46 protein-coding genes and 1 riboswitch are annotated in these 57,671 nt (G+C 38.0%); of the genes, 14 read left to right on the top strand and 32 right to left on the bottom strand.

Features of this window, described 5'->3' with window-relative positions:
• Nucleotides 1-23: 23 nt before the first annotated feature.
• Entirely contained in the window at nt 24-785 is a 762-nt protein-coding gene (locus HMPREF9145_RS10065) for a DUF4738 domain-containing protein (RefSeq protein ID WP_394357112.1), read from the bottom strand.
• Between the two features lie 41 nt (nt 786-826).
• Complete coding sequence (gene rfbC / locus HMPREF9145_RS10060) at nt 827-1,375, bottom strand: dTDP-4-dehydrorhamnose 3,5-epimerase (RefSeq protein WP_021826273.1); 549 nt, start codon at nt 1,373-1,375, stop codon at nt 827-829.
• A gap of 142 nt (nt 1,376-1,517) precedes the next feature.
• On the opposite strand from rfbC, the gene HMPREF9145_RS10055 reads away from it, so the two are divergent.
• Nucleotides 1,518-2,570, top strand: coding sequence for an HU domain-containing protein (locus HMPREF9145_RS10055; protein ID WP_021826276.1), 1,053 nt, complete (start codon nt 1,518-1,520; stop codon nt 2,568-2,570).
• 19 nt (nt 2,571-2,589) lie between these two features.
• The gene (locus HMPREF9145_RS10050; RefSeq protein ID WP_021826249.1) at nt 2,590-3,120 is read left to right on the top strand and encodes an FHA domain-containing protein; all 531 of its coding nucleotides are present in this window, start codon (nt 2,590-2,592) and stop codon (nt 3,118-3,120) included.
• A 162-nt stretch (nt 3,121-3,282) separates the two neighbouring features.
• On the opposite strand, the gene HMPREF9145_RS10045 is transcribed toward HMPREF9145_RS10050, so the two are convergent.
• From HMPREF9145_RS10045 to HMPREF9145_RS09990, 12 genes are all read right to left on the bottom strand, one after another.
• The gene (locus HMPREF9145_RS10045) at nt 3,283-4,761 is read right to left on the bottom strand and encodes a Do family serine endopeptidase (protein ID WP_021826268.1); all 1,479 of its coding nucleotides are present in this window, start codon (nt 4,759-4,761) and stop codon (nt 3,283-3,285) included.
• A 255-nt stretch (nt 4,762-5,016) separates the two neighbouring features.
• The gene (gene cbiB, locus HMPREF9145_RS10040; RefSeq protein ID WP_021826272.1) at nt 5,017-5,949 is read right to left on the bottom strand and encodes an adenosylcobinamide-phosphate synthase CbiB; all 933 of its coding nucleotides are present in this window, start codon (nt 5,947-5,949) and stop codon (nt 5,017-5,019) included.
• Nucleotides 5,928-6,872: an aminotransferase class I/II-fold pyridoxal phosphate-dependent enzyme gene (locus tag HMPREF9145_RS10035; RefSeq protein ID WP_021826262.1), complete on the bottom strand. Its 945-nt coding sequence runs from the start codon at nt 6,870-6,872 to the stop codon at nt 5,928-5,930. The genes cbiB and HMPREF9145_RS10035 overlap by 22 nt, the downstream gene beginning before the upstream one ends.
• A 202-nt stretch (nt 6,873-7,074) precedes the next feature.
• Nucleotides 7,075-7,923, bottom strand: a complete 849-nt coding sequence (locus HMPREF9145_RS10030; RefSeq protein WP_021826267.1) for a cobyric acid synthase — start codon at nt 7,921-7,923, stop codon at nt 7,075-7,077.
• Complete coding sequence (locus tag HMPREF9145_RS10025; RefSeq protein WP_036907383.1) at nt 7,911-8,411, bottom strand: cob(I)yrinic acid a,c-diamide adenosyltransferase; 501 nt, start codon at nt 8,409-8,411, stop codon at nt 7,911-7,913. The genes HMPREF9145_RS10030 and HMPREF9145_RS10025 overlap by 13 nt, the downstream gene beginning before the upstream one ends.
• 2 nt (nt 8,412-8,413) lie before the next feature.
• Nucleotides 8,414-9,454 (bottom strand): iron ABC transporter permease, encoded by a 1,041-nt coding sequence (locus HMPREF9145_RS10020; RefSeq protein WP_021826251.1) that lies wholly within the window; start codon nt 9,452-9,454, stop codon nt 8,414-8,416.
• An 11-nt stretch (nt 9,455-9,465) separates the two neighbouring features.
• Nucleotides 9,466-10,629, bottom strand: coding sequence for an ABC transporter substrate-binding protein (locus HMPREF9145_RS10015; RefSeq protein ID WP_036907357.1), 1,164 nt, complete (start codon nt 10,627-10,629; stop codon nt 9,466-9,468).
• On the bottom strand, nt 10,629-11,744 hold the full coding sequence (locus HMPREF9145_RS10010; protein ID WP_021826266.1) for a YncE family protein: 1,116 nt from the start codon (nt 11,742-11,744) through the stop codon (nt 10,629-10,631). The genes HMPREF9145_RS10015 and HMPREF9145_RS10010 overlap by 1 nt, the downstream gene beginning before the upstream one ends.
• 10 nt (nt 11,745-11,754) lie before the next feature.
• Entirely contained in the window at nt 11,755-13,755 is a 2,001-nt protein-coding gene (locus HMPREF9145_RS10005; RefSeq protein ID WP_021826221.1) for a TonB-dependent receptor plug domain-containing protein, read from the bottom strand.
• Nucleotides 13,756-13,804: 49 nt separating this feature from the next.
• A riboswitch (cobalamin riboswitch) is annotated at nt 13,805-13,991 on the bottom strand.
• Nucleotides 13,992-14,628: 637 nt separating this feature from the next.
• The gene (gene metH / locus HMPREF9145_RS10000; protein ID WP_052026757.1) at nt 14,629-17,388 is read right to left on the bottom strand and encodes a methionine synthase; all 2,760 of its coding nucleotides are present in this window, start codon (nt 17,386-17,388) and stop codon (nt 14,629-14,631) included.
• Between the two features lie 38 nt (nt 17,389-17,426).
• A complete protein-coding gene (gene smpB, locus HMPREF9145_RS09995; RefSeq protein ID WP_021826257.1) occupies nt 17,427-17,906 on the bottom strand; it encodes an SsrA-binding protein SmpB in 480 nt (159 codons plus the stop codon).
• Nucleotides 17,899-18,408, bottom strand: a complete 510-nt coding sequence (locus tag HMPREF9145_RS09990) for a DMP19 family protein (protein WP_021826234.1) — start codon at nt 18,406-18,408, stop codon at nt 17,899-17,901. The genes smpB and HMPREF9145_RS09990 overlap by 8 nt, the downstream gene beginning before the upstream one ends.
• A 78-nt stretch (nt 18,409-18,486) precedes the next feature.
• Between HMPREF9145_RS09990 and HMPREF9145_RS09985 the strand changes: the two genes are divergently transcribed.
• Nucleotides 18,487-19,395, top strand: coding sequence for a glycosyltransferase family 2 protein (locus HMPREF9145_RS09985; RefSeq protein ID WP_021826241.1), 909 nt, complete (start codon nt 18,487-18,489; stop codon nt 19,393-19,395).
• Between the two features lie 695 nt (nt 19,396-20,090).
• Here the strand turns inward: HMPREF9145_RS09985 and HMPREF9145_RS09980 are convergent.
• Together HMPREF9145_RS09980 and HMPREF9145_RS09975 are read right to left on the bottom strand one after the other, a co-directional pair.
• Nucleotides 20,091-20,993 carry an RluA family pseudouridine synthase gene (locus HMPREF9145_RS09980; RefSeq protein WP_021826238.1) on the bottom strand — a complete coding sequence of 301 codons (903 nt, stop codon included), beginning with the start codon at nt 20,991-20,993 and terminating at the stop codon, nt 20,091-20,093.
• Nucleotides 20,990-22,483 carry a glycoside hydrolase family 10 protein gene (locus HMPREF9145_RS09975; RefSeq protein WP_021826230.1) on the bottom strand — a complete coding sequence of 498 codons (1,494 nt, stop codon included), beginning with the start codon at nt 22,481-22,483 and terminating at the stop codon, nt 20,990-20,992. The genes HMPREF9145_RS09980 and HMPREF9145_RS09975 overlap by 4 nt, the downstream gene beginning before the upstream one ends.
• Before the next feature lie 218 nt (nt 22,484-22,701).
• On the opposite strand from HMPREF9145_RS09975, the gene HMPREF9145_RS09970 reads away from it, so the two are divergent.
• From HMPREF9145_RS09970 to gmd, 11 genes are all read left to right on the top strand, one after another.
• Nucleotides 22,702-24,672: a DUF5686 family protein gene (locus tag HMPREF9145_RS09970; RefSeq protein ID WP_021826235.1), complete on the top strand. Its 1,971-nt coding sequence runs from the start codon at nt 22,702-22,704 to the stop codon at nt 24,670-24,672.
• Nucleotides 24,672-27,899, top strand: a complete 3,228-nt coding sequence (locus tag HMPREF9145_RS09965; RefSeq protein ID WP_021826250.1) for a UvrD-helicase domain-containing protein — start codon at nt 24,672-24,674, stop codon at nt 27,897-27,899. The genes HMPREF9145_RS09970 and HMPREF9145_RS09965 overlap by 1 nt, the downstream gene beginning before the upstream one ends.
• Nucleotides 27,899-30,670, top strand: a complete 2,772-nt coding sequence (locus HMPREF9145_RS09960; protein WP_021826247.1) for a PD-(D/E)XK nuclease family protein — start codon at nt 27,899-27,901, stop codon at nt 30,668-30,670. Before HMPREF9145_RS09965 ends, HMPREF9145_RS09960 begins: the two co-directional genes overlap by 1 nt.
• Nucleotides 30,671-31,328: 658 nt before the next feature.
• On the top strand, nt 31,329-32,393 hold the full coding sequence (locus HMPREF9145_RS09955) for a substrate-binding domain-containing protein (protein WP_021826256.1): 1,065 nt from the start codon (nt 31,329-31,331) through the stop codon (nt 32,391-32,393).
• Nucleotides 32,394-32,418: 25 nt separating this feature from the next.
• Nucleotides 32,419-33,915 carry a UxaA family hydrolase gene (locus HMPREF9145_RS09950; protein ID WP_021826219.1) on the top strand — a complete coding sequence of 499 codons (1,497 nt, stop codon included), beginning with the start codon at nt 32,419-32,421 and terminating at the stop codon, nt 33,913-33,915.
• A 9-nt stretch (nt 33,916-33,924) separates the two neighbouring features.
• On the top strand, nt 33,925-35,217 hold the full coding sequence (locus tag HMPREF9145_RS09945; RefSeq protein WP_021826260.1) for a Na+/H+ antiporter NhaC family protein: 1,293 nt from the start codon (nt 33,925-33,927) through the stop codon (nt 35,215-35,217).
• 17 nt (nt 35,218-35,234) lie between these two features.
• The gene (locus HMPREF9145_RS09940) at nt 35,235-35,930 is read left to right on the top strand and encodes a hypothetical protein (RefSeq protein WP_036907378.1); all 696 of its coding nucleotides are present in this window, start codon (nt 35,235-35,237) and stop codon (nt 35,928-35,930) included.
• A gap of 56 nt (nt 35,931-35,986) precedes the next feature.
• Entirely contained in the window at nt 35,987-36,685 is a 699-nt protein-coding gene (locus tag HMPREF9145_RS09935) for a glycoside hydrolase family 25 protein (protein ID WP_021826269.1), read from the top strand.
• Between the two features lie 24 nt (nt 36,686-36,709).
• On the top strand, nt 36,710-37,756 hold the full coding sequence (locus tag HMPREF9145_RS09930) for a zinc-ribbon domain-containing protein (RefSeq protein WP_021826280.1): 1,047 nt from the start codon (nt 36,710-36,712) through the stop codon (nt 37,754-37,756).
• A gap of 274 nt (nt 37,757-38,030) precedes the next feature.
• On the top strand, nt 38,031-39,098 hold the full coding sequence (locus HMPREF9145_RS09925) for a mannose-1-phosphate guanylyltransferase (protein WP_021826246.1): 1,068 nt from the start codon (nt 38,031-38,033) through the stop codon (nt 39,096-39,098).
• A 7-nt stretch (nt 39,099-39,105) separates the two neighbouring features.
• Nucleotides 39,106-40,200: a GDP-mannose 4,6-dehydratase gene (gene gmd, locus HMPREF9145_RS09920; RefSeq protein WP_021826265.1), complete on the top strand. Its 1,095-nt coding sequence runs from the start codon at nt 39,106-39,108 to the stop codon at nt 40,198-40,200.
• 164 nt (nt 40,201-40,364) lie between these two features.
• On the opposite strand, the gene HMPREF9145_RS09915 is transcribed toward gmd, so the two are convergent.
• The 16 genes from HMPREF9145_RS09915 to HMPREF9145_RS13800 all read right to left on the bottom strand — a co-directional run.
• Entirely contained in the window at nt 40,365-42,293 is a 1,929-nt protein-coding gene (locus HMPREF9145_RS09915) for an NAD(+) synthase (RefSeq protein ID WP_021826270.1), read from the bottom strand.
• Nucleotides 42,294-42,295: 2 nt separating this feature from the next.
• On the bottom strand, nt 42,296-43,507 hold the full coding sequence (locus HMPREF9145_RS09910) for a DUF2027 domain-containing protein (RefSeq protein ID WP_021826224.1): 1,212 nt from the start codon (nt 43,505-43,507) through the stop codon (nt 42,296-42,298).
• Between the two features lie 42 nt (nt 43,508-43,549).
• Nucleotides 43,550-44,800: an S-adenosylmethionine:tRNA ribosyltransferase-isomerase gene (locus HMPREF9145_RS09905; RefSeq protein WP_021826259.1), complete on the bottom strand. Its 1,251-nt coding sequence runs from the start codon at nt 44,798-44,800 to the stop codon at nt 43,550-43,552.
• A gap of 22 nt (nt 44,801-44,822) precedes the next feature.
• Nucleotides 44,823-45,350: a phosphatase PAP2 family protein gene (locus HMPREF9145_RS09900; RefSeq protein ID WP_231369790.1), complete on the bottom strand. Its 528-nt coding sequence runs from the start codon at nt 45,348-45,350 to the stop codon at nt 44,823-44,825.
• A 191-nt stretch (nt 45,351-45,541) separates the two neighbouring features.
• A complete protein-coding gene (locus tag HMPREF9145_RS09895) occupies nt 45,542-46,222 on the bottom strand; it encodes a tetratricopeptide repeat protein (RefSeq protein ID WP_081697754.1) in 681 nt (226 codons plus the stop codon).
• An 84-nt stretch (nt 46,223-46,306) separates the two neighbouring features.
• Nucleotides 46,307-48,124 carry a BatD family protein gene (locus HMPREF9145_RS09890; protein ID WP_036907350.1) on the bottom strand — a complete coding sequence of 606 codons (1,818 nt, stop codon included), beginning with the start codon at nt 48,122-48,124 and terminating at the stop codon, nt 46,307-46,309.
• A gap of 19 nt (nt 48,125-48,143) precedes the next feature.
• Entirely contained in the window at nt 48,144-48,800 is a 657-nt protein-coding gene (locus tag HMPREF9145_RS09885; RefSeq protein WP_155945306.1) for a tetratricopeptide repeat protein, read from the bottom strand.
• Between the two features lie 41 nt (nt 48,801-48,841).
• Complete coding sequence (locus HMPREF9145_RS09880) at nt 48,842-49,864, bottom strand: vWA domain-containing protein (RefSeq protein ID WP_021826263.1); 1,023 nt, start codon at nt 49,862-49,864, stop codon at nt 48,842-48,844.
• Nucleotides 49,865-49,875: 11 nt separating this feature from the next.
• Entirely contained in the window at nt 49,876-50,874 is a 999-nt protein-coding gene (locus HMPREF9145_RS09875; protein ID WP_021826282.1) for a vWA domain-containing protein, read from the bottom strand.
• A gap of 2 nt (nt 50,875-50,876) precedes the next feature.
• The gene (locus HMPREF9145_RS09870) at nt 50,877-51,956 is read right to left on the bottom strand and encodes a BatD family protein (RefSeq protein WP_021826233.1); all 1,080 of its coding nucleotides are present in this window, start codon (nt 51,954-51,956) and stop codon (nt 50,877-50,879) included.
• On the bottom strand, nt 51,957-52,826 hold the full coding sequence (locus tag HMPREF9145_RS09865; RefSeq protein WP_021826226.1) for a DUF58 domain-containing protein: 870 nt from the start codon (nt 52,824-52,826) through the stop codon (nt 51,957-51,959).
• Nucleotides 52,826-53,821, bottom strand: a complete 996-nt coding sequence (locus tag HMPREF9145_RS09860; RefSeq protein WP_021826223.1) for an AAA family ATPase — start codon at nt 53,819-53,821, stop codon at nt 52,826-52,828. The genes HMPREF9145_RS09865 and HMPREF9145_RS09860 overlap by 1 nt, the downstream gene beginning before the upstream one ends.
• A 338-nt stretch (nt 53,822-54,159) precedes the next feature.
• A complete protein-coding gene (locus HMPREF9145_RS09855) occupies nt 54,160-54,708 on the bottom strand; it encodes a 30S ribosomal protein S16 (RefSeq protein ID WP_021826281.1) in 549 nt (182 codons plus the stop codon).
• A gap of 227 nt (nt 54,709-54,935) precedes the next feature.
• Nucleotides 54,936-55,973, bottom strand: a complete 1,038-nt coding sequence (gene galE / locus HMPREF9145_RS09850; RefSeq protein ID WP_021826218.1) for a UDP-glucose 4-epimerase GalE — start codon at nt 55,971-55,973, stop codon at nt 54,936-54,938.
• Between the two features lie 297 nt (nt 55,974-56,270).
• Nucleotides 56,271-57,356 carry a DUF6261 family protein gene (locus HMPREF9145_RS13805; protein WP_021826229.1) on the bottom strand — a complete coding sequence of 362 codons (1,086 nt, stop codon included), beginning with the start codon at nt 57,354-57,356 and terminating at the stop codon, nt 56,271-56,273.
• A 17-nt stretch (nt 57,357-57,373) separates the two neighbouring features.
• Nucleotides 57,374-57,671: hypothetical protein (locus HMPREF9145_RS13800; RefSeq protein WP_036907346.1), on the bottom strand; the 298-nt coding region annotated here is incomplete at its 5' end.

The raw sequence follows: 57,671 nt of genomic DNA, 5'->3' as shown, positions 1-57,671 counted from the left end.
TATCAATTTTACTCAAAACGCATTTATACCATCAAACGCATTTTGCCATTAAAGCCTATGATAACTTTAATTTGATAGGCTGTAGGACTATCAGGCACACAAACATTTGCTGTAAATAAGAAACCATTTGTATTTGTTTCAGTGTAATTTATGTCACTCAATATACTCTGACTCAACACGCCTGAAGGTATCTGCTGTTTGAAATCAGACTTCCGGAAATCATGACTAAAGAGTTGATTACTTCCCTTAAAGATACTGATATGAACAATATTATCGAAATACACATTATCAACCTCAACACCTTCGTCATTATAAGTCTGTTTTGCTACTTTGAAAGTAGTTGGATTAACCTGTGTATACCAATGATAACGAGCGTTTCCATAGATGATTACAGAATCGCGTTTAATCAATTTTTTCTGGTTTAATGCTACAGGATGTGATATCCCGAAGAATGACAAATAAGTGTTATCATTTGTCTTTATACATTTAATCAAGTCACCATTTTGGTTCTTGAACATGAAAAGGTGAGGCGCTTGCTTCACAATCTGATACTTAGCAACATTCGAACTGTGAAGAACGAGTGAGTCTTTTATTATTTGAAAGTAAACAGGTTGTGAGGTACTATCAGGATAAAAGATAGTATCACCAACCACACGAAAGGCAGGACTATCGCCATCTTCATTCAACCAAAGACCTTGAAGCATTTTTTTTGCTGTATAATCTTCTGAAGGCTGGTCTGTAGAACTTGTTTTATGATTACTACATGAGACTCCAACAAGGGTCATAGTAACCACAAACAACATAGGTAATAAGCTATATTTTCGCATCAATCAAATAATTCTGCATCTTGTAAAGAGCAAGCTTTCAGGTCCTTTTCCGATGTCAAAACATCCTTTGAATCGATAGGCCACTCAATGTGAATCTGCTCATCATTCCAACGAATACTGGCCTCATGTTGTGGTGCATAAACATTATCTACCTTATAAGTAAAGATTGCTTCGTCACTAAGAACAAGGAAACCATGCGCAAAACCACGCGGAATAAAGAGCTGACGCTTATTCTCTTCAGAGAGTTCTACCATGACATATTCTCCAAAGGTAGGGCTACTCTTGCGAATATCAACGGCAACATCCAAGACCTTTCCCTTGATTACGCGAACCAATTTTGCCTGAGAATACTCTCCTTTTTGATAGTGGAGACCACGCAATACGCCATAAGAAGACTTAGATTCATTGTCTTGTATAAACTTGATTTTACCTACTTTCTGCTGGAATTCTTCGTCTTTCCACGCTTCAAAGAAATAGCCACGAGCATCTTGAAAGACACGAGGCTCGATGATAAATACACCTTTTATGTCCGTCTGTTTATACTCCATCACTTGTAAAGTGTTTGTTTTTTCATGGCACAAAGATACAACTTTTACAATAGTTATCAAAATAAAAAAGATAAATAAATGAATAATGAAGATTTTTTTCACAAAACTTTGAAAGCTAAAATAAAAGTACTAAATTTGCAACATGATTGAGTTAGAAAGACATATCGAAATACTTTTGCTCACAAATGATTGCGTCATAATTCCTAATTTTGGAGGATTTATGGCACATTATCGGGCTGCTCACTTTGACGAAAGAGACAATTCGTTTCTTCCGCCAACACGAACTGTGGGCTTTAATCATGCCTTAAAACTCAATGATTCGCTGCTTGCGCAGTCTTATGTAGAGGCTTATGACATCAGCTATCCAGAGGCTTTACGACGTATTGAGCAAGATACAGAAGAATTAAAACAGGTGCTTCAGAATGAAGGTGAATATAATTTAAGGAATCTTGGACGCCTTTCACTTAACAACGAAGGGCAATATGTCTTTGAACCATGTGAGGCTGGTTTGCTTACTCCATCGCTTTATGGACTCAGTAACTTTGAGTTCAAAAAACAAAAGCAATGCTCTGAAATGCAAACTGAAGTTGAAACTCATATAGAAAAGACTCAACCGAAAGCACAAATTCTTGACTTTGTTGTTCCTCAAACAATTGAAGAAACTGATGAAAAGTCATATACGATTCGTCGAAGTGTAGTTAGAAATATAGCGGTTGCCTGTATTGCAGTATTGTTTTTCCTATTATTACCTTCAACATTAAGTAATGGAGAGAAGGCTACAATGACTGGAAACAGGATTGATACCAACCTTTTAACGGCAATCATGCCTAAGGAAGTAACGATTGGTAATGCAGCAAATCACATTACAAAAGACATGACTAAGAAGGCTTTTGAAGCTGTAAAAGAAGAAAAAATTGCTGAAAAATCTTCATCAACTGAGGTCGAAGAGACGAATACTCCTGCTAAAAGTTATTATAGTATAGTATTAGCCAGTAGAGTAACTCGCAAGAATGCTTCTGATTTTGTAGCCCTTCTACATCATAAAGGTTATGATGAGGCAAAGGTGTTAACACAAAGAAATCGCACAAAAGTTATTTATGGACAATATGATTCAGAAGAAGATGCACGCAAAGTAGTGAATAAACTTCATCAAAAAGCAGACTTTTCAGATTGTTGGATTATCCATATCAAATAATCATTTCCTATATTTTTATATGAAACGCGTACGTTGCCCCAAATGTGATAACTACATTACATTTGATGAAACCAAATATCAATCAGGACAATCTCTTGTATTTGAATGTCCCGAATGTGGCAAGAACTTTGGCATTCGAATGGGAGTCTCGAAACTTAAAAACACACAAAAGGAGGAGACCCCTGATGAACAAGCAAATGAAAAGGGTTGCGGTTCGATAGTAGTAATTGAGAATGTGTTCCACTATAAGCAGGTAATACCACTCCAAATGGGTGATAATGTTATTGGGCGCTATATGAAAGGTAGTGGAATTAATTGCCCTATAGAGACTAATGACCCAAGTATTGATATGACACATTGTATTATCAATGTCAGTAAAGATAAGCAAGGACACCTTAAATACATTCTCCGCGATGGGCCAAGTTATACTGGAACTTTCGTTGATAATATGATATTAGGTGATAGAGAGCGTCGCATTATCGAAGATGGAAGCCTATTTACAATTGGCGCTACAAGCATTATACTTCGTGGAACAGAAGGAAACGAATGATTGTTAGATGTATAATATCATTTTAATTGCTTTTGTTAGAAATAACATTTAGTCGACTCTTTGATATTAAACATTATTCTTTCTGGTTTATTCAATGGCATAAATGATATAAAATAAAAAGGGCGAGTTAAACGACTCGCCCCTTTTTATTAATCAAGATCTTTATTCTGACACTTTCACAACCTTGTAATCACGCTTTCCTGAAGGCCAAATTCCCTTTATAATCAACACCGGATCTTGACTTGTAGAAGCACTCTTTACAAGCTCTTGTAAGTCAGAAAGGCTCTTCAAAGGAGTATCATTAGCATACAACATGATAAATCCTTGTTCGATACCTCCACTCTTAATAGCTCCCTTTTCGACTTTAGTTACTTCGAGACCAAACGTCAAATCAAATTCCTTTTTCTGTTGTTCTGTCACAGGACGGAAGCTTGCTCCAAGCACATCTAAGTCTGCAGTCTTAATGACTTTCGTATTTCCTTGTGCGTTCTTTAGCGTCACTGTCTTAGAGTGTTTTGACTTATTATGTAAGTAAGTTAGGGTTACTTTCTCACCCGGACGCTTCTTAGACAGGAGCTCTTGAAGCTCAGACATCTTCGTAATCTTCTTGCCATCGGCTTCTGTTATGACATCACCTTTGACGATACCTGCGGCAGCTGCCGAACTACCTTCAGTCACTTCAGCTACATAAACGCCTTCATTTGTGCCGAGATCTACGTCCTTTTTCTCATCTTTTTGAGCATTAATATAGTTGAGAACATCACCACCTCGAATACCAAGAACAGCGCGTTGTACTGTACCATATTTCTTTAAGTCGTCAAAAACTTTAACCATAATAGTCGTTGGAATGGCGAAACCATAACCACTATATGAACCTGTTTGGGAGTAAAGCATGGCATTAATACCCACCAATTCACCTTTAGCATTGACCAAAGCACCACCAGAATTACCTGGGTTTATAGCTGCATCAGTTTGAATAAAGCTTGAAATCTGTGGACCATTTGAGCCTTCTCCACCCATTGAACGAGCTTTTGCACTGACAATACCTGCCGTTACTGTCGAACTAAGATTATAGGGATTACCTACTGCAAGCACCCATTCACCAACTTTAAGATTGTCACTATCGCCAATAGGCAGCGTCGGAAGATTCTTTCCATTAACCTTGATAAGAGCCAAATCTGTATTTGGATCTGTTCCAATTATACGTGCAGAATACTCTCGATTGTCATTTAATGTCACGGTAAGTTCATCAGCTCCATTAACAACATGATTGTTTGTAACAATATATCCATCAGGACTGATAATCACACCACTACCTGTAGCCTCCTTCTTTGGTGTTTGAACACGACGTTTCTGGCGGCCGTTCCCTTGATCAGGATTACCAAAGAATCCGAAAGGACCAAAGAAATCACTAAATGGATCCTCTTGAACATCGACGGTTTGTACCTTAGAATTTTGCACATATTTAATATGAACAACGGCTGGAAGTGCCTTTTCCGCAGCATAGGTTAAGTCAATCGGTTGTCCCGAAGGAACCGCTTCAATCGCTGGGGAGGCATTTACTTTGATAAAAGCTCCCGTTGAAAGGGCAAATGCACCTACACACATTGCCCCCAAAACATACTTACTAAACATTTTCATAATTATCTTTTTGAATTTACGTTTTAATCTGTTTATAATTCGTTTTAAGTTTTAATTGATTGCAAATATACAACTACAATTGATAAAACTAACTGAATTTCTTAATTCTTTATCCGTATTTAACAATTCAATTTAACACATTAACAGCTCTTAAACGACCTATTTTTTATTTTTACACTTATTAAATTACGACGTTATATAAAAGGTATTCTATCTTAAAAGAAATGCTATGAAAAGACGAATAAAATGTATGCATTAGACCGAAAATAACAAAAGTAAAACGATAATAACCAATTCCACATAACGATTAAGCTTAATTGCTACAATCAAATCTTTAGAAGTAATCTCCCGATTATACCTTCCAATATAAGGCTTCGATATCATTTCTCCATGATAGATATGCGGTCCACCGAACCGACAAGCCAAAATCGAAGCTAAAGCAGCTTCAGGCCATCCACTATTGGGACTGAGGTGAGCCTTTGAAAACATCAATATGTCATGCCAAATAGACATGAAACGACTCCATGACATAGGTGTAATCACAACAGAAACCAATAGCATCAACAATGCTGTTAAACGTGCAGGCACCCAATTAACCACGTCATCCAAGCGTGCAGCAAACATCCCAAAACGACGAAAACGACGTGTACGATATCCTATCATTGAGTCAAGTGTGTTAATCATTTTATAGGTCATCATACCTGGAACCCCTAAAACGACCAACCAATATAAAGGAGCAACAACTCCATCTGAAAGGTTTTCAGCTAAAGTTTCAAGTGCAGCCAAACGAATTTCCTGGGCAGAAAGCACTGATGTATCACGCCCTACAATGCGTGCAACCTTTGCCCTGCCCTGCTCAACTGAAACATTTACTGCTGCAAACACACTCTTTACTTCTCGCACAAGTGTAGTACCTGCAAGGCAATAGAATATAAAAACTGCTTCTAAAACAACGCAAATGACGTCATCAAATAAGGATAAAATCAACGTGAAGAGCATGAAAGTACAAGCTGTTAACACGATAGTTAATACAGCCCCTTTTAGGCAACGTCTCTGTCCTTTGTTTAACTTCCACTCACCAAAAGCAATCACTCGTCCAAAAGCCACAATTGGGTGAGGCAACCATTCGGGGTCTCCGAGGATGCGATCCGCTATCCATCCTATAATCAAAGATACTGCTTTAAACATGTTAACAGCGTTTCATTTTCTTCATGCAACTGTGTAGCTATACGAATATAATGGTCATCTAATCCCTCAAACGATGATGCATCACGAATCAATATACCTTCTTTTGTAGCTAAATTTTCTTTAAGTAGCGAAGAATTTAGGTGTTTCAAACGAACCAGAAAGAAATTCGTTTGCGTCGGAAGTGCTTCAAATCCTTCCATTTGATTAATGCTTTCACGAAGCCATTCCGTTTCTTTTCGCATCCAATCTATAGATGGTAACACATTGATATCGTGCGTTACGAGATATTTTCCAGCTTCAATTGCCAGACTATTTACACTCCATGGTGTTCTAAACTCCCTCAACTTTGCAATAATATCACGATGTGCTGTCAGATAACCAAGACGTAAACCAGGAATACAATATTTTTTAGTCATCGAATGAAGTAAAATCATTCTTCCATGTTTTACAATGTCCTCATCACACAACATTGTTGCAGTTGTATAATCTTCATAGGATTGATCAATGACGAACAGTTCGTTTTCATTGTCCGAAGGATAGAGCTCTGTTGATGAAACACACGTACCTGTCGGGTTATTTGGATTGCAAATCCATCGCAAACACCCTTGTCCTCCATGATGAGGATATTCAGAAAAACTCGGAACCGATACGATATGTCTTCGCGATTCATAGGCTTTTGCAATTAGATGGATAGCTGAAGTGATGCCATTTGTCACCATTATCTCATCCGAACTCACGTGAATTTTGCTTGCAATTAGATGCTCTAAAGATGTTGGTTCGGGTTCTGGATAATGACGAATGATGTCTATGTGCTGGCAAAGATGTGCTTCCAAATCACTTAAATCAGCATGCGTCCATATATTAGAACTAAAGTTCAACCGAATATTGTGATAGCGAAATAAATCATCTCCGTGCTCTTTCATTTGTTGTTTTCTATTTAAGTAACTTTAGAACTCGTTTTATACATAAAACTGATTGGCCCCCAGTAACTTACAAAATGTATCTCTTTATACTGCAATCTGCCACAGATTATCGTGTAAAATGATGCAAAACATGATGTCATTTGGCACAAATCAAAATATGAATTGCTTGTAACCTCTATTCTATATGAATTTCAACACTACATCATTCATCTATCATCAGCTTTTTAAGTGCATCAATATCCAAATATTTTCTTACATGGTTGGCAAGTAAATCATATTGTTTTTCACGAAAATTCCTATCATTCAGTAACTCATTATCAGGTGAATCCCCATGCAACGTGTCCTCCTCTTCAATGACGATATCATCAAAATAAGGAATGACACCTAACACAGGTACACCACAATAGGATTCCATCATCTTTCTTCCTTCGTCAAACAATCTTGCATCACCACGGAATTTATTGATAATTATGCCTTTAATACGTTCTCGGTCATGTGGAGATTGAAGCATGATACTGCCGTAACAACTTGCAAAAACGCCTCCACGATCAATGTCAGCTACTAATAAAACAGACGCATTGGCATAGCGAGCCATAGACATATTGACTAAATCTTGCTTCAAAAGATTCATCTCTGAGATACTTCCTGCACCCTCAATAACAATAGGGTCGTATTGTTTCGCTAAACGATTATAGGCTTTCTGTATGCAAGAGCGTAAGTAATTGCGATCTTCTTCAGCGTAGAGTTGCATCGCGGTTTTAATGCCAATAGACTCTCCTTCGACTATAACCTCCGACGATTTCTCCCCTGTTGGTATCAACAAAAGAGGGTTCATATCAGTTGAAAGCTCTATACCTGCAGCCTCAGCCTGTACCCCTTGCGCACGCGCAACACGTTTTCCGTCGGCTGTAAGATGATAGAATGGCGCCATATTCTGCGCCTTGAATGGTGCCGGATGCATGCCATCCTGTTTAAAGATGCGGCAAACAGCTGTGGCAATAACACTCTTTCCGACATCACTTCCTGTGCCACAGAACATTATTGGACGCATAATGCCAGAATAAAAAGATAGTCACTCAATCGATTCATCAGTCTCATTACCTCGTCATCTAAAGTGTAATCACGGCGCAAAGTCCACATTCTGCGTTCACAAGTACGCGCTTTTGTACGTGCAAACTGTAGCTGTGCTGCCAACAAAGAACCTCCAGGAACAACAAAACAAAAGCGTTCTTTACTTGTGTTTTCATCAATATAGTGTTCTAAATCAACAATCATTGATGAGAAACTTTTATCTTCTGAGGGCAGAACATTAGAACTATCAGCTATCATTCCCATGATTTTCATCAGCAAAAGTTGTAGATTGTGCAATCTCTCCCGTTCGGGATTGTCTGCAGGCATTAGTGCAACCACAATGCCAAGCAAAGCATTTAGTTCATCAATTTGACCGTTTGTTTCAATACGAATATCGTCTTTCGCTACGCGTTCACCATGTCGTAGAGAGGTTTTTCCTTGGTCTCCACGCTTCGTATAGATTTTCATTGTCATTTATTTTTCATTATAACATAAATAATTATAGGCGCACCCAACAATGGAGTGACTGCATTTAGGGGAAGAATCCCTAGTTCTCCTGGCAGAATACAAAGCAAATTACAGAGTAAAGCCACAGCTGAACCCGTCATCATTGTTGCCGGAAGAAGTGAGAGCTGATTGTCTGTATTTAGCAATAGGCGTGCAATATGAGGAACTGCTAAGCCTATAAATGCAATAGGTCCACAGAAAGCGGTCGTTATAGCCATTAAAAGTCCTGTTATAATCAATAGGAAATTGCGTGTGCGTTGAACGTTAATGCCAAGATTTTCGGCATATTGCTCACCAAGAAGAAGGGCATTCAATGGTTTCATCATTAATAAAGCAGCAAGCAATCCTAATAAAATGATGCTTGCAAACAGAGGCATTTGAGCCATTGAAACGCCTCCAAAGTTACCCATTCCCCAAACTAAATACGACTTAACGCCTTCTTCTGTAGCATAGAAATTCAATATAGAGATAATGGAATTTGCTACATATCCAACCATGATTCCAATGATTAATAGCAGTATACTGCTGCGAACCATAGAAGAAAAAAAGAAGAGCAGCAATGTAATCAGCATTGCGCCTACGAATGCAGCCAGCAAAATGGCTAAAAAACCATTAACAGAAAAGGCCGCCGTTGTCACGCTTCCTCCTAATAAAAGCATTACCAAAGCAACGCCTAATCCGGCTCCACTGCTAATGCCGAATATGCCGGGACCAGCCAAAGGATTTCGAAATGCAGTCTGTAACAACAAGCCACAAGCCGACAAAGCGGCTCCAGTGAGCAATGCAGTCAAGGCTTGTGGCAATCTCGATTCCATGATAATATATTCCCAAGAGGGATGTATCGTTAAGAGATTTGATGTGACTTCATCATGCAAAAAGGGGAAAATTACGTGAAGAGTAGTTGAAAAAGGAATGCTGACACTCCCCATAATGAGGTTTAGAATCAGCAACATGACAATACAACCACCCATCAAGATACAATATATAATGCCTTTTTTTCCCATTCAATTTTAGCTTATTTCAAACGTTGATAGTAATGCATTGGTGCAAAACCAGCAATATCTGGGTGTACAATTTGAATTACATCGCTCAACAACCTGTCAGGATGAAAGCTCACTTCTTCATAATATGGCCGACGAGTACAGTCACATGCAAAAACTTGATGCGTCTTAACAGCCTTAAACTCGCCGTAACCAGCATTTTCGTTTAATAGTTCCTGTAATGTAGAAGGATGCTCATTGTATTTGAATAACCATATATCAGCCTTGCCAGCCCTGTCTAAAACCGATTCAAAAGATAAGGCAACACTCCCTGAATGGGTATCGTTCGTAAATACATATTGTGCTCGGGCATCTTGCAATAAGCCGCCAATCACGCTACGACCACCAGGAACATACCACACATTTCCCATCATTCTTTCGGTAAAAACAGAGCGTGTTTGATTTGCTGTTTGAGCTTTTTGCTTCAATTGTTCGTAATTGCTTTTTACCTCATTAAATAATGAATCGGCTGCCTTTTCACGTCCAAAGAGCATACCATAAAACTTCATCCATTCGGCTCTTCCTAACGAAGACTCTTCCATATAGTCAGCCATTTCGATGAGTGGAATATGGAGTTTGTCTAATTTTCCATAACCACCACTATTTTCAAAGGGTGAAACCATTATCGCTTCAGGCTTCAAGTCGATTATCTTTTCTACGTTTGAACTCATGCTATTACCGCAATCAGCAACGTGATGTGCATCAGATATTGGCAGCTTTGCACGCTGTTGTACATCTGGAATTGAGATATATTGCAAATCACATACCCCTTTGATTGCCGACTCTGCTTTCAAATCATAAAGCAAAGCACAATGAACAGTTGTGAAAACAACCGAGCGAGTAATCGGTGTTCTGACAATCGTCACCTCTTGATTATTGTCAGAAGAGAACGCTTTGCATACCTCATCACCTGCTTTTCCCTTAGGAACAAGTGCATAAGTATGAAGGATTTTACCTTGTTTCCACGGATCAGTCAGCGTGGCAATTGAATAACCTTGGTGTTTGACTATCTTCAGATGACGGGCATACTCAAAACGAACGGTGTCTCCACCACTCGCTTCCAATCTCGTTTGAGAATGGTTGCAAGAAGTGAAAACACCGATAATGATGATTAGAAATGCGAATAAATCTTTTCTCATTACTTCCAATCGACCTTTGTATTAAAGAAGATTGTAGCCGGACCTACACCCACTTTAGTTGAGTGAAGTTCATTACCGCTTGCATCAAATTCCTTCAAATAACCTGCAGTTGAATAGCTCAAACGACCTCCTATCCTTTCATAGAAGCTTATAAATATGTGACCTGACACAGGATCTACAGCCATGGCACTTGGCGAGAACTTAGTTGCATCATATTTATATGTCATGCTTGACGTAGCTCTCTTAAATGGGTCATAAATAGAATAACTTACCGTAGGAGCACCGTAGGGCGCGTTAACTGTGTAGAAAGAACCGAGATAATATGATACCAACGTTGCGTTGGGCACAACATCTTCTACTATTTTTTTGCTATCCTTAGTCTTAAGTATCTTTAAACCTGCACCAAGTTGGTGATAACTTGCATCATAACTGCCCCAATCCAACACATAAACACCAGTTAGATTAATATAGATAGCTTGCGGATTCTTTATTCCTTCAATCTTGAATTCTTTTACTTCGTCTGTTGATAGATTAATTTCAGAAATAGAACCATTTCCATTTCCCCAATCACTATTTGCTACATAAATGAATTTATTAGTGGCTGTAAGCCCTTCAGGATATGAACCTACTTTGTAACTTTTGCGCAATGTAAATGTGGTTGTATCAATTGCAGCAACATATCCGCCGTATGTTGTCACCCAAACTGCACCATCACCTGCAATGATGTGTCGCGGCTTCTTACCATCTGCAGCACCTAACAAGTCGGTGGTTTTAATCTGCTTTACAGACTTCTGATTGCGGTCCACAACTTCGATTGTACTTTCGTCAGAAACCACATAATAGATTTTACTTCCATAACAAACGCCGTCATTCACCGTACCACCTAACAAACGACCATTGGCCTTTGTGAAAATATTCTCCGAGACCGCATTTGTTGCATAATCCCAATAGCTTATTGACCCAGGAATCTTCGATTTCATATTTCCGGAACAGGCAACAAACGCACCATTAGACGTAATGACAGGCTGCAAATCGGGAGTGTCGTCTTTGTCACACGAAGTGAATAATGCAATACTCAACAATACAGTTGATAAACTTAAAATGATTTTTTTCATATCTTTTTATTTAGAATTTATAATTAACTACAAATTGATAACTGACGCCAGGCATAGGATAGTTCCCCACAATCTCATACTGCTGGTTTAAGATGTTCTTAATGTCTCCGCGCAAAGAAAACTCCCCGTGTTTCATCACAAAACGATGACTGCAGGTTAATCCCATATCAAAATAACCAGCCAATCGCGTTCCGTCATAATGTGAGTTCGACGCCCATCGGCTGCCATACCCTGCTCCATGAACAACAACGTCAACCCACGGATTTCCCCACTTAACTGAACCTGAAACAGAATGTAAAGGGATATATGCAATCTGTTTTCCATAATCGGGAAGAGATTTATCCTCCCGGTCGGTCACATTCTGATAACTATAGCCGCCGAAGAACAGAAGATTATGCTTTTCTGCCAATTGATAGTCGCCGCGAAGCGAAACTTCAACTCCTTTTGACTGAACTCTGCCGATATTTACATTCGTCCAGATAAACATATTATAAGGTATGGCCACAATCTTGTCCTTTATGTGATTCAGATAACCATCGGCCGTAATCTCCAGATTAAATCTATTTGAAAACTGCTTCTGCCACGTCATACCAAGGTTTAATTGGTCTGTCGTTTCGGGTTTCAACCTTGGGCTCCCGAAATGAAAGAAGTAGTTTTCGTTGAATGTCGGCGCACGAAAGATATTCTTATACGATGTTCTGACGTAAAACTGTTCGGAAGAGAAAGGACGATAAGACAAAGAGAACGACGGCGACAGTTTACGCCCATTCTTTGCTGCTTCGCCACGCTCTGCCCCATTCAAATAAACAGAATATAGCGCACGTCCAAGCAAAACCAAGCGCGGAGCAACATATTTCACTGAAAAAGACTCCAACAACGTATGGCGAAATGGACGCACATCCGTGGCCAAACTGCTATTCAAGTTGTTGAAAACATAATCACTCGCAAAAGCGAACGAAAGCCCATCGATCGGAGTAAACATTGCTGCCAAAGAGCCGTATGCCTCGCGTTGCCAGTAGTCTGCATCCATAATATGATTAGGAGAATACTTGTCGCGGTAGCTTGAGCTGCTCCAGTTGAATTTGCCCTTAGCTTTCCAGCTCCACAACCCATTGGCTGCATGTTGCCGCCAGCCGAACTGCGCAAAACCATTGCGGTCGTGCAATGACTCACCATTGATGTCACTATAATACTTTGCGATGCCCGGCAACAGGCGACTATTGTCATAATAATAGACTTTTCCATCGATTTCCCCATATTTCCCAGTCGAAACATAAGCATTCAACTCGCCGTGCCCGCTATTCATTCGGCTGTTGTTGCGTCGCCCATGTGTTTTATAGATTCCATTGCGCAACGTGAAGGGATAATCATTTTCGGCGTAGATATATTCGCCGTTTGCCGACAATGTCACCCGATTGCTCACGGATTGAACGTAGTAAACAAACGGACTTACATAGCCGAATGAGCCGAATTTCAGCTGCGTTTGCAGGTGGACGCGATGATCTGCCGGACGGTCAGTCAAGGTGGTCATTCTGAACAGCGCCGCCGAAGAAATCTCACGCGCAGATAAAAATACATCGTTCTCCCCACCTATCGACAGCGTCAACGACTCAATATTGTCTAATGCATAGCGCGAAACATCAACCGAACCGCTCTGGGTGTCGCTCAACATGAAGCCATCATAACTCACACCCGTATGTTGGGCGCCAAACCCTCGTACACCGATAGTTTTCATCCCTCCGGCGCCTCCATAATCACGAAGATTGACACCAGGCATGCGATGCAGCGCGTCGGCGATGTCCGTAATGCCCATATTGGCAATGTTCTCCCGATTGAGCACGCTGCCTGGCACAACATCGGTGATGCCACGACTTCCGTGATAGCCGACAACCTCAACTACCTTCAAATCATGCACGCGCACGCTGTCTTTGGGCTGCTGTGCCCACGTTGGACAACAAACAACACAAGGAATGCTCAAAACAACGACAAGCTTATGTTTAAGCTGAATCATTTTCTGTCAATCTTTGAATAAAACTTCAACTATCTTCCTCGAAATAGTGAAGCAATAACTCGCAACGGCAGGTCTTCTGACTACACGATTCACGAAAGAGTGCCTTCCCAACAATTGCCGTCAGTGGCTTGTTTCCTTTCTAAAATATCGTTCACAGCAGCGGGACTGTTAAGGAATCTCACCTTATTCCCTTTTTAATCACAATGAATTATGAACCAATTGCGTGTGCGAAATTAATATAAAAAATGTAATTGAGCAAGAAAACGCGGCTTATTAACTAAAAGATTGTGGCCGACGACTGCTTTATAGGCGTGCGATGACTTTTAACTTTGGGAGAATATCAGAAAAGAAGATAAAACTGCTCAGGAACTGGGGTAAATTATCAGAATTCGTGAAAAACTGCTCAGGAACTGGGGTAAATTATCAGAATTCGTGAAAATCTGCTCAGGAACTGGGGTAAATTATCAGAATTCGTGAAAAACTGCTTAGGAACTGGGGCAAATTATCAGAATTCGCGAAAAACTGCTCAGGAACTGGGGAAAATCATCAGAATTCGCGAAAAACTGCTCAGGAACTGGGGTAAATTATCAGAATTCATGAAAAACTGCTCAGGAACTGGGGTAAATCATTAGAATTCGCGAAAAACTGCTCAGGAACTGGGGTAAATTATCAGAATTTAGCTAAAAACGTTCAAACACCCGGGGACAATTGCAAAAAAACGCGTGATTCTGATAAAACACCCGGGGACAATCATCTATTTTCCTTTCAAAAGTGAGGATATCTTAAAGATTAAGGATAAAAAAGACCTCCCGTGAGACAAAAAACGAGAGGCGAATGGCCAAACAGGCCGTTGAAGAGAAGAAAAACACAAGGTTATGAAAACAAATCGAGTTTGTTCTTGCGTGCTTCGTCTAACGAAATTATCTTTTGTTGTTCTTTCTCATAACCGTTCCGCAATTCGGCATACTTTTCATCTAAATTGTGCTTCAAAACGGCGCGTTCTTTCTTGTTCAGCAGCTTTGCCGCTATTAAAGCATTTTGCGAAGCGTCTTTCATCCAAACAACTGGACCTCCGTAGACGGGCGCAATCTTCAATGCCACGTGAAGCTGACTTGTGGTTGCGCCGCCAATCATAATTGGAATCTCAAGCTGTGCTTTTTTCATTTCTAAAGCCACATTTACCATCTCTTCTAACGATGGCGTTATCAATCCGCTCAGCCCAATCATGTCGGCGTTCTCTGCAATGGCGCGCTTGACAATCTGCTCGGCAGGCACCATTACCCCCAGGTCAATCACTTCATAATTGTTGCACGCCATGACCACTCCCACGATGTTTTTGCCAATATCGTGTACATCGCCCTTAACCGTCGCGAGAATTATCTTGCCCGCCTTGTAAGTGTCGTCAGCTTTCTCCATTTCTATGTAGGGTTGGAGTATGGCTACCGCTTGCTTCATGGTTCTTGCCGTTTTAACGACTTGGGGAAGAAACATTTTGCCGGCACCAAACAGTTCTCCCACCTCGTTCATCCCATCCATCAAGGGACCTTCGATAATATCAACGGCATGAGGATATTGCGCTAAGGCTTCGGTCAGATCGGCTTGCAGGTGTTCAGAAATTCCCTTTCTCAGAGCATATTCCAATCGTTTTGCGACAGGAAAATCGCGCCATTCCTCATGTTGTTCAGCTGTTTTGCCAAGAACCTCCCCACCCGCTTTGCGTGCGTCTTCATTGGCCTTAATTTCGTTGGCCAATTCGATGAGCGCTTCGGCAGCGCCCTCTTTGCGGTTTAACACAACGTCCTCAATGATGCGAAGATGGTCGGAAGGGATGTCCGCATAGGTGATTTTAGTCGCAGGATTGACAATACCGAAGTCCATTCCTTGGTTTATTGCATGATAGAGGAAAACGGCGTGCATCGCCTCGCGGATATAGTTGTTGCCGCGAAAAGAAAAGGAGAGATTACTCACGCCACCACTGATATGTGCACCTGGAAGATGTTTTTTAATCCACCCCGTGGCTCTGATGAAGTCTACCGCATAATTATCGTGTACCTCTATCCCAGTGGCAATAGAAAGTATGTTCGGATCAAAGATAATGTCTAAAGGATTAAATCCCACCTCGTCAACAAGCAGACGATAGGCCCGTTCTGCTATTTCTATCTTGCGTTCAAACGTCGTAGCCTGCCCGACTTCATCAAAACACATGACGACGACTGCTGCACCAAAGCGTTTGATTTCACGCGCATGGCGAAGAAACTCCTGCTCGCCATTCTTCAAAGAAATGGAGTTCACCACGCACTTTCCTTGCATGCACTTCAGTCCGGCCACGATCACGTCCCACTTACTTGAGTCAATCATCACAGGAACACGCGCCACATCGGGTTCAGAGGCTATGAGATTCAGAAAATTCACCATTTCTGTTTGCGCATCAAGCAAGCCGTCATCCATATTGACGTCGATGATTAAAGCGCCGTCTGAAACTTGCTTTCTCGCAATGGTTAAAGCCTCTTCGTAGTTCTTTTCTTTGATTAAACGCAGGAATTTGCGGCTACCAGCGACATTACATCGCTCGCCAACATTGACGAAACGCACTTCGGGACTCACTTCTAAGAGTTCAAGTCCGCTTAACCACAAATCTTTCGGTCGTTCAACAGGTTTGCGGGGAGCTTTTCCTTTGGCCATCTCTGCGTAGCGACGAATAAACTCGTCGGTTGTTCCGCAACATCCTCCGACAATGTTTACAAGTTGTTCATCGATGAATTCTCCGATTTGTGGGGACATACTCTCAGCCGTTTCATCATATTCGCCCATTGAGTTAGGAAGTCCGGCGTTAGGATATGCGGAAATATAATAAGGCGCTTTTTTACCTAATTCTTTAAGATAAGGTTTCATTTGGCTTGCACCGAATGAACAGTTTAAGCCCACAGAAAAGATTGGATAGCTACATATACTCCCGAGGAAAGCCTCTAATGTCTGTCCGCTTAACGTGCGCCCGGCGAGGTCACTCACCGTTACACTCAGCATGATGGGTAACTCAAGGTTTCGCGCTTCCATTGCATTGATTGCGACATCAATCGCCACTTTTGCATTCAAAGTGTCAAAGATTGTCTCAATAAGCAAGGCATCTACTCCACCATCCAACAAGCCTTTAATTTGTTCTTCATAGGCAAAGTAAAGTTCATCGTACGTCAAATCACGCGCTGCTGGATTACTAACATCGGGACTCATTGAACAGGTTTTATTCGTTGGTCCAATAGCTCCTGCAACAAAACGGCATGTGCCATCGGCCAATTCATCGACAGCTTGTCTTGCCAGCCGAGCGCCCTCATAAGCCAGTTCGTAGCTAATGTCTTCCAACCCATAATCTGCTTGCGAAATGCGTTGAGAAGAGAAAGTGTTTGTTTCGATGATATCCGCACCTGCAGCCAAATAGCGTCGGTGGATATCGAGAATGACATCAGGTCGCGTCAAGCTTAATAAGTCATTATTTCCCTTTAATTGTCGGCCCTCAACCTGCTGGAAACGTGTGCCACGAAAGTCTTCTTCTGTCAAATGATATGACTGAATCATTGTACCCATGGCACCATCTAAAATCAATATCTTCTCTCTAATTAAGTCTCGTAGTCCCTTCATTCTTAACAATAAACTCTTGTATTCGTTAGCGCATCAGCTTAAAAATGCTTTAATGCGCGGTCCATTTCGCGTTTATCTTGCTTCTCCCGCAGTGTTTGACGCTTATCAAACTCTTTCTTTCCTTTAGCCAAAGCAATGTCTACTTTAGCCCTTCCGTATTTATCGATAAACAGCAGTGTGGGCACAATAGTAAAGCCAATTTGTTTAGAATCCTCTTCCAATTTATGGAGTTCACGCTTCGTCAGCAATAACTTTCGGTCGCGTTTGGCTTCATGATTGCTATAAGATCCATAAAAATATGGACTTATATTCATCCCCTTCACCCACAATTCACCTTTATATATCACGCAGAAAGAATCAACTAAAGAGGCTTTTCCGTTTCTAATACTTTTGATTTCTGTCCCCGTAAGCACAATGCCTGCAGTGTAAGTATCTACAAAGAAATACTCAAACGAAGCCTTTTTATTCCTTATTTGAACAGGACTTTTCTTCCTGATTTCTTGCTCTTCTTTATTCATTGTCTATCGTTGCAAAATGTTCTATGTGCTCATCGATGTAATGAGCAACCTTGTTTGTGAACATCTCTTCATGTTCAACAAAGGCATCATCAAAGTCATCAAATACCGCAAACTGCTCGAATAAAGCCATAAATTCATCATCAGTGCAGTCGCTTTCTATCGTTTCATGATACATCGAATAGTATCTATGACTCTTGTTAATCAGCCTATATAGTTCGGGGATTCCCCACTCTCTAAAAGCCTTATCCGTTGGATTCAGGTAAATAAAAGCACCATAACCATTATGAATTAGCTGCACAAAACCTCCATCCATCACTTCTTCGTGCAGAAAATGATAAGCTAACAGCGTAATCTGATCAGCGTTCAAATCTCCTATATTGTCATTTGTCAGCTGACCACCAATGGCATCTAAGATTGCATTTACAAACACTTTAACAAATGCATCCACACCTTCAGACGCGGCTTTCTGCAGGACTTTATCTTTTATCTTTACCTCAATCATAAACGAGTTGTTTATTGCAAAAGTAACAAAATAATATGAAAAAGCAAAAGACTTACTTTTTTTTATTACTTTTGTAAGATGAAGTTATCGGTTATTATCCCTATATTCAATGGAGAAGACACGTTGCAACGTTGTCTTGATTCGGTCGTTTCACAACAGGTTGAAGACTTAGAAATCATCTTGGTAAACGATGGATCTACCGACAAAAGCTTGCAAATCTGCCAACAATTTGCCGAGTATCATGAGCAAACTGTCATCATTGAGCAAGATAATCTGGGTCTAAGTGTAGCTCGAAATTCCGGACTTCAAGTTGCAACGGGTGACTATGTGACTTTCGTTGACTGCGATGATTACCTTGAATCTAATTCATATAAGGCATTAATTTCTAAGCTGAATGAGGATAAAGATATAGATATCCTTGAATATTCTGTTGATGAACGCATCGGCGGTAAGTATCATACACAACTAAAACTCACAGATAAACTCTATACAAACTGGAAGAGTTATTGGCTTGAAACAGAAGCTTATAAACATACTTATGCCTGTAATAAAATCTTTAAGAAAAAGATTTTTAGCTATGAAATGTTTAAGCCTGCGATTCTCTTTGAAGACCTTGAGCTCATGTCGCGCCTGTTGAAACATTGTCAGCGTATACTAACAACATCGCAGGGCTGCTATCTTTATGTTTTCAATGCCAATGGATTGGCGGCCAAAGCAAATGGAGAGCAATTGGAATCTATGCTCACTACGCACTGTCAAATCATGAAACAATGTTGTAACGAAACTTATTTTAGCCACGTAATTAACATACAATTGGATGTTTATAGGCTCACTCAGCATCTTATTTTAACAGATAAATATCCCTATAAACACGGACTTAAGCTAACAATATACCACTATTTTGGCCTTAAAACACTTTGTGTGCTCCATAAGTTGTTTTGGAATCTTAGGAATAAATGTTCATCTTCAAACAATAAACAACCATAGAATTCAACTTTATTCCTATTTAGAATATATAAGATTTCTATATAAAAACAAACCTAAATACTTATAAAATCGCCTCAATTCCTGCATACACACAGAATTTGTTAATAGCAATCACAATACTTTACAAATGAGGTTCAACATCTTTCCATATCAAAATAAAAAATCAGTTGGATGGAAATACAGCTCATTTTCTATCATTTTGTATTTTATTGACTATCATAAGTTTACACAAGTAAGATTGTTATATCAAACATTTTCACGTAGAAAAACAGAATGATTTGACGCAAATTAAAGCCTACAATGGTGCATTTCACACCATAAAATAAGTCTGTTTATCCTGTAATTCGTTATGATTTACTACATGATATGCACAAGAAACAAGCGCAAATTGATAAGAATCGGTTTACAACAGGATAAAAACAATGTAACCATACGCTATTTAGCTTTTTACAATTGCTATCTATCACTATCGTAAAGTGTTAAAAAACTAACAGTAATCTATACAAAAATGTTATATAATTAGATGCGATTCAAACTCGATTGTCAGTTTGATGACAGATAGAGCCATGCAAGAATAGCAACAAATACAACAGCAATAATAATCTTAAAAAGGCAACTTGTTACCTTTTTTACAATGAAGATGCCAATCACAATGATTAACAACATGAAGATATATTCTGCAAAATGATTCATAATTAATATTTTATAAGCTTACGAAATGAAGTGGGTATTGGAGTCTCAAATGTCATAGGGGCATGCGTAATGGGATGATAGAAACACAAAACATAGGCATGCAAGCAGAGACGCCCTATCGGATCATCTCCATTTCCATACTTGATATCGCCACAAACAGAATGCCCCATGTCGGCAGAATGTACGCGAATCTGATTCTTCCGCCCTGTTTCAAGTTTGTATTCTACAAGAGAATAATCATTGTTTTGACCAAGAACATGGAAATGAGTCACTGCATATTTACCTCCATTATCCACGGGTGAAGAATAGGTTATATAGGCTTTATTGTCTTTCAACCAATTGGCTATCGTACCTTCTGGTGCCTCTACAACTCCCGATACCACTGCAACATAACGCCTATCATACACAATGTGATGCCAATCTTGTTCAAGTAGCATCTCTGTTTGTTTGTCTTTGGCGTAAATCATCAGGCCACTTGTGTCACGATCAAGCCGATGTACTACGTGTGCCGTACACTTTTGACGAGACTTTTTGAAATAATCGTCGAGGACAGTCTTTACATTTAATGTCGAATGTCCAGCCGCCATAGACAATATTCCGATATTCTTTTCAACAACAACCAAGTATCGGTCTTCATAAACTATCTTCACATAGCGACTCTTAAAGATATCGTTGTTACGCTTGGTACGGCTTACTGAGATTTTCATACCAGGCGAAACAGGATAATCAAACTTTGTAATCACCTTGCTTTCAACCTTTATGCCGCGCCCTTGAAGTGTCTGTTTAATCTTTGATTTGCTAAGACCCTTCACGTTCTCAAGCAGCCATTCCAACAATTTTCCATCACGATTGACGACTAAATGATCGTAATCTCCCGGTTTATTATAATTGTTTTGAGCAATCATAGTTTAATCTTTTTCTTCGCAACCCTACTCTCATTACTCATTCGATCAAGCGAAGTGATAGCATAAACATACTTTTTCTTCCCATCCTCATAAGGGAGTTTATAAAAAGTTCTTGGCGTTATAGCTACAATCTTTGATGCATCTTCAGTATTGATATGTTCGCCTTTATCAAATCGATACACAACATATTTCACTGCAATATCATTCCACTTCTTTCCACGAGGAGCATTCCAGAAGAGCACATATCCATCATCTGTCCAGATGGGTTTAACGTGTTTAGGCTTCTTTGGCGCTTTATCATCGATGAAAGGCATCTTGGGTTGCAAGGCCGGATATTTCCAATAACCATTCCGCATGGCTGTAGCGTAGTTACCAATGTTATCACAAAAGTTCTTCGCATACCACAAAACCGTTCCATTTACATGGGGAAGTGTGTTATGAAGTCGGCGTTTTGCATTCAACTGATGGCTGTTGGGATTTTGTAGATCAGCATATTTCACTGTACGTTCAACGTCTTCTCCAATGAAAAGAGGCCGCTTTCCAGCATACTTATCCCACCAACGTGCAAGCTCTTCATAGTCAGCTGTGGGATGACCTATTTGCCAATAGATTTGTGGAACACAATAGTCTACCCAACCATTGTTGACCCATAACAATACATCGGCATAAAGATCATCATAGTTTTGCAATCCCTTCGTATTGCTTCCTATAGGAGAAACACTTTTATTCCGATAGATTCCAAATGGTGAAACACCAAATTTTACCCATGGTTTTACTGCATGTATACTATCAGAAAGCTGTTTCATGAAGAGATTTACGTTATATCTTCGCCAATCCCCTCGGTCTTTTAATCCATTATTATATAACGAATACTCACGGTCATCGGCTATTGTTTGACCGGCAGCTGGGTATGGATAGAAGTAGTCGTCAATGTGAAAGCCATCTACATCATAGCGTCTCACGATGTCAGTCGCTATCTTGCAGATATAGTTTCGATTCTCAGGAAGACCAGGATTGAGGATAAGCTGACCATCATATGCAAAGACTGAGCCAGGCTTTTTTATCGCAATATGATTGGATGATAAGTTATTGGTAGTCTTAGTCTTTGCCCTGAATGGGTTAATCCATGCATGTAACTCCATTCCTCGCTTGTGACATTCGTCTATCATCCATGCCAATGGATCCCAATATGGCTGAGGTGGAAGTCCCTGTTGCCCTGTAAGAAAACGACTCCAGGGTTCGTATGGACTGGCATATAAGGCATCACATTCTGGTCTTACTTGGAAAATAATAGCATTAACGCCATCTTTCTGCATCTCATCAAGTTGGCTTCGCAACACTTGTTGCATTCTATCTTTCCCCAATCCAAGGAATTGTCCGTTCACACATTGTATCCATGCACCGCGAAACTCACGCTTTGCTTGAGCCAATAACACTTGAGTTCCAACAACAACGGATAAAAAGAGGGCAATAAAAAACTTACGATTCATTTTCATTTTGATTTACTTCGCAAAATTACTAAAAAAAGAAAGAATACTAATCCATTTCTTGAAAAAGATAGATTAATTTGGAGTTTTGTGGTCTTTTTTATAATTTTGTCACGCATAAAGATGTGATGAAAGCACGATTTACACATATTTCGAGTTTACTTTTCGTGGTAATTATTGGATTACTGCAATGCTGTTTTCATGCAAAAGCGAATAATATAATGCGACAAAATGATGCACTTCTGTCTCGCGTTTTTGCTTATTCGAAGTCTGTTGAAGGTGAGAAGATTGCTCAACATACATCATATTCTTATACGAAATATTCTCTATTTGTTCGTAAACGCAACTTTTTGTTGTTGGCTGTACCTACAATGTGGGCTGTAGCACATGGGGAAAAACGACATTATTTGGGTGAAAGTTACGAACGAGTTGTTTATACCCAAGATGGGAAACCAGAGATTCAGCGACTGACAAGTCGTACAACAATTCCTTCAAGTCGCGGAAGTCTCACCACCGTTCTTAAGTATCTTACTCCCGATGTATATCAAACAACAATTTTTAAAGATGGTATTCTCTCGCCATTTTATGTAAAAAATCAAAGTTATTACAACTATAAAGTAACACTCTTACCCAAAGAGAAGGCGCAAGTTAAGTTTCAACCACGTGTTAACAACACTCGACTTGTAAGCGGAGAAGCCCTGATTAACTTTAGTGATGGACGCATTATAAGCCTGAAAATGAGTGGAGAATATGACATGGTTAACTTCACTTTATCCATTGTAATGGGGCAATCTGGGGCTGAATCTTTACTTCCAAATGATGTAGATTTAAGCTGCCAATTCAGATTTCTGGGTAATATCACTGATGGAAAGTTCCGTTCTATCTATAATTTGAGAGGCATTTTACCCGATAGCGTGGTTGAAAATGATAGGAACAGCCTTGCACTTGTGCGTCCCATTCCTTTGACAACAGAAGAGAAAATGCTTTATGACAAAGAACAAGAAACTCGGGAACACAGAGATTCTATACGCAAAGAGTATCCTAAAAAGAAAGAAAACGCGTGGAAAACAGTCTTTTGGAATGTCATCGGGAATAACGTTATAAACCAAATAAAAAGTAACTTTGGCAAGAATAATGAAGGTTATTTACGTATAAATCCTATTTTGAATCCACTTTATATGAGTTATGATCATAAACGAGGGTTTACATATAAGTTTGATGTTCGATTGAAATATATGTTTACTTCGAATACTTTGCTAACAACACGCATTAGGTCTGGCTATTCATTTAAGCAGAAACAGCTCTATTTTTCATTACCTATTATGTATTGGTATGATAGGCATCATAACGGATATATAGAGATAGAAGTGGGTAATGGGAACTGGATAACGAATGGAAATGCAGTTAATTATGCTCGAAATCAAATCGGAGACTCTGTTGTTAACAAGTATTCGAGGTCAGACTTCTTTAAGGATTATTATGTAAGATTAATCACTAACTACGACTTTAACAGTCAGTGGGGCTTTCAAGCTGGTATAATACTACATCATAGGAAGGCTGTTGAAGGAGACGTTTACAGACAAGCTGGTATGCCAACGCAATATACTTCAGTGGCTCCACTATTCGAAATCCAATGGCGTCCGATAGGATGGCAAGGCCCATATATCGCACTTGATTACGAAAGAGGAATTAAACGATTACTTAAAGGAAACATAGGCTATGAACGATGGGAGTTAGATGCGCAATGGAAACTAAAGCTTAGGCAACTTAAAAGCCTTCAAATGAGACTCGGCTTTGGTGGATATACACTGCAAAGCGGGCACACTTTCTTTCTTGATTATACAAACTTTAGGGAGAATCATGTACCTGGTGGGTGGAATGATGATTGGAGTGGAGAGTTTGAACTGCTTAATTCTAATAAATATAATGAATCCCGTTGGTATGCTCGAGGCAACATAACGTATGAAAGTCCGTTATTAACAATATCCCACTTGCCTTGGGTTGGGCACTTTATTGAAATGGAACGAATCTATGCAAGCGTACTGAGTTCGAGGAATTGTCACCCTTATATAGAGATTGGTTACGGCTTTACAACTCGCCTTTTCTCTATGGGAATGTTCTTAAGTAACGATAGTGGTAAGATAAAAGAATTTGGATGTAAATTTGGTTTTGAACTATTTAGACACTGGTAATGAACACTTTAACTGTATATAGAGCAAGCGCTGGCTCGGGAAAGACCTTTACCCTTGCCGTGCAATATATCACATTGTTGGTCGAAAACCCTCACTCCTATCGACATACTCTTGCTGTCACCTTTACAAATAAGGCTACAGAAGAGATGAAAATGAGAATACTTAGTCAATTATATGGCATCTCTGTTGGGCTAAATGAAAGCAAACCATACTTGGAATGTGTCAAACAACTAAGTGGATTGGAAGAAAAAACCATCATTGCCAATGCTGGTTACGCACTGCGTGAACTCATTCATCACTACAGCTACTTTCGAGTGGAAACAATAGATGCCTTTTTTCAGACTGTATTAAGAAACTTAGCACGCGAACTTGAGCTTACAGCCAACTTGAGAATAGAACTGAATGACGAACAAGTTGAACAGCAAGCAGTAGACCAACTCATAGAAGATCTCAACGACTCTTCACTCTTATTGTCTTGGATTTTGGATTATATTCAAGAGAATATTGACGACGATAAGTCGTGGAATGTCATTGCACAAATTAAACAATTCGGTAGAAATATTCTCAAAGACTACTATAAAAAGAATCGTCAAAAGATTAAAGAGGTCTTTGAAGATAATGACTTTTTCAAGCAATATACAGGTCAATTGCGCGCTATTAGCAAACACGCTGAAGAACAGATGAAAACATGTGGTGACGCCTTCTTCAAGTGCATAGCCGATAATGGCTTTGATATTACCGATTTTTCTAAAGGGGCTTCGGGCGTATGTGGATACTTTTTAAAGCTTCAATCTGGGGATTTTACAGATGATGAAAGGGTGTTTAATTCCACAGCTCAAGGGGCTTCGGAGAATCCTGAAAAATGGGTTGTAAAAAAGAAAGCTATAGTTGGCGAACCAATCTATGACTTAGTGTGCAGTACTTTACAAGAAATGTTGATTACAACTGAAAGGAAACGAAAGCAGCAAAGCCGCTTATTTAAAAGTGTTTCATTAACATTGAAGCATATAAATCAGTTGAGATTGCTTGATAGTATAGGCGATAAAGTCGAAGAATTGAATTTAGAGCTCAACCGCTTTATGCTTAGTGATACCCAAACTTTATTAAAGTCGATGATTGGAGAGAATGATTCTCCGTTCATTTTTGAAAAGATTGGTGCACAATTACACAACATTATGATTGATGAATTCCAAGATACCGGCTCGGTACAATGGGAGAATTTCAAGGTGTTGTTACTCGAAACGATGAGTCACGACAGTAATAACCTTATTGTTGGTGACGTGAAACAGAGTATATATCGGTGGAGATCAGGTGATTGGAGACTTCTAAATGACATTGAAGAACAATTTAAAGAGCACGAAATAACTATTAAACCATTGCAAGTTAACCGTCGTTCTGAAAGAAATATCATCACATTTAACAACACTTTTTTTCAAGAAGCGGTCCGTCAAGAATATGAACAATTAAAACAAGATATCGGCGATGAGGCAGAATTACTACAAAAAGCATACGCAGATGTGACACAAGAGATTCCCTCAGATAAGAAAGAAGTAGGTATTGTTGAAGTCGAATTACTACCTAACACCCCTGAATATGAAGAGGAAACTCACAAGAAAATAGCAGATAAGGTGCAGCATCTCCTTGACAATGGTGTTAGAGAAAATGATATCGCGATTATCGTTAGATACAATTCCGACATAGAAAGGATTGGAGAATACTTCATGAAAAACAAGCCGGAGGTACATCTTATTTCCGAAGAAGCGTTTCATCTTGATGCTTCACAAGTCGTGAATATCATTATCAATGCAATGAAGGTGTTGAACAATCCTAATGATGATATAGCACAAGCCGCCCTAACTAAGCTTTACATTAAAGCAATTAAGGATAACAATTTGACTGACAATGATATATTATTAAAGGATAAATCATTAAAAGATTGCCTTCCTCCACAATTCTTCAACCAAGAAAGCCACTTGCGAGGACTATCATTAATTGACATGGCAGAAGAGATTTTTCGTATCTTTGAGCTTCAAAAACTCTCGGGACAAACGGCATATATCTGTGCGCTTTACGATAAACTAAATGAATATATGCAAGATGGGATTCCTGATTTACATGGATTTTTGGAACAATGGACAGACAATATACACAAGTGTTCAATTCAAAGTAGCAGCAAAAAAGGTATTTCTTTGTATACCATTCACAAGAGTAAAGGGTTAGAATTTGACCATGTTATCGTGCCTTTTTGTAACTGGGAACTTGAAAAAAGGGACGTAATCTGGTGCGAACCTGATGTAGAACCATTTAATGCTTTGCCTATAGTTCCAGTGTCGTTCAGTCGTAAACAAATGAAGAACTCTATCTATGAAAAAGATTACGCGCATGAACATTTCCTCAATATCGTTGATAATCTCAACCTCCTTTACGTCACTTTTACCCGTGCAGGACGTGGATTATACGTTTATGGCAAGCGAGGTGACAAAGGACAAGGACGCTCTTGGGTGATTGAAAACAGTTTAGAAGCAGTTGCAAACCAGCTAAATGCTGAGTACAACGCTACAAAAGAAAAAGACGAAGAGATTCTGTTTACCTACGGAAATGAATCATCTCTTGTCAATAATCGAGTTAAAAAAGCGACCAAAAACATATTTGAACAATCAGCAGAAGATATTGAAATTGCAATTGATAATTATGAGAATATCGTTGAGTTCAAGCAAAGTAACAAGAGTAAAGAATTTGTTTCAGACGACAATGCCAGTGATGAAGAAAGCACAAAAAGGCAGAGTTATATTAAACTTGGCAGTGTTTTACATGCTGTATTCTCTACAATCAAGACAAAAGATGATGTTAATAAGGCACTAAATGATTTGGAAGCAGAAGGTATTTTGTATGATAAGATTATCACACAAGACCGACTTCACAAACTGATTACAGACCGTTTAAACGATCCCCGCGTAGCTTCTTGGTACTCTGATCGATGGACTTTATTCAACGAGTGCAGTATACTTAAGCTCAATACTCTTACTGATAAGGTAGAAGAACGACGTCCTGATCGTGTCATGTTTGATGGAAACGAGATGATTGTTGTTGACTATAAATTTGGTGTTCCCAAAGAAGAGCACCAATCACAAGTAAAAGAATATATGAACTTATTAAGTGAAATGGGATATAAAAATATTACAGGTTACTTATGGTATCTATTCTCAAACAAAATGATTAAACTATAATGAAAAGCTTCTTACAATATGTTGCTGAGGACATTCTGCACAAATACGGAACAGATCTCTCGCGTATCACCATCATTTTCCCAAACAAGCGTGCCTCTTTATTCCTTAATGAAGAACTTGTTCGCCTATCAAACAAACCATTATGGAGCCCAAATTATCTCACAATCAGTGAACTTTTCCGTGCACATTCAAGCAAATCAGTGGGCGATCAAATTAAACTGATATGCGATTTACATAAGATTTTCAACGAATGTACAGGAAGTGACGAGACTCTTGACCACTTTTATGGTTGGGGACAGGTGCTTTTGGCCGACTATGATGACATAGATAAGAACATGGGCGACGCTCATTTGATATTCAAAAGCATAAAAGACATTCATGAATTTGACGACGCTTCATACCTCAATGATGAGCAAAAAGGGCTGTTAAAGAAGTTCTTTGCCAACTTCACAGAAGACATAACATCAAAACTAAAAGAACGATTTATTAACCTATGGAGTAACTTTGAAGAGATATATACAAAGTTTAATGAGCGTCTTTCACAACAGGGCTTGGCCTATGAAGGTGCACTTTATCGAGAGGTTGTAGGGAAAGAACAGCTTGATTTCCATAGCGACATCTATATTTTCGTAGGTTTCAATATGATGCAGACAGTCGAACAAAAGCTTTGTGAGCGTCTAATGAAGCAAGGGAAAGCAAAGTTTTACTGGGATTTTGATGACTACTTCATGAGTGAAAAGCATGGACTCAAACATGAAGCAGGTACATATATACGACAATATTTGGAGTATTTTCCGAATGAACTCGATACTACTGATAAAGCAATTTATTGTAACTTCGAAAGGCCAAAAGATATTACTTATCTCAGTGCTACAACCGAAAATATTCAAGCACGCTATATAAGTACATGGCTAAAAGACCCAAAACGTGTTGCAGCAGGACGCAGAACAGCTATTGTTTTGGCAGATGAAAACCTCTTACCCACTGTCATTCATTGCCTCAATCCAAATCTAAAATATGTCAATATCACCACAGGTTATCCCTTGCAACACACGCCAATAGCCTCCTTTGTGCGACTACTTGTCATGCTTCAAACCATGGGATACAATACAAAACGAAAGTCTTTTAGTCGTAAATGGTGCACTATGCTTCAACAACATGTGTATATGAATTACGTGAAAGACAATGAAAGAATCTTTGGGAAGCATTATGCTGATGTACCATCTGTCAACGCTTGGATTGTAGATATACTCCAAGAAATTGGTAAAAACTATGCAGCCGAGGGTGAAGATACTCCACTTGTTCATGAATCTATATTCAGAACCTACACGCTTTTCAATCGATTAGATGCATTAATTGCATGTGGTGATCTTGTGGCAGATTTTAATATATATAATAAACTCATTAATCAGTTGATTTCATCAACATCAGTTCCTTTCCATGGAGAACCTATTGTAGGACTGCAAATCATGGGAGTTCTTGAAACACGCAACCTTGATTTCGACCACGTTCTCGTGCTTTCGTGCAATGAAGGCAATATGCCCAAAGGGGTAAACGACACATCTTTCATCCCGTATGCCGTAAGAAAGGCTTTTGGATTAACAACAATTGATAATAAAGTGGCCATTTATGCCTATTATTTTCATAGCCTTCTGCAACGTGCAACGGATATAACATTAACCTATAATAAAGCAGCAAGTAAGACGGCAACAGGCGAAATGAGTCGCTTTATGCTGCAATTGATGGTTGAAAGTGGACAGAATATTCATTTTAAGAACCTCAATGCATCTCAAAATCCATTGCAAAGTATCAAGAAACCTATTGTGAAAAACCAAGAGGTTATGCGCAATATCTATCAGACAGATCGCCTCTCTCCTACCGCAATTACTACTTATTTGCGTTGTCAAATGAGGTTTTACTATAGGTATATTGCAAGCATAAAGGAACCTGATAACGAAGAAGATGAAATAGATAACCGCATCTTTGGTAACATCTTTCACCGTGCAGCTGAGTTGTTTTATGAAAGTAAATGTAACAAGGATGTAGTGCAAAAGCAGGATATTATTAATGCACTGAAAGATAAATCGCTATTGCCTCGTATCATAGAAGAGGCGTTCAGAGAAAAGCTTTTCAATATCAAAGATGATAAAAATATTACCTATAATGGACTGCAAATTATCAATCGACAGGTGATTATCGAATATATAAAGAGATTGTTAGCTATAGATCAGAATCTTACTCCATTCTCAATACTTGGCTTGGAAAAGCCTATTGAGATGCCTTTTGACATCAATACGCAAGAAGGTTTGAAACAAATTAGTCTGTTTGGAAACATTGATCGCATTGACAAAATCGACGAAAATGGAAGTACCTGCATCCGAGTGGTCGACTATAAAACAGGGAGTAATGATAAGACAAGCATTAAAAGTGTAGACGATATCTTTAATCCAGAAAAGATAGAGAGCCATTCTGACTACTATCTTCAAGCGCTACTCTACTCAATTATGCTATATAATAACCGCAATCTTAATCCAAATCATCTTCCCGTTAGCCCTGCCTTACTATTTATTCAACATGCAACAGGCGATGATTATACACCAATTCTAAAGTTCGGTAAAGACATCATTACAGACATTTCGATATATACAGAAGACTTCTTAAACAAGTTGAAGGAACTCATTGAGGACATTTTTAATCCTAATATAGCTTTTAATCCAACGGAAAATACAAAGAGATGTCAATATTGTCCTTATCGGGAAATATGCGGATAATTAGAAAATAGAAGATACATAGCATAACTTAACATTATGTCGGTTTGCAACGTATTGTATGAAGGCCATCAAAAACCATCACACGTTGTTAATAACCGATATAGTGTTAACGGCTCTTTATGAAGAAAAGTGACTCATATTATCATACAAAGTATGTCATTTTATCGTGTAAAATCATACATATTGCAAGATAAAATGACTGCAAACATAATGCGATACGACTAAAATTCAAGTGAAAATTTATATAATATATGTAACATAATAATAATCATTAGTTTATAACATGTAAATTATTAGTTTATTAACCACTACAAAAGTTGTCTTATTGAGCAAAAAATAATATTTTCTTTTAAGTGAATATACATATTAATCCATATATAAAAAACAGATTATTTATTTTACATTTCAACAGATTAATCGTGTATTATGAAAGCGATTCTTATCATATAAAAGAATAAAATGCAAGATATCCACTCCAAAAGGAATTGCCAACAGGTTAAGATTCGCTATAAAACAAGTTTAGTTTTTACACAAATAATTGAATATATACTCGTACAATTCAACTTAATTTCGTAATTTTGCACATAAAAAATTAGCATAACTCGCAGACGAAAAACCTGCAAGTATCAGACAATATTTCTTAGATGACAATACAATCATGACGGAAAGAATTAGGATTAAAGACATTGCAAAGAGATCAGGAGTGTCAGTTGGCACTGTAGACCGCGTGCTTCACAATCGTCCTAACGTATCAGAGCCAGCGCGAAAGAAAGTAGAAAAGGCCCTTGCTGAAATGAATTATCAACCCAATATGTATGCAAGTGCATTGGCTTATAATAAATCTTATACGTTTTTTCTTTTCATTCCGAAGCATGAAGAGGAAACTTATTGGCAGGAAATTGAGGAAGGTGCCGCGAAGGTTATGGAGTCAAGACGAGACTTTCACATAGATGTCAAGTTCATTTATTATGAGCGTTTCAACGACGATTCATTCAGAACAAAAAGCAAAGAATGCCTGCAACAGAAACCAGATGGCGTTGTTGTGGTGCCAGCTGAGTTCGACATTACACGTGAATTCACTGAAACCTTGCATGAAAATAATATTCCTTTCATCCTGTTGGATTCGTATATGCCTGAGCTTAAGCCTTTATCTTTTTATGGACAAGACTCACTTAGCAGTGGTTTCTTTGCCGCAAAGATACTCATGATGAAGGCTTTTGACAATCAAGAAATCATGTTAATGAAGCAAATGAAGAACGGACATGTTTCCAGTACGCAACAAGTGAACCGGGAAGTGGGGTTCCGTAACTATATGAAAACATTTTTTCCAGATGTTAAAATCATCGAGGTCAACCTGCCAAGTGAAAGTAGTAAGGAAGAATATGCTAATATATTGGAAGACTATTTCACGACACATCCTAATACACATCACTGCATAACGTTGAATTCAAAGGCACATATTGTAGGAGAATTTCTATTGAAAACACATCGCAATAACATTCAAATTATGGGCTATGATATGGTTGCTAAGAATGCTGAATGCATCAAAAAAGGAAGTATTTCATTTCTCATTGCGCAACATGCATACCAACAAGGTTACTCATGTGTAGACGCTTTGTTCAGAACTATTGTGCTAAAGAAAAAGGTACAACCTGTGAATTATATGCCAATAGAACTGATAATGAAGGAAAATATCGATTTCTATAGACGAACACAACTATAAAACAATCTAACAAACTACTATTTACATGAAACAAACTGCTTATTTACAAATCAACAAAAACGATAATGTTGTGGTCTGCCTCCGTGCAATGCATGTTGGCGAAGAGATTAAAACATCACATGGCATCATTCATGTGCTTAAGGAGACTCCTGCTGGTCATAAGATTCTTCTTTATGACACAGATCAAAATGAGCCTATCATCAAATATGGATATCCTATTGGACATGCGAAAGAACCCCTCAAAGCAGGAGAATGGGTCAATGAAAAAAACATTAAAACCAATCTTTCTGGTACACTTGAATATGAGTATCAACCAAGAATAATGCCTCTTGAGATAGAACCTGAAAACAGACATTTCAAAGGTTTTCTACGTAGAAATGGAGAAGTTGGCATTCGAAATGAGATATGGATTGTACCAACTGTAGGTTGCGTTAATGGCATTGCGGAGCGCTTAGCAAGGCAACTTGAGAAAGAAACCCAGTTAAAAGGTATTGACGGAATACATGCTTGGCATCATAATTATGGCTGTTCTCAGTTAGGAGATGACCACGAAAATACACGTAAAGTGCTTCGAGATATCTGCCAACACCCCAATGCCGGTGGCGTGTTAGTTATTTCGTTAGGATGTGAAAATAATCAACCAGAAGATTTCATGAAGCTTCTTGGTGACTATGATACAGAGAGAATACAACTCCTAATAACGCAACAAGTTGAGGGAGATGAAGTAGAAGCCGGCATGAACATTTTAAGAAAACTGTATCATAAGGCTGCACAAGATCAGCGGGAAGAAGTTAGTGTGGATAAACTCCGTATCGGATTGAAGTGTGGAGGCAGTGATGGTTTCAGCGGAATAACAGCAAACCCTCTCGTAGGAGCATTCTCTGACTGGCTAATTGCACAAGGAGGAACAACTGTATTGACAGAAGTTCCAGAAATGTTTGGTGCAGAAACAATTTTAATGAATCGCTGTTTGACTCCACAACTGTTTCAAAAGACAGTGAAAATGATTAACGATTTCAAGACATACTTCCTTGAACATGGTGAGCCTGTGGGTGAAAATCCATCACCAGGCAATAAAGCTGGTGGGATTTCTACACTCGAAGATAAGGCCTTAGGCTGTACTCAAAAAGGTGGACATGCACCAGTTTGTGGCGTACTTTCGTATGGGGAACGAATTGAAGTTAATGGATTAAATCTGCTTTCTGCGCCAGGAAATGATCTTGTTGCAGCCACAGCACTGGCAGCTTCGGGATGCCAGATGGTGTTATTCACAACAGGTCGTGGTACACCTTTTGGTACATTTGTCCCCACAATGAAGATAAGTACGAACTCACAGCTCTACAAAACTAAACCAAACTGGATTGATTTTAACGCAGGAGAACTTGTAGAGGGTACCGAGATGCAGACACTTCGTAATAAGTTTATCGACAAAATACTTGCTGTTGCCAATGGAGAAAAGGTACAAAATGAGGTCAACGGCTATCAAGAAATTGCCATTTTCAAAAATGGAGTAACATTATAATACAAGACATTGAATACAAAAAAGGGATTATTAGCATTATCGCCATTGTTTGTTTTGATTGCATTCATCTTGATGTTTACAATCTATTCAGTCGACAAGAGTAAGAACGAACCAAATCTTTCGCTCTCTGTTGCTTTCATGTTATCAAGTATTTATGCTATCATTATATCGGGAGGACTTCCTATAAAGAAAAGGATTGATACCTTCAGTCGTGGAGCTGGCGCAAGCAATCTTATGCTTATGCTTTGGATTTACGTATTAGCGGGAGCATTTGCTGCGTCAGCTAAAAGCATGGGAGCTATTGATGCGACAGTCAACTTCACATTACATTATCTACCAAGTGGAATGCTTCTGCCTGGTCTTTTCCTTGCTGCCTGCTTTATATCAATATCAATTGGTACAAGTGTTGGTACGGTTGTAGCTCTTGTTCCGATAGCCGTTGGCGTGGCACATTCAACAGATTACAATGTAGCTATGATGACAGCAGTCATCGTTGGCGGTTCATACTTTGGCGATAATCTATCATTTATCTCTGACACTACAGTCGTTGCAACGCAAACTCAAGGCTGTTTAATGAAAGATAAGTTTCATGTTAATGCATTGATTGTAGCTCCTGCCGCCATCATTATTCTCATTATATATTTCTTTTTGGGTGAGCATGTCAGCAAACCGACAATAATTCCTCCTGTAGAATATATTAAAATTCTTCCCTATCTACTTGTGTTGATTGCAGCAATTGCAGGAATGAATGTCATGGCTGTATTGACATTAGGATTATTCCTCTGTGGTATCATTGGAATAGTAATGGGAGACTATAACGTATATGGATGGTTTGCAGCGATGGGAGACGGCGTACTCGGCATGGGAGAACTTGTGATTATTGCGATGATGGCAGGTGGAATGCTCGAAATAATCCGTGAAAATGGTGGTATAGATTATGTCATTGAGAAGATTACTCGCAAAGTAAATGGCAAGCGAGGTGCCGAACTTGCTATTGCAACTTTAGTTTCGTTTGTCAACGTTTGCACTGCAAACAACACAGTAGCAATATTGACTGTGGGGGCGATTGCAAAGAAGATCGGCGATAAATATGGTGTAGACAATCGGAAAGCTGCAAGTATTTTGGACACATTTTCTTGCTGTGTACAAGGTCTAATCCCTTATGGTGTTCAAATGTTACTGGCAGCTGGCTTGTCAGGAGTAAGCCCAATACGTATTCTTTCCTATCTATACTACCCGATGGCTATAGGTATTGTTGCGCTAATGTCCATTATCTTTCGATATCCAAAGAGGTTTTCTTAATTCAAATGTCATTCATTATGAATATTATTCAACGTAATCTTTTCACAAAACTTAGGATAGATAACTTCCATACTAAAGAGCAATTAGAGCCCATGTCGAGGTTCAAGATGAAGAAACTCATGGTGCTTATGAAGAACATTGCAGACATGCCAGCTGGCGAAGTGACGCTATCCACCCCCCTGTTGAACAAGAGATTGAAGAACATTCAGAAAGAAGAAGCAACAGCAACTCAGGTTTCTAAAGAAACCATCTACCTCTTACGAATCATCATTGCAAATGTAAATGCAACGATGAATCACGGGATTCCCGTTCGTGGTATTATCCAATTGGGTCAATATCTGCGTTCCCGTGGAGAGAAAGTTGACTTTATGAAGTTAGAACGTTGGCTTTCAAAGCTTCATGTTTCGCGCCTTGCACAGTTGCAAGGTAATATCCTTATAAACCTCCTTGGCTTTGAAAAGGCGGAGCTACCTTTTGTAAAACAGCCCGAGAAAGAAGCTGTTTCACTAACTCTTCGGTCTATAACAAACATAGAACATGACACAGAAGAGTGGCACTTTAGACAAGGAAATAGCGTTTTTGTACATAACAATCAAAAGTTGCTTAGACGCAATTTGCGACGCAGTATGCGTTATATAGACTACGCACCCATAGAAACAACCAGCAATTTTCTATTGAATTTCTCACGTAGTTTGTCTGAAATCGAGGAATAAGCAAAATAAAATTAATTTATTTTGCCATTCTATGTATTTGCTGTAATTTTGCAAATATGAGGTTCAAGAATTTATATTTAATCGTCTTTTTCATTTTCTTCACACCCACACTCCTAAATGCTCAGGAATATGTTCAGTGCGAAGATACGTGTAGTCACGTGCATGGCATCGACTTAAGTCATTATCAAGGGGATGTCTTTTGGGAGACAGTAGGAGAAAACTCTAAGATGGCCTATGTCTATTTGAAGGCATCTGAAGGAGGAGATCGTATTGATGCAAAGTATGAACGCAATATAGAGTTGGCGCATAAATATGGACTTAAGGTTGGTTCTTACCATTTCTTTCGTCCTAAAACAGATTTAAACAAGCAACTACTCAACTTTATGACTCAATGTCGTCCAGGCGAACAAGACCTTATTCCGATGATAGATATCGAAACAAAAAGCGGACTTGACACTGAGGAATTCTGCGATTCTTTGTTCAAATTCATACATTTGGTGGAGAAAGCTTATAACCAAAAGCCCCTACTCTATACCTTTGTGAACTTCTATAACAATTATCTTTTAGGAAAGATGGATGGATATAAACTGATGATTGCACAATATACACGACGTATTCCCGAACTGGCTGACCAACGCGACTTTACAATGTGGCAATACACGGGTAAGGGAAGAATTAATGGAGTCAACGGATTTGTTGACAAAAGTAGGTTTATGGACAAACACAGTCTTCGCGAAATTCGATTTAAACACTGATATTAATTAAAATAAACTAACACTATGGCAATTATAAAATGTCCTGAATGTGGAAATCCTGTGAGTGACAAGGCACCCTATTGCCCTAAATGTGGCATTGAGATTGCAGGCAAAATAAAATCTCAAACCATGACACCTCCCCCTGTTCCCCCTGCTGAAAAGCCCTTTAATTCACAATCACCGAAGGATGAAAATAAAAAGAATGGTACGAGAAATGTACTCATTGTTTGTCTTGTTATCGCGTTAATCGCATGTGGATTAGCCTTATATTTTTATCACGATGCACAATCAAGTAAAGAGCAAAGTGAATATGAATATGCTATGAAATCAACAGACCCAGCTGTATTACAAGCCTACCTTGATACGTTTACTGACGCCCCTGAAGCTCATATTGATAGCATTCAAGCTCATTTATTGATGCTACAACAAGGAGATAAAGACTGGTCTAATGCTTTGGTTAGTAACTCAAAATCAGCTTTTGAGGCCTATATTGCAAATCATCCAGACTCTCCTCATAAGGCAGAAGCAGAGCATAAGATAGACTCTATTGATTGGGCTACAGTGTCAACTACAAACACAGTAGACGCTTATAACACCTATCTTCAAGATCATCCTAACGGAGAACATGTTGATGAAGCAAAAGATGGAATCAAACAAGTCAATGCAAAGACAGTACAACCAGAGGAAAAACAAATGATTAGTAGTTTGTTCCGCCAATTCTTCCAAAGTGTAAACACACGTGATGAGGTTGTACTTACTAACACATGTGAAAGTCTTATGACTTCATTCTTAGGCAAACCAGACGCTACAAAGAGTGATGTTGTGACCTTCCTTGATAAGATTTGGAAAGACGATATCACCAATATGACTTGGCGTATCAATAATGATTATACAATCAGTAAAAAAGAAGTTGGAGATGATGACTACGAATATACCGTACAATTCTCTGCTGTTCAGTCGAAAACTACGGAGGAATCATCGAAACCAACAAATACTCTTTTCCGTATAAATGCAAAGGTTAGTCCTAACGATAAAATCAGTTCATTTAGCATGGTTAAGATTATTGAGTAACAGGTTATAACTAACAGACTGACAATATTTTATTTATTACAAAGTAAACTGCATCAAATCATTCAATGATTTGATGCAGTTTGTTTTATGAATCCATAGGGATTAATCCGTCATTCCTATCCTATCATTTTCTTGGTTATATTCTTTCATTTTATGTTTCAGTTTCTATTAAATTGCCTATTTAGATAAATAGTTGTCTAATTATTACGATTTCATTTGCATATTATATATAAATTGCGTAATTTTGAAGCTAAACTTTATTATTCAACAATATATGATTGACAAAAGAAATCACGTCGTTATTATGGCAGGAGGAGTCGGAAGTCGCTTTTGGCCGATGAGTACAGCCGAATGCCCAAAGCAATTTATTGACGTATTGGGTGTTGGTCGATCCCTTCTTCAGCTTACATATGATAGATTTCGGGACATTTGTTTGCCGGAGAATATATGGATTGTAACGAACAAAAAGTATTTAGACATTTGCTGCGAACAACTGCCTAATATACCTATTGAAAACATATTGTTAGAACCCTGCCGTCGAAACACTGCTCCATGTATAGCATATGTCAGTTGGAAAATAAAGTCAAAAGATCCAAAAGCCAATGTCGTTATATCACCAAGTGACGCTATTGTCACAGACACGGCAGAGTTTCAACGTATCATTTGCGCATGTCTGAAGTTCGCAGGTGAGACAGATGCTATTGTTACCTTAGGCATAAAACCGAATAGACCCGAAACGGGTTATGGATATATTCAAGCCGATTTATCCGTTTCTTCCCCTCGAAACAAAGGCATATTTCGTGTTGATTCATTCCGTGAAAAGCCAGATATTGCAACAGCAAAGAAATATATTCAGCAAAACAATTACTTTTGGAATGCAGGCATATTTATATGGAATGTAAGTACAATAGTGAATGCTTTTAGAGTATATCAGCCGGCAATTTCAAAGGTGTTTGAAGGCATGGAACATATTTATGGAAGCTTAGAAGAGCAACAAATGATTGATGAACGTTATCCAGAATGCGAGAATATATCAGTAGACTACGCTATTATGGAGAAGGCAGAAGAAATCTTTGTGTGCCCAGCAGACTTCGGATGGAGTGACCTTGGAACTTGGGGCAGCTTGTTAGACAAAAGTAAAAAAGACTTCTATGGCAATGCCCTAATTGGTAACGACATCACTCTATATGATTCACATGATTGCATTGTTCACACAATGAATGAAAAACAAGTTGTTATTCAAGGCCTCGACGGATATATTGTTGCAGAGAATAACGACAGATTATTAATATGTAAACTCTCAGAAGAGCAACGAATCAAGCAATTTTTTGATAAAAAATAATAATAAAATGGATAAGAAAGTAGCACTTATTACAGGTATAACAGGTCAAGATGGGTCTTATTTGGCCGAATTATTGTTAGAAAAAGGATACGAAGTTCATGGTACAATTCGTCGCTCATCCGTAGACTATCGTGAACGAATTGCCCATCTTGAAGGGAAAGCTCATTTTCATTTGCATTATGCAGACTTAGGAGACTCCATGAGTATCCTTGGAGTTATTGGAAAAATTCGCCCAACAGAAATTTATAATCTCGCTGCACAGAGTCATGTTCAAGTTAGCTTTGATTCACCCGAATTTACTGCAGATATAGATGCTGTAGGTGTATTGCGTGTGTTAGAAGCAGTACGTCAGCTTGGACTTACAGACACTTGTCGAATCTATCAGGCCAGTACCTCTGAACTTTATGGTAAGGTTGAAGAGGTTCCTCAGAATGAAAACACTCCATTCCATCCCTATAGTCCCTATGCAGTTGCTAAGCAATATGGCTACTGGATTGTAAGAGAATATCGTGAAGCTTATAACATGTTCTGTTGTTCAGGAATTCTTTTTAACCACGAAAGTGAACGACGTGGTGAGACTTTTGTTACGAGAAAGATTACCTTAGCAGCTGCACGCATTAAACAAGGAAAGCAAGAAAAACTCTTCTTGGGTAATCTAAGTTCACTTCGTGACTGGGGATATGCAAAAGATTATGTTAAGTGTATGTGGCTCATTTTACAGCATGACAAACCTGAAGACTTTGTTATTGCAACAGGAGTTCAACATAGTGTGAGAGAGTTTTGCTATTACGCATTCAAACGTGTGGGTATAGAGTTAGAGTTTAAAGGTGAGGGTCTCGAAGAAAAAGGCATAGATAAAGCTACTGGCAAAATACTCATTGAAGTTAGTCTCGACTTCTATCGACCAACAGATGTTGTCAATCTATGGGGAGATCCAACAAAAGCTAAAGCAGAACTTGGTTGGAATCCTGAAAATACAAGTTTTGAAACATTAGTAAATATCATGGTTGATAGCGATATGGCAAAAGTAGCTTCCGAGGGTGCAGCAGAGAAAGTGAGAACAAATCTCGCTGAATATTTAGAAAAAGGCATTGTCAAATAAAGATATTTAGATTATATAAATAAGACAAAGAAGGCGTAAGTTCCCGTAAAGAACATACGCCTTGTTCTTTTAATTCATCATGAATTTAAAAATCAATACATTTTCTTCACTAACATAAGTCAAAGATAATGCAATATATTTCAGTGGAAATTATTCTGTAAGCCTTATAAATCTTCACACTCCTTTAACCACAAAGAATTAGACGCATCACTTGGCATACGCCAGTCTCCACGTGGACTTAAGCTAACACTTCCCACTTTTGGTCCATCAGGGAGGCAACTACGTTTGAATTGTTGACTAAAGAATCGGCGGAAAAATATTGTTAACCATTTCTTTATGCATTTGTCATCATATTGCCCTGCAAAAGCCTTTTTTGCTAAAATAAATATTTTCTTTGGACGAAAACCATATCGAAGGAAATAGTATAAAAAGAAATCATGAAGTTCATAAGGTCCAACTAAATCTTCAGTCTTTTGAGATATGCTATCGTTTTGAGTCGCAGGCAAGAGTTCTGGGCTAATTGGTGTATCAACAATATCAATAAGTATTGATGCTATATCTGAGGACATTGTTTTTGCTACAAATCTCATCAGATGCTGAATCAATGTCTTTGGAACACTGGCATTAACTCCATACATACTCATGTGGTCGCCATTGTATGTAGCCCAGCCTAAAGCTAACTCAGAAAGATCACCTGTTCCTATAACAAAACCACCAACTTGATTACTTAAATCCATAAGAATTTGCGTACGTTCGCGTGCTTGCCCATTCTCATATGTTATGTCATGAACAGATATATCATGACCTATATCTTCGAAATGTTGGGTAACGCTCTTCGCAATAGATATCTCACGAATAGATATATTAAGTTTTTCCATCAGATGGATAGCATTCTGGTAGGTGCGATCTGTAGTCCCAAAACCAGGCATTGTAACCCCAATTATCCCTTTACGATCTAACTTTAATTTATCGAAAGTGCGTACACAAACTAATAATGCCAATGTAGAATCGAGACCACCACTAACTCCTAATACCACATGTTTACACCCTGTATGAATTAGACGCTTAGCCAATCCCATGACTTGTATATTGAAAACTTCCTCACATGAATCTGCTAAATCATCATCTTCTGGAATAAATGGACATGGACTAATAGTACGATCTAAATGAAATGGCTTCTTTTGCTCAATAGCATAACACAGTTCTTCATTAGGATTCAGCATTCCGGCACGTTGTGCATTCACAAAAGTTGTATTATTACGACGTTCTGCACGAAGTCTTTCTACATCAATTTGGGTAACAACAAGCTGGGAATCAACCGAGAAACGCTCACCCTCTGCCAATAAAGTACCATTTTCATAGATTAAAGCATTACCACCATAAACAACATCTTGAGTGCTTTCACCAAAGCCACAACTACTATATACATAGCCACTAATCATGCGTGCGCTCTGCTGCGCTAACAAACTCTTTAGATATTTATGTTTTCCAAGCAGTTCATCAGTAGCAGAAAGATTCAAAACTAAATCTGCACCTGATAAGGCCAAATGGTTACTTGGTGGAATGGGAGCCCATACATCTTCACAGATTTCAACGCCAAACTTAACTCCTTGTGACGTCAAGAATAGTTTTGATTCAGCAGAAATTGTAAGTGTATGACCTGCATAACTGATTATCGTTGGTCGTAAATCTTGAGACGAGGCAAACCATCGCTTTTCATAAAACTCATTATAATTAGGAAGATAAGTCTTAGGGATAATCCCAAGAATATGCCCTTTCTGAATGATAACTGCACAGTTTAACAAAAGATTACCAACTACAATTGGAGCGCCAACAACAACTATAATATCTAACTGTTGTGTAAATATAAGCAGCGATTGTATAGCTTCTTCCGTTGAGTTTAATAGCAAATCTTGTCGAAAAAGATCCTGACATGTATAACTTGTTATTGCTAATTCTGGGAAAACTATAATTTCTACGCCTTGATTTTCTGCTTTAGAAACTAACTTTTCTATTTGTTGCGTGTTATAATTTACATCGCCAACCTTTACAGAAGGTATAGCACTTGCAACTTTAATAAATCCGTAATCCATACTTATTTGATTGTTACTTGTGTAGCTCCATAACCATATTCTTGGAACGAAGCATCTTGATAACTATATCTTTTATATCGATAATGCAATTCTTTTACTATCGCATTACGCAATACACCTTCTCCCTTTCCATGGATAAATATAATTTTCTTTCCTTTCTTTCCCTTAAAACGATCGATAGTTTCACGAAATATCTTCAATTGGTAATTCAGAATATCTAAAGAAGACATACCAGAGATTGAATCCAAAAGCGATTCTGCATGAAGATCAATAACAGAAATATCTTCATTATTATAGTGCTTGTGATGCATGAAAACACCTTCTTTCTTCTGCAAATCATGACCTAAATTCTGAGAAGATCTATGATTTGTATTCATCGATTGCCGTTGGTTAACAGAAGAATACATTTCGTTCTCTATCTTTTTTGAATCAACTATCAATGGTTTTATTGGGATATCATGTTCTACAATGGGATACAATAGAGCTTGCGTATCAAAGAAATCATTATCCGAAAAACTATGAAGTTTATAAAATTTCACAGGATCAAGACGGAATTTCACATCAATGCTTGGCTTCAGAACAAAAGACTTATCACGTTTGTATGCAAACAATTGAATTGCAATTTGAGACAAATCATTAAGCACATCTCGTCCAAATTCTCCTAAAAGTATTATTGTATTAGATGCAACTTCACCTTGATATCGAAGCGTCCAAATATTACCTTCTGCAACTAAATAACTATATTGAATATAATAATTGCAATCATTCACAAAATAAACCTCAAATGTAGAAGAAGTAAATTGTTTTATATTCGTTGGAACAAAAGCAAGATAAGTATTTAAAAGATCACCCCCTTGGCGCTCTTCTGTAGGAGTTTTGAATGCAATATCTTTTTCGTCATCTATTTTATCAAAACGAAATTCATCATCAAATGAAAAAGACAAATCCTCCTGTCCTTCTTTCATTTTTGATTTTATACTCCGATTATCTTGATTTAATCCTATTTCTGATTCTCCATTTTTTGATTTGATTGTAGGCATTGTAAACTTTGTCGAAGAATAATCTTCACTACTTATAACAACAACCTCATTCTTTGGAAAGGGTATTTGGAACCCATCTTCATCTTCAACAAGAACGATATTATTTTTCTGGAAGCCTATAACTTTACCTCCACCTGTTTCACTTAAGAAACGAACTTTATCTCCTATCTTCATATCTACGTTGATTCTACTTTGAATTATAATAAAATAACCTGATTATGGGATAAGTAACGAACTATCACCATAACTAAGAAATCGGAAATCATGAGTTAAAGCATAATCATAAATACATTTCCAATCCCCGTTAACAAAAGCACTTACGAGAAGCAACAAGGTACTTTGAGGCTGATGGAAATTTGTAATTAGCATCTTTACAATTTTATATTTATAGCCTGGTGCAATAATAATTTGAGTACTACCATGCAATACTTTTACATCAGATTTGTCTAACCAGTTTATAATATTTTGAAGTGCGCGTTCTACTGTAATATCTTTAACCAAACCTCCATCATGTGATTGTTCATAAGGCTCCCACTGATTGACATGGAGTTCATCTTCAGATGCCTCTGGATTTTGCTCTAATTTTACACCTATATAATATAAGCTCTCTAAAGTTCTCACACTCGTTGTACCTACAGCGATTGCATTACAACCATATTTTAACAAGTTAATTAAAGTATGTCTATGAACAACAATATACTCAGTATGCATTTCATGCTGATTGATTTCCTCACTTTTCACAGGTTTAAATGTACCAGCACCAACATGAAGTGTTAGTTCTTCGCGCTCAATTCCCCGCTCATCAATCGCATGTAAGACTTCATTTGTAAAATGAAGCCCTGCAGTTGGAGCAGCAACACTTCCCTTTATTTTACTATATACTGTTTGATAAGTTTGCTTATCACTATCTTGTGTCTCTCTATTTAAATAAGGTGGAATAGGCAATTCCCCTACGGTTTCAAGAATTTCTGCAAAGTTAACGTTATCGTTGTCCCAATCGAAATCGACCCAATAGTTTGTTCCTGTTGAACTTTGATTCGTCTTTTCCTTATGTAATGATGCAGAAAGTGTTAGTGCTTTACCTGCTATTTTGAAATAACGCTTTAGACTCCCTTCTTTCCACTTCTTAAGATTACCAACCATGCACAGCCAAGAACAATGACCTTTTGTTTGAAACATCAGCTCATAGTCCGAAGGAGAAACTGGTTCCATTAAAAATATTTCAATCAAAGCTCCTGTTTCTTTCCGAAAATGTATACGTGCCTGAATCACTTTCGTATTATTAAACACCATTAAGCTTTGCTTTGGAAGATAATTTGGAAGATTATAAAATACATCTTCTGAAATATCCCCATGCTTATAAATTAACAATTTACTGTGATCTCGATTAGCTAAAGGGAACTTCGCTATACGTTCTTCTGGTAGATTATAATCATAATCATTTATTATAATATGTCTTGTATCCATTTCAAATATGTTTAATAATTACTTATATATTGATACCAATTATACACGCTATTAATAATAATAATGTGACAACTACTAACACTTTATCTATATCTGTCCTATTGTATCCAGTTGAAGTAAATTGACTTGAGATATAACTATTATGTGCATTATTCCTAAAACAAAGCAAGAAATATAACCGATAAGCAGCTATACCACACAAAACACCCCAAATCATGCCAACAAATACATCTGTTGGATAATGTACTCCAAGATAAATTCTGGTTATACCATTTAAGAAAGCCCATAGAAATAATGCGATGTTTAAGAGGCGACTACGTATTAAGAAAGCTAAGTATGTAGCAATTGCAAAAGTATTAGCTGCATGTGCAGAGAAGAAGCTATATTGATTCTTATTCATCCAAATGAAATTATTAATACAATATTTAATATCTAAATCATTACATGGACGTAAACGAGAAATCCAAGGTTTAATCAATAAATCATCAATACCACCTGCCATAGCTACAGCTAAAATGCATCCAGAGATAGCTAAGACGATTTGTCCCATCGTTTCATTATTTTTTATAATCAAATAACAAAGCGAAAGATATAACGGAATCCAATAGAAACCATTAGTGAGAGTCATCATAACCCCACTAACCATTATGTTATCATAGCCATTGATGAATATCAAAAGCTGTCTGTCTAAGTCTATAATATCAGATATATTCAATGCAATTAATAATATACAATGTATAATTAAATTTCTTCTACACTATGAATTGGTAGCCAACCTTCACGATTATCAGCCAACCTTACTTTATACCAATCCTTAAATGTACGATCTATAATATAAACTTTAGTACCTTCATGTAAAAGGATTTCATCAGTACCAGTTTTATTTGGTGAATTTTTTATATACACAATAGGTGATAATACAATCGCATAATTATTATCATCTATGACTGATTTACGTGAGATTGCAAATATTGTACTTAGTATAAATAGTACAATTCCTATTGATGAAATATAGAATCCATACTTCCTTATCGTTACTGAACTCATGAAAAAATATGATAAAGAGCCAAAAATTGCTATGATAATACTAATGATACCCAATATAGCCCAACAATCTATACTCATTACATTAATAATAGACTTATACCATGTCATAAGAAATGACTCATCTTCATCAGTAAATCCATCTTTTAATTTAGCGCGTACAAATCGTAAGTTAAATTTTATATCACGATCAAATGGATTAATTTTAGCAGCTCGTTCGTAATTCAAGATAGCCTTAGTAAGATCTCCTGTACGATAATATGCATTTCCCAAATTATAATAAAGAGAAGCTGTTCTTTGGGTGCGTGATAACAGCTCGTAATCTTTTATTGCTTGTTGGTATCTCTTTTCCTTATATGCCTTATTGGCATTACTCACATTTGTAGCATCTATAGAAGTTGAACAGAATAAACAAACGAATAAAAGGAATATGTGTATAAACTTAAACATTCTTTTGTATTATTATTTTTTGTTATTTCTAAAGAAAAGTTCAATCTTTGTGATAGCTACAAAGGCTGAATCAAGAGTCTTCTTCATATTCCCTGCCATGTCTCCGGGAGCATACCGTTCAAATTCACACTCATCAATAGCACTAATAAATATTTGTATTATTGAATAATCAATACCACGAGCAGAGAGTTCTTCTGAAATATTTGTACGTGATAGTTCCTCTATAGACATATTTAGTTTATCACTAACATAGTCCCATAAAGTATGTAAGACTTCATTATAAAACTCTTCTGTATCTCCTCTTTCCATTAATTTATTTGCTAATTTAAGTTTCTTCGTAGCCATTTTATTAGCATGTACGCCTCGTAATTTAACAGCATCCTTTTTGCCATTTTCATATCTCCTTAATAATATAAACATAGAGACAAAAATTACAATCAGCAAAATAATAATAATAAAATATGCAATAGATCCAAAGAAATAATCCCCAACTTCATGATTCCCCTTTTCATTAGCCTTTATATCATGAATATCATTATCATCTTTTTGAAACTCAGAAATATTATTATCCCTCTTGTTTCCTCCTATTACTTTTATACTTAAATTTTGTGTCTTAATATCTTTATAACTTTGTTTTTCTACATCAAAATAGTTAAATGAGATAGCTGGAATAGAATATTCACCTTGATTTTGAGGTATTACCAAACACTCATATACCATTTTTCCTTCAATTCCTTTAGAAGTTAAACGAGTTTTATCCGTAATCTTAACATCATATTTTTCGAAGTCTTTTGGAAAGATAACATTGGGTTGCTTCAATAATTTAAGATTCCCTACTCCACTAATTTCAATTGTTAACGTTACAGGTTGTCCTGCCTTTACAATCGATTTACTTAATCTTGTTGAAACGTTAAATTTCCCAACACCACCAGAAAAGTTCGAGGGGCGATTAGGTAATGGGTCTACTTGAATTGTAAGACTTGGTGCTTTTATATCTCTTTTCACTTCTGTATAACTAGAACCACCATTGAAGAAAGCCTCAAATGGATCTACAGAACGATTTTGTTGTACTATTATCCCTTTAAATGTAATACTTGGAATGGTGAGTTTCCCCGTCATTTGGGGATACATAACATATTGGCTCCATGTGACACAACGATACGGCCTACCATTTACTCGTTCTATATGAAAACTCTTTTGTTGTGGCAATTTAACCTCTTGTGTATGAAAGCCTGTTAATTCAGGCATATCACCTTTTAGTTGAGTTAAATCAACAAGTGTATAAACTTTGTATGTCAACGTTATAGGTTCTTGTTCACAAACACGGTGTTTATTTGCGCTGACACGAATAAAAAGGCTATTTCCAGAGATGCGCGAACTTTCATCATGAAATTCCCCATCCTCATTATATTGGTTTTTTATATTATTACGGCTATGCCCCTTACCAACTATAGTAACTTTAACTGCATTAGATCTTATCTTACGCCCATTAACGACTGCCTGTGCAGAAGGCAAACTATAAATGCCTTGTTTGACTGCATATAATGTATAGGTAAAGGTTATCAAAGAAGAAGAGCTTGTATGTCCATTAACCATTTGATAACTTGATTGCTGAGAAGTATAAGGACCTGCAATAATTTCAATTCCGGAAGGAATTGTTCCTGCATGAAAGTTCTCTACATCTTGAGAATTTATAGTATAAGATAATCTAAAATTTTCTCCAACATAAACATTCTCGGGAACACTTACTGAAATCTTTTGTGCGACAAGTTTATTGCAACAAACAATAGTCAATAATAGAAATATAAAGAGTCTAGAATTCTTTTCCATTTTTATCAACGATTAAATATTACCAATTCTTTTGTAGTTTTCTACGACTTGACTGTTGAATGGCTTTTGATATGCGCTGTTGTGTAGCTTTCTCATCTTGAAGAGCTGCATTGAGTAATTGCTCAGCATTCTCTTTACTCATTTGATTCTCTTTAGGATTCTGCTTTTTATCTTTTTTTTCATTCTTATCTCGTTGGTTATCTTTATTTTCCTTATCCTTCCTCCTCTTTTCTTTATCTTTATTCTTACTATTTTGATTTCGTTCTTTATTTTTTTGAGGATTATTTTTCAGCAGCTTTTTACAAAGAGCTAAATTATAACGTGTTTCATCATCATTGGGATTATACCGCAAAGCCTCCTTGTATGCTTGGATTGCCTCTACATACATTTGATGAGATTGACAAATATATCCTATATTATGAAAATTTTGTGCCTTTCGAACCTCTGTTTTTTCAACCTTACAAGCTTTCTGTAACATTTTAATTGCAACAGAGTCTTTCTTTTGCATTAATAATGCCGTTCCAAGATTATAAAGTGCTTGCGGATTAGTTGGATTGAATGCAATTGCCTTACGAAATTCTATCTCAGCATTTACATAGTTCTTCTTTTGGAATTCTCGATTACCTTTTCTTATCAACTGTCTATCCGTCTGTGCCTTACAGAAGATACTAAACATAGAAAAAAACAATAAAAATATAAAATGACAATATCTCATATTTATTTATCCCTAAATAGATTAATCTGTTTGAACAAAGGATTTCTCGACTCCAACAATATTGTTTCCACAATTAACAATAACAAAAGAATAATCCCAAAAATTTGAAATTGTTCATTATATTCACTATAAACCACAGTATCAGATATACCCGATTGCAACTTCGAAAGCTCTTTGTTTATTTTTTCTTGTGCATCACTTGTATTATCAACATGAATATAAACACCATTACCAGCTTTTGCCACTTGCTGACACATTTGTTCATTAAGTGCAGACAATACTATTTGTCCACTATTATCTTTCAAATATCCCCCATTACCATCTGGAATAGGTGCTCCTTTAGATGTTCCAACTCCTAAAATAAACACGTTTATCCCCTTCTTATATGCTTCACGAGCAGCTTCAAGTGCTCCTCCTTCATGATCTTCACCATCAGTTATCACTATAATAGCTCTACCGATGTGTTCCCTTTGTGTAAAGCAACTTTGGCTCAAACTAATTGCACGTGCCAAATCTGTACCTTGAGTTGTTATCAAAGAAGGATTAATATTTTGAAGAAACATTTTCGCAGAAACATAATCATTTGTTACTGGTAATTGTACAAATGCATCTCCAGCAAAAACAACTAAGCCTACTTTATCATTTGTAAAGTGATCAACAAGATCCTCTATTAAGAGTTTACTCTTCTCCAATCGTGATGGAATAACGTCTTGCGCCAGCATAGAATTGCTTATATCCAATGCAATAAGAACCTCAATTCCTTCACGCTTTTCATGTGAAATCTTGGATCCTACCTGAGGGCGAGCAATCATAAATATTAAGATTGTAATCGCAGAAAGAAGTAAACAAAACTTTATCGTCGGGCGATACTTAGAAACATCTGGCATCATTTCTTTCAATAAAGAAGGATCGCCAAACTTTCTCAGATTACGTTTGCGCTTTTGCCAGACAATAAATCTCACTAAAACAAGGATAGGAATGATGAGCAGCATCCATAAATATATAGGGTCTTCAAATCTCAGCATGATATATCTTTTTATGGTATTCTCCTAAATACGACTGTACGCAGAATCACTTCACACAATAAAATTAGAAGCGCTATTATAGCGAAAGGTTGATAAGCTTCGTAAAATTTAGAGTATTTCTTCATATCCATCTTACTTTTCTCCAACTTATCAATATCCTTATAAATTTGTTTCAATTGATTATTACTTGTAGCTCTATAATAATTACCATCTGTTGTTTCTGCTATGTTTTTTAGAGTCTTACTATCTATTTCTACTGGAATATTGACATATTGTACTCCACCTGCAACAGGCATGGGATAAGGAGCAACCTTATTTGTACCAACACCAATGGTATATACACGAATTCCTAAACTCTTTGCAATCTGAGCACTGGTTAACGGAGATATATCTCCCATATTGTTACTACCATCAGTCAAAAGTATTACAACTTTACTTTTTGCTTTTGAATCCTTTAAACGACTAACCGCATTAGCTAATCCCATTCCAATAGCAGTTCCATCCGAAATAAGACCTCGTGCAGCGATATCCGTCCTAACACTTCTCAACATATTAATCAGCGATGCATGGTCAGTTGTCATTGGGCATTGTGTAAAAGCTTCACCTGCAAAAATCGTTAAGCCTATATTATCATTCGGCCTATCAGATATAAACTCTGAAGCAACATTTTTTGCTGCTTCTAAACGATTTGGCTTTAAATCCTCTGCCAACATCGATGTAGAAACATCCATTGCAAGCATAATATCAATACCTTCTACCTGCTTATTGCCCCATGAAGTATGCGTTTGTGGACGTGCCATCACAATAACTATGAATATAAAAGCTAAACACCGCAATACCATTGGTAAGTTGATAAGTTTCATCTTCCAACTCTTTGGTGCATAACGATAGGCAAAAGTATCGCTCATCAACATCGTTGGTTCCCGCTTATTCTTGTATAGGAAATACCACAGAATGTAGGGTATCAACAAAATCAACAGTAAGAAATATTCTTTATTTGCAAATTCCATGATTAAAATCCTAACAATTCTGAAATTAAATATAATATATATATAACAAGACTTATAAGAACAACAATAAGTGAATATATTGTGAACTTTAACCAAAGACGATTCTTCTTTGTCAACTGCTCCTGTGCTGTTAACTCTGGAACTACACGTTTCTCTATTTCTTGTGTCTCCGATTTTGTATCATTGATAAACTTAGCTGCGTTAACCAAATTCAAATCATTTTCATTAATTAGTGCGTTATACTTAGCAAATTTTACTAAATCAGCAGTAGTAAATAACTCACGAAGCTCATCTATCCCTTTTTGATCACCAGCTTTCTGCAACAAATAGATGATTTCATTGCTTGTCATCTCCTTAGCATTGAAGCCAAAACGTTCCTTTATATACTGCCGCAAAGCATCAGTAAGACGTGTATAATACTCTTTCTGATCTTGCGATGTCATCATATGTTCAGCTTTAATGTCTTCTATCGCCTTTAAAGCTTTTTGATGTGCAGGCACAAACTTAACTATTTTAACTCGTGCGACAATCGGTTTATTTTGCTTTAACCTAACAATGAAATAAACTGTCAGCAGGCAAAGCATAATGAAAAGAATACTTAACCAAAATGGTAAGCTCCATTCTTTCCACAAGAAAGGATTATCTTGTACCCCTTTTGCTGGGTAAAACTTATTTGGATGCAACGTGTCAACGGGAACAGTCATTACTTTTAATGCTAATTGTTTACCCATATATGACTTTCCGTCGACTTTAATTTCTAACGCCGGAACAGAATAAAGTTTCTCATCAAAACTTGTCAACGTATAAATTCGGCTAAACTTTTTCATTCCATCAGCTTCAGATGAAACTATATTCTGCTGTTTTAGAACTTCTATTCCTGGAACAAGAAGATGAGACATCTTTACTTTTGGCCAAACTATACGACTACCTGGCTTTGCCGTAACCGACAAAGTTAAGTGTGTTTGCTGACCGATAAGAATTGAAACAGAATCAATACTTTGATCAACAAAAACCTTCTGTGCAGAACATATCGTTGAACACAAAGTAAAAAATATGATGAATATAAATTTTAATATCTTCATTTATGCTCTTTTCTTGAATAGTAGCATCAACGCCTTTGTAAAGTCTTCATTCGTTGCTACCGAAGTCCAATCAACTTTACTCTTAGAGAATAGCTCGCGAAGCGTAGCTTGGCGTTCGAGCCAATATTGTGTATGTGCCTGTCGAAGCTTAGCAGAACCTGTATCAATAATCATTTCATGACCAGTTTCTGCATCTTTAACTTTCATCAACCCTATATTTGGTAATGTTTTAGCGCGAGAGTCATACACCTGAACTGCTATCATATCGTGTTTCGAATTGGCTATTTGTACAGCCTTACTAAAGTCTTCTTGCGTATAGAAGTCACTCAAAAGGAAGACTGTAGCACGGCGTTTCATCATCCGTGTAAGATAAGAAACAGCCATACCTATATCTGTCCGAGCACTCTTTGGTTTGAAATCTAAAAGCTCACGAATTATATATAGTATATGATGACGCCCCTTTTTAGGAGGTATATATTTCTCAATATGGTCAGAAAAAAAGATAACACCAATCTTATCATTGTTTTGTATAGCGCTAAAAGCCATTGTTGCAGCTATCTCAGTGACCATTTCACGCTTAGTTTGATGCACTGTTCCGAAGTTTAGTGAACCGCTGACATCAACTAAAAGCATAACTGTCAGTTCGCGTTCTTCTTCAAACACCTTCACATAAGGATGATGAAAACGAGCCGTAACATTCCAATCAATATCACGAACATCGTCACCATACTGATACTCTCGCACCTCACTGAAAGCCATACCACGCCCTTTAAAGGCTGAATGATACTGTCCAGCAAATATATTTTGACTTAGACCACGGGTCTTTATCTCAATCTTTCTTACCTTCTTTATAATCTCTGATGTTTCCATCAAGGCACCTCAACCTTATTTACAATTTTTGAAATAATCTCTTCGGCATTGACATTGCTGGCCTCTGCTTCGTATGAAAGTCCTATACGATGACGCAACACATCATGAACCACAGCACGAACATCTTCTGGAACAACATATCCTCTGTGTTTGATAAATGCATACGCACGACTGGCCTTAGCCAAATTGATACTTGCACGAGGACTTCCTCCATAAGTTATTAAATCTTTAAGTTCGTTCAGACCATAGCGCTCTGGATATCTACTGGCAAAAACTATATCGGCAATATACTGTGCAATCTTATCATCAAGATAAACTTGATTAACGACTTCACGCGCATTTATTATCTCTTCTGCACTAATAACTGGCTTTACAACAGGGAATTGATTTGCGATATTCTCTCTGATAATAAGCTTTTCTTCTTCTAATGTTGGATAGTCGATTACAACTTTCAGCATGAAACGGTCAACCTGAGCTTCTGGGAGCTGATAAGTACCTTCCTGCTCGATAGGATTCTGGGTAGCCATAACCAAGAAAGGCTTTGGCAAAAAGAATGTCTTCTCACCAATAGTTACTTGGTGTTCCTGCATCGCTTCAAGTAAAGCGCTCTGCACTTTAGCTGGTGCGCGGTTAATTTCATCTGCCAATACAAAGTTTGCAAATACAGGACCTTTCTTCACATGAAAGCTTTCATCTTTTTGTGAATATATCTGTGTTCCGACAACATCGGCAGGAAGTAAGTCTGGAGTAAATTGGATACGACTGAAATCAGCATCTATCAATTGGGCAAGTGTCTTTATTGCCAGTGTCTTTGCCAATCCTGGAACACCTTCTAAGAGGACGTGTCCATCACTTAACAATGAAATCAACAAAGCATCTACTAAATGCTTTTGTCCAACAATCACTTTGTCCATACCAGCAACAAGGTTGGTTACAAACCCACTTTGCTGTTCTATTAATATATTCAGTTCGCGAATATCAATCGTTTCTGCCATAATTAGAATATTTGACTATTAATATTTTGTGAACGCAAAAATACAATAAATCAATAAGAGAATATAATATATGCAACTAAATTATATTAAAATAAATGCCTGTTTCCTTATTTTAAGATTATTTCAAACCCATATATATGAATGATTGTAGCCATAACAAAGTAAACCATTAACGCGAGGTCTGATTCTATCATGATTTAAACTCTTTTCCTTTCGGCTTCTACTGAAAACAAAGCATGTCTATAATCAAGAATTTGTATTTTTTCTTATGACAATAACAATAAAAAAAAGGACGAACATATAGTCCGTCCTCATTACCTATGGTTCTTAAAAGATGTTTAAGCTTCTGCTGGTGCAGCTTCTGCTGCTTCAGGAGCAGCCTCTTCAGCTGTTTTTTCAGCTTCTGCTTCTGCCTTCGCTGCTGCTTCAGCAGCCTTCTTCTCAGCTACTTTCTTAGCGATGCTTTCATTCATCTTCTTTTCTGCTTCGAGTTCAGCTTTTTCAGCATCCTTCTTTGCTTTCGCATCCTTTTCACGGATATCATCAAAGCCTTTCTGCTTGTTCTCTTTCCAAGCGTCAAACTTCTTCTGTGCTTCAGCTTCATCAAATGCACCCTTCTTTACTCCACCACGAAGATGTTTCATCAAATAAACACCCTCACGCTTTAGAATGTTACGAACAGTGTCGGTTGGCTGTGCACCTGTTTCTACCCAATACAAGGCGCGGTCGAAATTCAAATCTACAGTAGCTGGATTGGTGTTTGGATTAAACGTTCCAATCTTCTCAGTAAATTTACCATCACGTGGTGCTCTAACATCAGCGATTACGATACCATAAAAAGCATAACCTTTACGGCCGCCACGCTGCAATCTGATTCTTGTTGCCATTTTCTTTAAATATTAATTAGGTTTGAATTTATACTGTCAACTCGTAACAGCGCATGCAAAGGTAAGAAGATTTATTAACAACAGACTTTATGTGTCTGCATTAATACATTTGTTTAAAGTTATTTAACCAAAGAGAGTCTACATTAAAAACATTGTAGACTCTCTCCTATTAGTTTGAAGTTATTTTTATGTTTAAGCTCATCATAGAGCAAAAATGATAATTCTCCTTACATCACTCCATCTTCGTGAAGTTTCTTTTGCCATTTCCATGCACTGGCAAGAACCTCGGTCAATGGTGTGTCGGCTTTCCAACCAAGTTCTTTGTTGGCCTTACTACAATCGCCCCAAATCTTTTCGATATCTCCTTCTCGACGCGGACCATAGTGCCAATTCACCTTTACTCCCGTTGCTTCTTCAAATGTATCAACGATTTCTTTGGTTGTGTTTCCGTGTCCTGTGCCTATATTGAAATAGTCTATGCGATCTGCATCTTTCTCTAATACTCGACGCATCGCAGCAACATGGGCTTTGGCAAGATCCACCACATAAATATAATCACGTATACATGTGCCGTCAGGCGTATCATAATCATTACCAAAAATGGTCAACTCTTTGCGTATTCCAATTGCAGTTTGTGTTACATAAGGAATAAGATTTGCAGGAACTCCATTAGGCAACTCGCCAATTAAAGCTGTAGGATGAGCACCTATCGGATTAAAATATCTTAGGATAATACTCTTTATATCAGCCCCACTATGTATATAATCATAAATAATCTGCTCATTTATTTCCTTTGTATTGCCATAAGGTGAAGTCGCCTTCTGATGAGGAGCATCTTCTGTAACGGGCAAATTCTCTGGCTTGGGTTGACCATAGACAGTGCAACTTGAAGAGAATATAATGCCTTTAACACCATACTGCGGCATCAATTCCAACAGATTAATAAGCGAAACAATATTGTTTCTATAATAAAGCAATGGCTTCTGAACACTCTCTCCCACTGCCTTTGAAGCTGCAAAATGAATGATTCCAACGATATTAGAATACTTCTTAAACACCTCCTCGGTTGCTTCTTTATCGCGAAGATCTACCATCTCGAATGAAGGACGATAACCGGTTATTTCCTCTATGCCGTCAAGTACCTCCATTTTTGAGTTACTTAAATTATCAACAACGACAACATCATAGCCGGCTTCAATCAGTTCCACTGCCGTATGTGAGCCTATAAAGCCCGTACCACCTGTAACAAGTATAGTTTGTTTCATAGAAATTGTTTATAAGATTTACGGCAAAGTTACACAATTTGCATTGAATACACGGCATAAAGGCGTAAATAATTATTAATTTAATAAAGAAACTTTCTTGTAGGAATATAAATTGATAATAGTAAACGCACAAAAAAGGGTGCAGTGCTGTTATCGCAACAGCGCTGCACCACCACTTTAGACTTAGGAGTATTTATGACGATACCTATTGTATAACTACGCCGCTGCGCAGGTTTTCGTCGCAATAAGAGTTAATTTATGAATGCGGCTTTGCGCATTTCCCTAAGCTCGACAATTTTATGGTTGGTTTTTATGTTTAATCCCAAAGTTGGGCTGTTCGGTTGTTCCGCCGCCCGTTTTTGGCTTTTCACTTCCCTTTTCATTCGCTTTCGGCTTCTTCTCCTCTACAAGGTACAGCGTGCCATCCTTATTCACGCCCACCCAAATGGTTTTGACTTTGCCATCGGCCGCCTTCTGGCCTTTTACTGATAGCTCAAACAGGCGCTTGGCAGCCGTGCCCTTTGTCTTTCCCGTAAACGAGAGCGAATCTTTTTCAAATCCTTGTTGCTCTTCAAATGAAGCAAGTTGGGGTTTCACACGCGCTTCATATTCGGCCTTATGCTTTTCGGCAGTCGCCTTTGCCGAAGTTGTGGTCATCGCCTGCTCTTTATAACGCTTGACGAGGGTGTTCATAAAGTCGATGAAGGCTGCATAATCGGCCGGCTTACCGAGGATTGCCAAGGCATTGACCACCTTTATTAAATTGCGGATGGCGTCATCTGAAGTTCTCCGAGCGGCTGCCAACGCTCCGATAACCTTTGTCGAATTGTCCGCCGTGCGCTGCACAAGCAAGGTTTCCACGCGCTCATTGGCGGTTTTCAGCGCATCGACATAGGGTTTCAGGCCCAAGGCCTGCACCTGCGTGGCATATTCTCCCGCGAGGTCGGTGCAAAGGTTGGTGATAAGGCCCGTTTCGCGCTCCAACTGCATCTTGGGGTCGATGGCATAGTCTACGAGATGTTGCCACAGCTGGTGCGCATGTTTGGCTAAATCGGCCACAGGCATGTTCAAAAAGCCTTTCACTGCCGTTCGATAGCCTGCAAAAAGCATGTCGCGCTCCTTGTCGGCCTTGATAATGTCGTCAGTCAAAAGACTCTTTTGCGACAACACCAAATACTTGTCTTCTGCGGTCAGGGCCTCCGTCAGCGCCTTAATTGCAGCCTGCCCAACGGCATTCTCCTTGATTTTCGTGTCAGTGGCCAAGCGGTCACTCACGTTTTTCATGAACTGAAAGTGTGCACCATTGTTGAGATGCGACAACTGAATTTGTGCAATTTCCACCACCTGGGTGAAATCATGCTTTGAAGGTGTTTCTTCTGGCATTTTATTGTTTTTTTAGTTTAACATGTGTCGGATTGTTCCGACGTTATCTTATTTTTATTTCTTTCTGAATAAACGATTCGCTCGCACTTCAAACGCTTTGGGAAATACTTTCCGCCACGTGGCGAAAGCCTCAAACCTTTCGGGAAACGACTTTCGCCATGCGCGGAAATGCCAAACCATTCGGGAAATGACTTTCGCCATGCGCGGAAATGCCAAACCACTCGGGAAATGACTTTCGCCAAGCGCGGAAACGCCAAACCTTTCGGGAAATGACTTTCGCCATGCGCGGAAATGCCAAACCCTTCGGGAAACGAC

The organism is Segatella salivae F0493 (assembly GCF_000477535.1).
GTDB classification, from domain to species: Bacteria; Bacteroidota; Bacteroidia; order Bacteroidales; family Bacteroidaceae; genus Prevotella; species Prevotella salivae.
This window is presented reverse-complemented; position numbering and strand designations above follow the sequence as displayed.

Coding starts and splice junctions, on each gene's coding strand:
- HMPREF9145_RS09980 (WP_021826238.1), bottom strand. CDS start 20,993: ATGATTGCTCAAAACAATTATAATAAACCGGGAGATTACGATCATTTA.
- HMPREF9145_RS09990 (WP_021826234.1), bottom strand. CDS start 18,408: ATGATTGAGGTAAAGATAAAAGATAAAGTCCTGCAGAAAGCCGCGTCT.
- HMPREF9145_RS09885 (WP_155945306.1), bottom strand. CDS start 48,800: ATGTTTAGTATCTTCTGTAAGGCACAGACGGATAGACAGTTGATAAGA.
- HMPREF9145_RS09860 (WP_021826223.1), bottom strand. CDS start 53,821: ATGGCAGAAACGATTGATATTCGCGAACTGAATATATTAATAGAACAG.
- HMPREF9145_RS09915 (WP_021826270.1), bottom strand. CDS start 42,293: ATGGATTACGGATTTATTAAAGTTGCAAGTGCTATACCTTCTGTAAAG.
- HMPREF9145_RS09975 (WP_021826230.1), bottom strand. CDS start 22,483: ATGAATCGTAAGTTTTTTATTGCCCTCTTTTTATCCGTTGTTGTTGGA.
- HMPREF9145_RS09985 (WP_021826241.1), top strand. CDS start 18,487: ATGAAGTTATCGGTTATTATCCCTATATTCAATGGAGAAGACACGTTG.
- HMPREF9145_RS09925 (WP_021826246.1), top strand. CDS start 38,031: ATGATTGACAAAAGAAATCACGTCGTTATTATGGCAGGAGGAGTCGGA.
- HMPREF9145_RS10025 (WP_036907383.1), bottom strand. CDS start 8,411: ATGAAAATCTATACGAAGCGTGGAGACCAAGGAAAAACCTCTCTACGA.
- HMPREF9145_RS09875 (WP_021826282.1), bottom strand. CDS start 50,874: ATGGAATTTGCAAATAAAGAATATTTCTTACTGTTGATTTTGTTGATA.
- HMPREF9145_RS09970 (WP_021826235.1), top strand. CDS start 22,702: ATGCGACAAAATGATGCACTTCTGTCTCGCGTTTTTGCTTATTCGAAG.
- cbiB (WP_021826272.1), bottom strand. CDS start 5,949: ATGTTTAAAGCAGTATCTTTGATTATAGGATGGATAGCGGATCGCATC.
- HMPREF9145_RS10065 (WP_394357112.1), bottom strand. CDS start 785: ATGACCCTTGTTGGAGTCTCATGTAGTAATCATAAAACAAGTTCTACA.
- HMPREF9145_RS10035 (WP_021826262.1), bottom strand. CDS start 6,872: ATGAAAGAGCACGGAGATGATTTATTTCGCTATCACAATATTCGGTTG.
- HMPREF9145_RS10015 (WP_036907357.1), bottom strand. CDS start 10,629: ATGAGAAAAGATTTATTCGCATTTCTAATCATCATTATCGGTGTTTTC.
- gmd (WP_021826265.1), top strand. CDS start 39,106: ATGGATAAGAAAGTAGCACTTATTACAGGTATAACAGGTCAAGATGGG.
- HMPREF9145_RS09880 (WP_021826263.1), bottom strand. CDS start 49,864: ATGCTGAGATTTGAAGACCCTATATATTTATGGATGCTGCTCATCATT.
- HMPREF9145_RS09905 (WP_021826259.1), bottom strand. CDS start 44,800: ATGGATACAAGACATATTATAATAAATGATTATGATTATAATCTACCA.
- HMPREF9145_RS10045 (WP_021826268.1), bottom strand. CDS start 4,761: ATGAAAATGTTTAGTAAGTATGTTTTGGGGGCAATGTGTGTAGGTGCA.
- HMPREF9145_RS13805 (WP_021826229.1), bottom strand. CDS start 57,356: ATGCCAGAAGAAACACCTTCAAAGCATGATTTCACCCAGGTGGTGGAA.
- metH (WP_052026757.1), bottom strand. CDS start 17,388: ATGAAGGGACTACGAGACTTAATTAGAGAGAAGATATTGATTTTAGAT.
- HMPREF9145_RS10005 (WP_021826221.1), bottom strand. CDS start 13,755: ATGATTCAGCTTAAACATAAGCTTGTCGTTGTTTTGAGCATTCCTTGT.
- HMPREF9145_RS09865 (WP_021826226.1), bottom strand. CDS start 52,826: ATGGAAACATCAGAGATTATAAAGAAGGTAAGAAAGATTGAGATAAAG.
- HMPREF9145_RS10030 (WP_021826267.1), bottom strand. CDS start 7,923: ATGCGTCCAATAATGTTCTGTGGCACAGGAAGTGATGTCGGAAAGAGT.
- HMPREF9145_RS09890 (WP_036907350.1), bottom strand. CDS start 48,124: ATGGAAAAGAATTCTAGACTCTTTATATTTCTATTATTGACTATTGTT.
- HMPREF9145_RS09950 (WP_021826219.1), top strand. CDS start 32,419: ATGAAACAAACTGCTTATTTACAAATCAACAAAAACGATAATGTTGTG.
- HMPREF9145_RS10020 (WP_021826251.1), bottom strand. CDS start 9,454: ATGGGAAAAAAAGGCATTATATATTGTATCTTGATGGGTGGTTGTATT.
- galE (WP_021826218.1), bottom strand. CDS start 55,973: ATGAAACAAACTATACTTGTTACAGGTGGTACGGGCTTTATAGGCTCA.
- HMPREF9145_RS09960 (WP_021826247.1), top strand. CDS start 27,899: ATGAAAAGCTTCTTACAATATGTTGCTGAGGACATTCTGCACAAATAC.
- HMPREF9145_RS09910 (WP_021826224.1), bottom strand. CDS start 43,507: ATGAAGATAGGAGATAAAGTTCGTTTCTTAAGTGAAACAGGTGGAGGT.
- smpB (WP_021826257.1), bottom strand. CDS start 17,906: ATGAATAAAGAAGAGCAAGAAATCAGGAAGAAAAGTCCTGTTCAAATA.
- HMPREF9145_RS09955 (WP_021826256.1), top strand. CDS start 31,329: ATGACGGAAAGAATTAGGATTAAAGACATTGCAAAGAGATCAGGAGTG.
- HMPREF9145_RS09855 (WP_021826281.1), bottom strand. CDS start 54,708: ATGGCAACAAGAATCAGATTGCAGCGTGGCGGCCGTAAAGGTTATGCT.
- HMPREF9145_RS09935 (WP_021826269.1), top strand. CDS start 35,987: ATGAGGTTCAAGAATTTATATTTAATCGTCTTTTTCATTTTCTTCACA.
- HMPREF9145_RS10055 (WP_021826276.1), top strand. CDS start 1,518: ATGATTGAGTTAGAAAGACATATCGAAATACTTTTGCTCACAAATGAT.
- HMPREF9145_RS09900 (WP_231369790.1), bottom strand. CDS start 45,350: ATGGGACAAATCGTCTTAGCTATCTCTGGATGCATTTTAGCTGTAGCT.
- HMPREF9145_RS10050 (WP_021826249.1), top strand. CDS start 2,590: ATGAAACGCGTACGTTGCCCCAAATGTGATAACTACATTACATTTGAT.
- HMPREF9145_RS09870 (WP_021826233.1), bottom strand. CDS start 51,956: ATGAAGATATTAAAATTTATATTCATCATATTTTTTACTTTGTGTTCA.
- HMPREF9145_RS10010 (WP_021826266.1), bottom strand. CDS start 11,744: ATGAAAAAAATCATTTTAAGTTTATCAACTGTATTGTTGAGTATTGCA.
- HMPREF9145_RS09965 (WP_021826250.1), top strand. CDS start 24,672: ATGAACACTTTAACTGTATATAGAGCAAGCGCTGGCTCGGGAAAGACC.
- HMPREF9145_RS09930 (WP_021826280.1), top strand. CDS start 36,710: ATGGCAATTATAAAATGTCCTGAATGTGGAAATCCTGTGAGTGACAAG.
- HMPREF9145_RS09940 (WP_036907378.1), top strand. CDS start 35,235: ATGAATATTATTCAACGTAATCTTTTCACAAAACTTAGGATAGATAAC.
- rfbC (WP_021826273.1), bottom strand. CDS start 1,375: ATGGAGTATAAACAGACGGACATAAAAGGTGTATTTATCATCGAGCCT.